General features: G+C 69.8%; 50 protein-coding genes and 1 riboswitch (1 of these 51 only partly in view). Of the genes, 22 read left to right on the forward strand and 28 right to left on the reverse strand.

Annotated elements, in window-relative coordinates; translation table 11 throughout:
• Positions 1-613 precede the first annotated feature (613 nt).
• Complete coding sequence (gene sciP, locus EJ105_RS13600; RefSeq protein ID WP_012113328.1) at positions 614-889, forward strand: CtrA inhibitor SciP; 276 nt, start codon at positions 614-616, stop codon at positions 887-889.
• Positions 890-969: 80 nt separating this feature from the next.
• Here sciP and EJ105_RS13605 read toward each other — a convergent pair whose 3' ends face one another.
• From EJ105_RS13605 to EJ105_RS13615, 3 genes are all read right to left on the reverse strand, one after another.
• On the reverse strand, positions 970-1,899 hold the full coding sequence (locus EJ105_RS13605; RefSeq protein ID WP_029557645.1) for a histone deacetylase family protein: 930 nt from the start codon (positions 1,897-1,899) through the stop codon (positions 970-972).
• A gap of 233 nt (positions 1,900-2,132) precedes the next feature.
• The gene (locus EJ105_RS13610; protein WP_250166744.1) at positions 2,133-2,585 is read right to left on the reverse strand and encodes a GNAT family acetyltransferase; all 453 of its coding nucleotides are present in this window, start codon (positions 2,583-2,585) and stop codon (positions 2,133-2,135) included.
• Positions 2,582-3,601: an L-threonylcarbamoyladenylate synthase gene (locus tag EJ105_RS13615; protein ID WP_250166745.1), complete on the reverse strand. Its 1,020-nt coding sequence runs from the start codon at positions 3,599-3,601 to the stop codon at positions 2,582-2,584. Before EJ105_RS13615 ends, EJ105_RS13610 begins: the two co-directional genes overlap by 4 nt.
• A 155-nt stretch (positions 3,602-3,756) precedes the next feature.
• Between EJ105_RS13615 and EJ105_RS13620 the strand changes: the two genes are divergently transcribed.
• The gene (locus tag EJ105_RS13620) at positions 3,757-5,547 is read left to right on the forward strand and encodes an acyl-CoA dehydrogenase family protein (protein ID WP_250166746.1); all 1,791 of its coding nucleotides are present in this window, start codon (positions 3,757-3,759) and stop codon (positions 5,545-5,547) included.
• Between the two features lie 9 nt (positions 5,548-5,556).
• On the opposite strand, the gene EJ105_RS13625 is transcribed toward EJ105_RS13620, so the two are convergent.
• Both EJ105_RS13625 and EJ105_RS13630 read right to left on the reverse strand, forming a co-directional pair.
• Positions 5,557-7,581 carry a diguanylate cyclase domain-containing protein gene (locus EJ105_RS13625; RefSeq protein WP_250166747.1) on the reverse strand — a complete coding sequence of 675 codons (2,025 nt, stop codon included), beginning with the start codon at positions 7,579-7,581 and terminating at the stop codon, positions 5,557-5,559.
• A 219-nt stretch (positions 7,582-7,800) separates the two neighbouring features.
• Positions 7,801-8,877, reverse strand: a complete 1,077-nt coding sequence (locus tag EJ105_RS13630; protein ID WP_250166748.1) for a hypothetical protein — start codon at positions 8,875-8,877, stop codon at positions 7,801-7,803.
• 258 nt (positions 8,878-9,135) lie between these two features.
• Here EJ105_RS13630 and EJ105_RS13635 point away from each other — a divergent pair, with 258 nt between their 5' ends.
• The 4 genes from EJ105_RS13635 to EJ105_RS13650 all read left to right on the forward strand — a co-directional run bounded on the left by EJ105_RS13635 (position 9,136) and on the right by EJ105_RS13650 (position 12,427).
• The gene (locus tag EJ105_RS13635; RefSeq protein ID WP_250166749.1) at positions 9,136-10,161 is read left to right on the forward strand and encodes a TIM44-like domain-containing protein; all 1,026 of its coding nucleotides are present in this window, start codon (positions 9,136-9,138) and stop codon (positions 10,159-10,161) included.
• A gap of 99 nt (positions 10,162-10,260) precedes the next feature.
• Positions 10,261-11,199, forward strand: coding sequence for an ABC transporter ATP-binding protein (locus tag EJ105_RS13640; protein ID WP_250166750.1), 939 nt, complete (start codon positions 10,261-10,263; stop codon positions 11,197-11,199).
• Positions 11,196-11,957, forward strand: a complete 762-nt coding sequence (locus EJ105_RS13645) for an ABC transporter permease (RefSeq protein WP_029557637.1) — start codon at positions 11,196-11,198, stop codon at positions 11,955-11,957. Before EJ105_RS13640 ends, EJ105_RS13645 begins: the two co-directional genes overlap by 4 nt.
• A gap of 17 nt (positions 11,958-11,974) precedes the next feature.
• Positions 11,975-12,427: a carboxymuconolactone decarboxylase family protein gene (locus EJ105_RS13650; RefSeq protein ID WP_250166751.1), complete on the forward strand. Its 453-nt coding sequence runs from the start codon at positions 11,975-11,977 to the stop codon at positions 12,425-12,427.
• A gap of 200 nt (positions 12,428-12,627) precedes the next feature.
• Here the strand turns inward: EJ105_RS13650 and EJ105_RS13655 are convergent, their stop codons facing one another.
• Positions 12,628-14,106, reverse strand: coding sequence for an NAD-dependent succinate-semialdehyde dehydrogenase (locus tag EJ105_RS13655; protein ID WP_374250751.1), 1,479 nt, complete (start codon positions 14,104-14,106; stop codon positions 12,628-12,630).
• 138 nt (positions 14,107-14,244) lie between these two features.
• The gene (locus EJ105_RS13660) at positions 14,245-14,466 is read right to left on the reverse strand and encodes a hypothetical protein (protein ID WP_024279974.1); all 222 of its coding nucleotides are present in this window, start codon (positions 14,464-14,466) and stop codon (positions 14,245-14,247) included.
• 262 nt (positions 14,467-14,728) lie between these two features.
• On the opposite strand from EJ105_RS13660, the gene EJ105_RS13665 reads away from it, so the two are divergent.
• Together EJ105_RS13665 and EJ105_RS13670 are read left to right on the forward strand one after the other, a co-directional pair.
• Positions 14,729-14,935 (forward strand): hypothetical protein, encoded by a 207-nt coding sequence (locus EJ105_RS13665; RefSeq protein ID WP_029557634.1) that lies wholly within the window; start codon positions 14,729-14,731, stop codon positions 14,933-14,935.
• Positions 14,936-15,064: 129 nt separating this feature from the next.
• The gene (locus EJ105_RS13670; protein ID WP_024279976.1) at positions 15,065-15,691 is read left to right on the forward strand and encodes a LysE family translocator; all 627 of its coding nucleotides are present in this window, start codon (positions 15,065-15,067) and stop codon (positions 15,689-15,691) included.
• A 3-nt stretch (positions 15,692-15,694) separates the two neighbouring features.
• Here the strand turns inward: EJ105_RS13670 and EJ105_RS13675 are convergent, their stop codons facing one another.
• Complete coding sequence (locus EJ105_RS13675; protein WP_250166752.1) at positions 15,695-17,032, reverse strand: cobyrinic acid a,c-diamide synthase CobB; 1,338 nt, start codon at positions 17,030-17,032, stop codon at positions 15,695-15,697.
• Between the two features lie 47 nt (positions 17,033-17,079).
• Between EJ105_RS13675 and EJ105_RS13680 the strand changes: the two genes are divergently transcribed.
• A complete protein-coding gene (locus EJ105_RS13680; RefSeq protein WP_250166753.1) occupies positions 17,080-18,213 on the forward strand; it encodes a cobalt-precorrin-5B (C(1))-methyltransferase in 1,134 nt (377 codons plus the stop codon).
• Positions 18,214-18,221: 8 nt separating this feature from the next.
• Here the strand turns inward: EJ105_RS13680 and cobM are convergent, their stop codons facing one another.
• Genes cobM through cbiE form a run of 3 tightly spaced genes read right to left on the reverse strand, consistent with a single transcriptional unit; the run spans position 18,222 to position 20,625 of the window.
• Positions 18,222-18,983, reverse strand: coding sequence for a precorrin-4 C(11)-methyltransferase (cobM, locus tag EJ105_RS13685; protein ID WP_250166754.1), 762 nt, complete (start codon positions 18,981-18,983; stop codon positions 18,222-18,224).
• On the reverse strand, positions 18,980-19,366 hold the full coding sequence (locus EJ105_RS13690; RefSeq protein ID WP_229643402.1) for a cobalamin biosynthesis protein: 387 nt from the start codon (positions 19,364-19,366) through the stop codon (positions 18,980-18,982). The genes cobM and EJ105_RS13690 overlap by 4 nt, the downstream gene beginning before the upstream one ends.
• Positions 19,363-20,625 (reverse strand): precorrin-6y C5,15-methyltransferase (decarboxylating) subunit CbiE, encoded by a 1,263-nt coding sequence (cbiE, locus tag EJ105_RS13695; RefSeq protein ID WP_250166755.1) that lies wholly within the window; start codon positions 20,623-20,625, stop codon positions 19,363-19,365. Before cbiE ends, EJ105_RS13690 begins: the two co-directional genes overlap by 4 nt.
• Here cbiE and EJ105_RS13700 point away from each other — a divergent pair.
• Complete coding sequence (locus EJ105_RS13700; protein WP_250166756.1) at positions 20,624-21,397, forward strand: cobalt-precorrin-6A reductase; 774 nt, start codon at positions 20,624-20,626, stop codon at positions 21,395-21,397. The two genes, cbiE and EJ105_RS13700, sit on opposite strands and share 2 nt — an antisense overlap.
• On the opposite strand, the gene EJ105_RS13705 is transcribed toward EJ105_RS13700, so the two are convergent.
• The 11 genes from EJ105_RS13705 to EJ105_RS13755 form a co-directional block, all read right to left on the reverse strand.
• Entirely contained in the window at positions 21,367-22,125 is a 759-nt protein-coding gene (locus EJ105_RS13705; RefSeq protein ID WP_250166757.1) for a precorrin-3B C(17)-methyltransferase, read from the reverse strand. The genes EJ105_RS13700 and EJ105_RS13705 overlap by 31 nt on opposite strands.
• Entirely contained in the window at positions 22,122-22,847 is a 726-nt protein-coding gene (locus EJ105_RS13710; RefSeq protein WP_250166758.1) for a precorrin-2 C(20)-methyltransferase, read from the reverse strand. Before EJ105_RS13710 ends, EJ105_RS13705 begins: the two co-directional genes overlap by 4 nt.
• Positions 22,844-23,479, reverse strand: coding sequence for a precorrin-8X methylmutase (locus EJ105_RS13715; RefSeq protein WP_250166759.1), 636 nt, complete (start codon positions 23,477-23,479; stop codon positions 22,844-22,846). The genes EJ105_RS13710 and EJ105_RS13715 overlap by 4 nt, the downstream gene beginning before the upstream one ends.
• Positions 23,480-23,492: 13 nt before the next feature.
• Positions 23,493-24,785: a precorrin-3B synthase gene (cobG, locus tag EJ105_RS13720; RefSeq protein ID WP_250166760.1), complete on the reverse strand. Its 1,293-nt coding sequence runs from the start codon at positions 24,783-24,785 to the stop codon at positions 23,493-23,495.
• Positions 24,782-28,135, reverse strand: coding sequence for a cobaltochelatase subunit CobN (gene cobN / locus EJ105_RS13725; protein WP_250166761.1), 3,354 nt, complete (start codon positions 28,133-28,135; stop codon positions 24,782-24,784). The genes cobG and cobN overlap by 4 nt, the downstream gene beginning before the upstream one ends.
• 3 nt (positions 28,136-28,138) lie before the next feature.
• Positions 28,139-29,173 (reverse strand): cobalamin biosynthesis protein CobW, encoded by a 1,035-nt coding sequence (gene cobW, locus EJ105_RS13730; protein WP_250166762.1) that lies wholly within the window; start codon positions 29,171-29,173, stop codon positions 28,139-28,141.
• Complete coding sequence (locus tag EJ105_RS13735; RefSeq protein WP_347881318.1) at positions 29,170-29,673, reverse strand: DUF1636 family protein; 504 nt, start codon at positions 29,671-29,673, stop codon at positions 29,170-29,172. The genes cobW and EJ105_RS13735 overlap by 4 nt, the downstream gene beginning before the upstream one ends.
• A 59-nt stretch (positions 29,674-29,732) precedes the next feature.
• Positions 29,733-29,928, reverse strand: a riboswitch (cobalamin riboswitch).
• A gap of 211 nt (positions 29,929-30,139) precedes the next feature.
• A complete protein-coding gene (gene glyS, locus EJ105_RS13740; RefSeq protein WP_250166763.1) occupies positions 30,140-32,359 on the reverse strand; it encodes a glycine--tRNA ligase subunit beta in 2,220 nt (739 codons plus the stop codon).
• A 107-nt stretch (positions 32,360-32,466) separates the two neighbouring features.
• Positions 32,467-33,774, reverse strand: a complete 1,308-nt coding sequence (locus tag EJ105_RS13745; protein ID WP_250166764.1) for an MFS transporter — start codon at positions 33,772-33,774, stop codon at positions 32,467-32,469.
• A gap of 27 nt (positions 33,775-33,801) precedes the next feature.
• Entirely contained in the window at positions 33,802-35,130 is a 1,329-nt protein-coding gene (locus EJ105_RS13750) for an MFS transporter (RefSeq protein ID WP_250166765.1), read from the reverse strand.
• 83 nt (positions 35,131-35,213) lie between these two features.
• Entirely contained in the window at positions 35,214-36,143 is a 930-nt protein-coding gene (locus EJ105_RS13755) for a glycine--tRNA ligase subunit alpha (RefSeq protein ID WP_250166914.1), read from the reverse strand.
• Positions 36,144-36,355: 212 nt separating this feature from the next.
• On the opposite strand from EJ105_RS13755, the gene EJ105_RS13760 reads away from it, so the two are divergent.
• Positions 36,356-36,778: a hypothetical protein gene (locus tag EJ105_RS13760; RefSeq protein WP_250166766.1), complete on the forward strand. Its 423-nt coding sequence runs from the start codon at positions 36,356-36,358 to the stop codon at positions 36,776-36,778.
• Positions 36,779-36,847: 69 nt separating this feature from the next.
• On the opposite strand, the gene EJ105_RS13765 is transcribed toward EJ105_RS13760, so the two are convergent.
• Positions 36,848-37,939 carry a TRAP transporter substrate-binding protein gene (locus EJ105_RS13765; protein ID WP_029557616.1) on the reverse strand — a complete coding sequence of 364 codons (1,092 nt, stop codon included), beginning with the start codon at positions 37,937-37,939 and terminating at the stop codon, positions 36,848-36,850.
• 183 nt (positions 37,940-38,122) lie between these two features.
• The gene (locus EJ105_RS13770) at positions 38,123-39,280 is read right to left on the reverse strand and encodes an Mrp/NBP35 family ATP-binding protein (protein WP_250166767.1); all 1,158 of its coding nucleotides are present in this window, start codon (positions 39,278-39,280) and stop codon (positions 38,123-38,125) included.
• Between the two features lie 220 nt (positions 39,281-39,500).
• Between EJ105_RS13770 and EJ105_RS13775 the strand changes: the two genes are divergently transcribed.
• From EJ105_RS13775 to EJ105_RS13795, 5 genes are all read left to right on the forward strand, one after another.
• Positions 39,501-39,863: an ArsR/SmtB family transcription factor gene (locus EJ105_RS13775; RefSeq protein WP_250166768.1), complete on the forward strand. Its 363-nt coding sequence runs from the start codon at positions 39,501-39,503 to the stop codon at positions 39,861-39,863.
• Positions 39,860-40,612 (forward strand): aquaporin, encoded by a 753-nt coding sequence (locus EJ105_RS13780; protein WP_250166769.1) that lies wholly within the window; start codon positions 39,860-39,862, stop codon positions 40,610-40,612. Before EJ105_RS13775 ends, EJ105_RS13780 begins: the two co-directional genes overlap by 4 nt.
• Complete coding sequence (gene arsC / locus EJ105_RS13785; RefSeq protein WP_250166770.1) at positions 40,609-41,022, forward strand: arsenate reductase (glutaredoxin); 414 nt, start codon at positions 40,609-40,611, stop codon at positions 41,020-41,022. The genes EJ105_RS13780 and arsC overlap by 4 nt, the downstream gene beginning before the upstream one ends.
• Before the next feature lie 35 nt (positions 41,023-41,057).
• On the forward strand, positions 41,058-41,675 hold the full coding sequence (locus EJ105_RS13790; RefSeq protein WP_250166771.1) for a hypothetical protein: 618 nt from the start codon (positions 41,058-41,060) through the stop codon (positions 41,673-41,675).
• Between the two features lie 220 nt (positions 41,676-41,895).
• On the forward strand, positions 41,896-43,758 hold the full coding sequence (locus EJ105_RS13795) for a TRAP transporter large permease (RefSeq protein ID WP_250166772.1): 1,863 nt from the start codon (positions 41,896-41,898) through the stop codon (positions 43,756-43,758).
• 131 nt (positions 43,759-43,889) lie between these two features.
• On the opposite strand, the gene EJ105_RS13800 is transcribed toward EJ105_RS13795, so the two are convergent.
• Positions 43,890-45,122 (reverse strand): ABC transporter substrate-binding protein, encoded by a 1,233-nt coding sequence (locus tag EJ105_RS13800; protein WP_250166773.1) that lies wholly within the window; start codon positions 45,120-45,122, stop codon positions 43,890-43,892.
• A gap of 47 nt (positions 45,123-45,169) precedes the next feature.
• On the reverse strand, positions 45,170-46,453 hold the full coding sequence (locus tag EJ105_RS13805) for a hydroxymethylglutaryl-CoA reductase, degradative (protein ID WP_250166774.1): 1,284 nt from the start codon (positions 46,451-46,453) through the stop codon (positions 45,170-45,172).
• 224 nt (positions 46,454-46,677) lie between these two features.
• Here EJ105_RS13805 and EJ105_RS13810 point away from each other — a divergent pair, with 224 nt between their 5' ends.
• Positions 46,678-48,093 carry an aminotransferase-like domain-containing protein gene (locus EJ105_RS13810; protein ID WP_250166775.1) on the forward strand — a complete coding sequence of 472 codons (1,416 nt, stop codon included), beginning with the start codon at positions 46,678-46,680 and terminating at the stop codon, positions 48,091-48,093.
• A 2-nt stretch (positions 48,094-48,095) separates the two neighbouring features.
• On the opposite strand, the gene EJ105_RS13815 is transcribed toward EJ105_RS13810, so the two are convergent.
• The gene (locus EJ105_RS13815; RefSeq protein ID WP_250166776.1) at positions 48,096-48,974 is read right to left on the reverse strand and encodes an amidohydrolase family protein; all 879 of its coding nucleotides are present in this window, start codon (positions 48,972-48,974) and stop codon (positions 48,096-48,098) included.
• A 10-nt stretch (positions 48,975-48,984) separates the two neighbouring features.
• Entirely contained in the window at positions 48,985-50,682 is a 1,698-nt protein-coding gene (locus EJ105_RS13820; RefSeq protein ID WP_250166777.1) for an IlvD/Edd family dehydratase, read from the reverse strand.
• 203 nt (positions 50,683-50,885) lie between these two features.
• On the opposite strand from EJ105_RS13820, the gene EJ105_RS13825 reads away from it, so the two are divergent.
• The 5 genes in view from EJ105_RS13825 to EJ105_RS13845 are tightly spaced (at most 22 nt apart) and all read left to right on the forward strand, a layout consistent with a single transcriptional unit that may run on beyond the window.
• On the forward strand, positions 50,886-52,199 hold the full coding sequence (locus tag EJ105_RS13825; protein WP_250166778.1) for an ABC transporter substrate-binding protein: 1,314 nt from the start codon (positions 50,886-50,888) through the stop codon (positions 52,197-52,199).
• 3 nt (positions 52,200-52,202) lie between these two features.
• Positions 52,203-53,162 (forward strand): carbohydrate ABC transporter permease, encoded by a 960-nt coding sequence (locus EJ105_RS13830; protein ID WP_250166779.1) that lies wholly within the window; start codon positions 52,203-52,205, stop codon positions 53,160-53,162.
• Position 53,163: 1 nt separating this feature from the next.
• Complete coding sequence (locus EJ105_RS13835) at positions 53,164-54,024, forward strand: carbohydrate ABC transporter permease (RefSeq protein WP_250166780.1); 861 nt, start codon at positions 53,164-53,166, stop codon at positions 54,022-54,024.
• Between the two features lie 22 nt (positions 54,025-54,046).
• Entirely contained in the window at positions 54,047-55,204 is a 1,158-nt protein-coding gene (locus EJ105_RS13840; RefSeq protein ID WP_250166781.1) for an ABC transporter ATP-binding protein, read from the forward strand.
• A protein-coding gene (locus tag EJ105_RS13845; RefSeq protein WP_250166782.1) for a Gfo/Idh/MocA family protein crosses the window boundary here: on the forward strand, positions 55,204-56,055 show its 5' portion. Its footprint extends 168 nt past the window's final position; the window shows 852 of its 1,020 coding nt (coding positions 1-852); it begins with the start codon at positions 55,204-55,206; its stop codon lies off the right edge, out of view. Before EJ105_RS13840 ends, EJ105_RS13845 begins: the two co-directional genes overlap by 1 nt.

Below are 56,055 nucleotides of genomic sequence, written 5' to 3' on the forward strand. Positions count from 1 at the left end.
GTTCAGGCTGGGTGTGTTCAAGCGGGCGGGGATCCGTGCCGGCTCACGGTCTTCAAGACCTGGGGCCCAACGATCTCCCGCCCGCTCCCATCCTGACACATCCCCAACACACAGGGGCCCAGCGCAAGGGTCCGCCGAAGGCGCTTCCGAACCTGACCGCTCCCAGGCATTGCCCGCTAGGCGGGAGTCTTGCTCTGGCCCCCGGATCAGCGCTCCGGCTCCGCCGTCGCTTGTCCGGGGAACCGACGGCCCCTCCTCCACGAGCCCCGGCATGACAAAACGCATATTGCGGCGCACGGACGGCCCCCGCCGACGCCCAATCATTACTTCGTGATCCATTAAGACAGCTGAACAAGTGCTGAATCTCCGGCGTCTCCCCACACCGGCACGGCACTGCGGCCACGCCCGAGCCGCCTTTCTTTTCAACATCATGCCCCGAAAACCGGCCCGCCTCGCAAATTGCGAAAGCGTGGCCGCATGTTTACGCTTCGGGAACGTCTTGTTCAGCCCCCATTAAGACAAGTAAAAATCCTTTTATTTCCGTGCTTTAGCAAAGTCTTCATCGGCACCTGCCATCTTCATCGAAGTTGGTTTGAGTAGCAGGTGCGTAGATATGACCGATGCCTATCGGCCGAGGGTCAAATATGTGATCGGGCCGGACGGGGGACCCCTGACCATCGCCGACCTGCCGCCGCCGGATACGCGGCGCTGGGTCATCCGCCGCAAGGCGGAGGTGGTGGCCGCCGTGCGCGGCGGGCTTCTCTCTCTCGAGGAAGCCTGCAAGCGCTACACCCTCACCGTGGACGAATTCCTCTCGTGGCAGGCCTCCATCGACCGCCACGGCCTGCCCGGCCTGCGCACCACGCGCATCCAGCACTACCGGCAGTAGTTGCCCGCTTTGACCACAGGCCCGTGAGCGCGGCTCCCGGGCCTTTGTTGCGCGCGCTCCCGCGACAGGAACGCCCCGCCTCAGCCGTGCATCAGCGCGGTGACGTGGGCGGCGGCGGAGGTGGCGAGGCCTTCGAGGTCGTAGCCGCCTTCTAGCAGCGAGACCACGCGGCCCTCGCACTTCTTGTCGGCGATCTCCATCAGCCGGCGCGTGATCCAGCCGAAATCGGTGTCCACGAGGCGCAGCGAGGCGAGCGGATCGCGCACGTGCGCGTCGAAGCCGGCCGAGATCAGGATCAGGTCCGGCGCGAACGAGGTGATGCGCGGCAGGATGCGCGTCTCCATCGCCTCCTTGAACACCGCGCCGTCGTCGCCCGAGCGCAGCGGGGCATTGACGATGGTGTTCACCGCGCCCGTCTCGCCCTGCGCCCCGGTGCCGGGATAGAGCGGCATCTCGTGGGTGGAGCAGTAGAGCACGCTGTCGTCGGCCCAGAAGATCTCCTGCGTGCCGTTGCCGTGATGGACGTCAAAATCCACGATGGCGACGCGCTGGAGGCCATATTTCGCCTGCGCATGCCGCGCCGCGATGGCCACCTGGTTCATCAGGCAGAAGCCCATGGGCTTGCGCGTCTCGCAATGGTGGCCGGGCGGGCGCATGGCGACGAAGGCGTTGGTGACCTTGCCTTCCATCACCTCGTCCACCGCGAAGCAGGCGCCGCCCACCGCACGCAGGGCCGCTTCCCAGCTGCCGGGCGAGAGGATGGTGTCGGAATCGATGCGCACCAGCCCGTCCTGCGGCACGGCCTCGCCCATGGCGTCCACGAAGTCGGCCGGATGCACGCGGATGATGTCCTCCCGCTCGCCGCGCGGCGCGAGATCGCGCACGAGATGGGCGAACTTTTCCTGCTCGAAGATGCGATCCAGCACGCGGAGCCGGTCAGCGCGCTCGGGGTGACCGGCAGGCGTTGCGTGGCTGAGACCAGCAGGATGGGTGACGAGCAGCGTGGACATGGATGGGAACGCCCTCCCTTGGCGCAATCTTTACGTTCTTTATTTTGCCATACCATATTCCAGCAGCACCGGGAGGATGTTGCGCCGGATCAAGACTATTGCCGCGCCGCGCCCCAATGGCCTCATCCCTTTGGGTGCGGCGCGGGCCAGGCGCGCGCTCTTAAGCCCGCGCGGCGCTTGAGCGAAGACAGCGCAAAACCCCGCGCGGCGCCTGAGCGAAAGCAGCGAAAAACTCAATTCCCGTCGAGGCGGCGAGAAAAGACGATGCGCGGCTCCTCCACATAGCCTTCGGCGGCATAGAAGCCGCGCACCTTCTCGTTGTCCGGGCGCACGAGGAGCATGAGCTTGGGGACGGCGCGGGCGCGCAGCCAATCCTCCACCGCGCGCAGCAGCGCCCGGCCGAGGCCCCGGCCCTGCAGGTCCGGCTCCACCGCGAGGTAATAGACCCAGCCTCGGTGCCCGTCGTGGCCCACCATGGCGGAGCCAAGAATGCGACCGCCGTCCCGCGCCACCAGGATGGTGGAATGCGGCCCGCGCCGGGCGAGCGCGATGTCGGCATGGGGATCGTTCCACGGCCGGGTCAGGCCCGCCCGCTCCCACAGCGCGGCCAGCGCCTCGGTGTCGGCGTCGGAGGCATGGCCGATGGCGATGGCGAGGCCGTCGATATCAATCGTCTGGGTGGTCATTGCGGCAACTCGCTCTGGGAGGGTCGGGGTGCGGCGGCGCGGGCGAGGCGGTCGGCGATGGCTTCGCCGAGCCCGTCCCGCGGCAGGGGAACGACGGCGATGGCGGCGACGCCCGCCGCATCGAGGCCGCGCAGGGCGCCATAGAGCCGGGCGGCTGCCTCGGTGAGGCTGCCCGAAGGGCTGAGGTCGAGGACAACAGCCGCGCGCGCGATGCCCGGCGGACGGGCGCCGGCGAAGGTGAGGAGCGCCTCACCGGGCATCACCTCGCCGGCGTCGAGCCGCAGGGCGGCGCGCGGGGCGTAATGGGAGGCGAGGCGGCCGGGGGCCGAAGGCGCGGCATCGCTGTGCGAGACGGGGACCAGCAACGGCCGGCCCAGCGCCGCCTCGATCTCCTCCCGCGCAAGCCCGCCGGGACGCAGCAGCACGGGATCGGCGCCGGTGCAGTCCACGATGGTCGATTCGACGCCCACCGGCGTCGGCCCGCCATCCAGCACCGCATGAATGCGGCCGGAGAGGTCGTCCATCACATGGCCGGCCTCGGTGGGGGAGACATGGCCGGAGCGGTTGGCGCTGGGGGCCACCACCGCACCGCCGAAGGCCGCGAGCAGCGCCCGCGCATCAGGATGGGACGGCACCCGGAGCGCCACCGTGTCGAGCCCGGCGCGGGCGAGGTCGCACACGCCGGCCCGGCCGGCGAACGGCACCACCAGAGTCAGCGGTCCGGGCCAGAAGCGCGCGGCCAGAAGCGCCGCGTCCGCGTTGAAGGCGCCGAGGCGGCGGGCGGCTTCGGCGTCCGCGGTGTGGGCGATGAGCGGGTTGAAGGCCGGGCGGCCCTTGGCGGCATAGAGGGCGGCCACCGCATCCGGGTTCGCGGCATCGGCGCCGAGGCCGTAGACCGTCTCGGTGGGGAAGGCCACCAGCCCGCCCGCCGCCAAAAGCCGCGCGGCCGCCTCCACGTCGCCCGGCATATGGGCGTCGAGGAGCCGGGTGGAGCCTTCGGGAGCGGTCACGGCCATGGCTTGAAACCCGCGCCCCCCGACCAATGGGTCAGGGCACGCCTCTTGACGTAAGAGGCCGGCGCCGCGATGTGGGAGACCGGCAATCGCCGTGCTTAGAGCGCGCCCGCCGGGAGCGGTCAAGCCGGCGCCCCAAAACCTCAAGGGAGGGTTCCGTGAGCTATCGCGCGCCGGTGGAAGAGATCTCCTATTTCCTCAAGACCTCCACCTCGCTCCCCGAGCTGATGGCCCAGGGGGTCGTCGACCTCTCCTTCGACGTGGTGGACGCCGTGCTCGACGAGGCCGGCAAGTTCGCCGGCTCCGTCGTCGCCCCCTTCGACCGCGTGGCGGACAAGCAGGGTTGCACCATCAAGGACGGTGCCGTGACGACGCCGGAAGGCATGCGCGCCGCCTATGAGGCCTGGACCGAGGCCGGCTGGTGCGGCGTCGCGGCCGAGGAGGAATTCGGCGGCCAGAACCTGCCCACCTCCGTCACCTCCGCGCTCACCGAATTCTGGAATGCCGCCTCCCCCGCCTTCGGCATCTGCGGGGTGCTCACCCTCGGCGCCATCGAGGCGCTCACCGCCCACGGCGCGCCGCAGCTTCAGCACATCTTCCTGCCGAAGATGGTGGCCGGCACCTGGACCGGCACCATGAACCTCACCGAGCCGCAGGCGGGCTCGGACCTTGCCGCGTTGCGCAGCAAGGCGGTGAAGCAGGCGGACGGCACCTACCGCATCTTCGGCACCAAGATTTTCATCACCTACGGCGAGCACGACATCGCCGAGAACATCGTCCACCTCGTGCTCGCCCGCCTGCCGGACGCGCCGGCCGGCACCCGGGGCATCTCCCTGTTCGTGGTGCCGAAGTTCCTGGTGAACGAAGACGGCAGCCTGGGCGCGCACAACGACGTGGTCTGCGCCGGCATCGAGCACAAGCTGGGCCTGCACGGCTCGCCCACCTGCACCATGACCTTCGGCGAGAAGGGCGAGGGCGCCATCGGCTACCTCGTGGGCGAGGAGAACCGGGGCCTCGCCTGCATGTTCACCATGATGAACAACGCCCGCCTCGCGGTGGGCGTGCAGGGCGTGGCGGTGGCCGAGCGCGCCACCCAGCGCGCCTTTGCCTATGCGAAGGATCGCAAGCAGGGCAAGGCGCCGGGCGTGGAGGGCTCCGCCCCCATCATCGCCCATCCGGACGTGAAGCGCATGCTGCTCACCATGCGCGCCGAGACCGACGCCGCCCGCGCGCTGTGCCTGAAGACCGCCGACGCGCTGGACCGCTCGCGCCTGCTGCCCGACCCCATCGCCCGCGCCGCCGCGCTGGCCGAGGCGAGCCTGCTGACCCCGGTGGCCAAGGCCTTCTCCACCGATGCCGGCATCGAGGTGTCGTCGCTGGGCATCCAGGTGCATGGCGGCATGGGCTATGTGGAGGAGACGGGCGCCGCCCAGCACCTGCGCGATGCCCGCATCTTCGCCATCTACGAGGGCACCAACGGCATCCAGGCCATCGATCTCGTCACCCGCAAGCTGACCCAGGAAGGCGGCGACGTGGTGAACGCGCTCATCGCCGACTATCGCGAGACGGCGGAGGAGGTCTCCGCCCTCAACGCGCCTGACTTCGGCCATGCCGGCCCCCGCCTCGCCGAGGCGGTGGATGCGCTCGGCCGGGCGACGCGGGTGATGCTGGATCGCGTCGCCGACGAGCCGGCCAAGGCGCTGGCCGCCGCGACCCCCTATCTCAGGCTCTATGCCCGCGCGGCCGGCGGCGCCTTCCTCGCCCGCACCGCCCTCGCCGCCTATGCCGAGCGCGCGGGCGGCGCCACCGATCCCCGCCTCGCCGCCCGCATCGCGGTGGCGCGCTTCTTCGCGGAGAACCTCGCGGTGGAGGCGAAGGGGCTGGAAGAGGCCGTCACCGGCGGCGCCGGCGGCGTGCTGGACGCGGAAGCGGTTCTGGCGATCGGCTGAGCCCGGTCTCTACTCCGGCGGGCGGCTGTCGGAGCGCAGGCCCGAGCGCGGCAGCATCTGGCGGCGTGGGGTCTCATGGGCGACGTCCTCGGCATTGCGGGGGGCAATGCCCACCGCGCGCCAGGTGCCGCGTCCCGCGTCCTTCGCCGCATAGAGGGCCGTGTCGGCCTCGGCGATGAGGGCGGCAGCATCCAGCGTGCGGTCGTCCGCCACCGCCATGCCGAGGGAGAAGGACGCGGGCAGCACCAGCCCTTCCACCTCCACCGGGCGCGAGAGGTGCTTGTGGAGGCGGTCCGCCATGGCGGCGAACTCTTCCCGGCTCTTGCCCGCGGCGATGATGGCGAACTCGTCGCCGCCATAGCGGGCCACGAGGTCGCCGGCGCGAATGGCCGATTGCAGCCGCCGCGCCGCAGTGGTCAGCAGCAGGTCGCCGGCCATGTGGCCGTGCTGGTCGTTGACCGACTTGAAATAATCGATGTCGATGAGAACCACGGCGAACAGCGCGCCGTCGCGCACGAGGCGGCGGCGCGCCTGCTCCAGCGCCCGGTCGAAGCCGGCGCGGTTGGAGAGGCCGGTGAGCGGATCGTGGGAGGCGGCGTGCTCCAGCGCGGCTTCCAGATGCTTGCGCTGGGAGATGTCGGTGACGGTGCCCACCGCCCGCGTCGGCCGTCCCGCCGGATCACGCTCGACGATCTTGCCGCGCACCAGCACCCACAGCCAGCTGCCGTTGCGGTGCCGTGCGCGCATCTCCGCCTGGAACAGGAGGTGTCGGCCCTCGGCATGGTCCTTCAGCGACTTGGCGACGGCGGGCAGGTCCTCCGGATGGACCATCTGGCTGTAGTCCGAGAGCCGCGTCGTCACGTGGTCGGGCTCGAGGCCGAGCATCCGGTGGGCGCGGGCGCTGAAGAACGCGGCGTCGGACGGCAGGTGCCAGTCCCAGATGCCGTCATTGGCGCCTTCCAGCGCATAGGCGAGGCGGCGGCGATCCTCCTGCACCTCGCGCTGCTGGCGGCTGCGCTGGGCCATGATGGCGGCGATCAGCAGCGCCGGCAGCATCACCAGCACGAGCCGCGCCTGCAGGCGCAGCATGGTGACAACGAGATCGGCCGAGGCCTGCGGCGGCGAGACCGGCTGCGGCCACACCTGGGCCATGCCCAGCCCCAGCACCGCGAGGGCATAGGCGCTGGAGGCGACCGCGGTGGCGAACAGGCCGAGGCGGAAGGCGAACCACAGGAGGATGGCGCCGCCGAGGTCGCGCAGCAGCGACTCGCCATAATAGGCGCTCGCGGCCAGCGTCGCGGCCAGCGTGAGGCTGGCGAAGGCCAGTTCCTCCTCGCGGGAGAATTTCGGGCGATTGCCCTCGGAGCCGCGCAGGCCCTCGTCCTCGGCGCGGCCGTGCCACAGCAGGAAGGGCGGCAGCAACAGCAGCACGCTCGCCATCTCGGGAATCCACCAGCGCAGCAGCAGCGGTCCGAACGTGCCGTTGGTCTCGAGGAATTCGACGAAGGCGGTGATGATGGCGCCCGGCAGCGTGCCGGCCACGGCGACCACGCCGAGGCTCACCACCATGGGCACGCTGCGCAGCGCGCCGCGCTCCATGCCCGCGCGCACGCAGCCCCAGCCCACCAGGGCGAAGGTCAGCGCGTTGGCGCAGCCGGTGGCCAGCGCCGAGCCGATGTCCTGCCCCTGCATCGACAGGTGGACGACCATGGAGACGAGGGCGACCACCGTCGCGAGCCGCCCCACCGCATCCCGGAACATGAGGAAATAGACACCCACCGCGAGCGCATTGGTGGGCCAGACCGCCGGATAGACGCCGAGCCGGCGCCCCAGCTCGGTGAAGGCGATGACGAGACCACCATAGAACAGGGCGAACAGGACGAGGTCGGTGAGAAGATCGACGACGGAGCCGCGCGGCTCAGGCGGGCCGTTGGGCGCCGCCGCATGCAGGGGGGCAGCCGTTTCCTGCGGCGGTGACGGCAGGCCGTCCGCTCCGGTGGGGCTGTCCTTGGCCTCGGGGACCGGCGGCTTCATCGTCGGCGGCCCCACAGGCTGCATGATGTACGGGCGCATCTCACCCTGATGAGGGCTGCCGGCCTTTCGAGCCGGCGCTGGATCACGGCGGAGGATCCCTCCTCTCCCCGTCGCGTGCACGACTTACGCGTCGGCCACTCTGCGTTTCAAGTGACATCGTGGCTTATGGGTTTCGCACGAATCGCAAAATGCAACAAACCGCGGTATCATGCGGTAGGTTCAACGGCCCGAGAAGCCGTCGAAGATGAAATCCGGCGCGCTGGTGTTGTGACGCGAGGGCACGAGGCGGCCGGCCCACAGCATGGAGACGTTCTGCCCGTCGGCGAAGGAGAGCACCGGCGCCTCGCCCATGAGGCCGCCGGCTCCGCCCTTGCCGGTGCCGAGGCTGCGCCACGCGACGCGGGCGACATCCGCATTCCCTTCCGTCACGTACATGGAGCGCAGGGCGGCGAAGGTGCCGGGCGGGGTGCCGTCGAGCTGGACCTCGAGGCGCAGCTCATCCGAGCCCACCTTGACCACCTGCATCCGCGCCTTGCCGCCGGCCGCGTAATGGAGCGTGAAGGTGCGGGTCTGCGGGGTAAAGCCGACCTCCTTCAGCCGCACGATGGGCCGTTCCGCCTGCTCCACCGGCCCGACGAGGAAGGAGGAGCCATAGGCGGTATCGCGCATGTGGGCCGGCGACATGGGGCGGGCGCGCATGTAGCCGTCCGGCGGGTAGATCACCAGCACCTCCTCGGCCTTGCCGTCCACGCGCATCCAGAGCTGCACCATGTGCAGGCCCTGCGTCACGTCTCCGCCGATGCGGACGGGCACCGTAGCGGCGCGCCAGAAGGAGGGAAAGATGAAGCCGGTCAGCCACATGTCCGGCGTTTCGAAGATGGTGATTCGCTTCGGCGCGGCGGGGGAGGCGGCGGCGGGATTGGCACCCGGCTTGGCGGCGGCGGAGGGCGGCAGCGGCGCCTTCGCATCGGCCGGCACCACCGGGTCGCCGGACATGTCGCAGGTTTCCCAGTCCGGCGCGGTGTTGTCGGCCAGGAGCATGCCCACATAGGCGGGGTGCCGGACGCTGATGTTGAACTTCTGCACGTCGTCCGACACCAGCTTCAGCGTCACATTGTCGGTCTCGGCGCAGGTGGCATTCACACTCTCGTTGCGCACCGTGACGCCGAGGGGTTCCGCGCCTGCCGATGCGACCGCCAGAACGGTGGCGGCGAAGCCGGCAAGAAGCGCAGCGGCCAGCTTGGCGCGGGCGGGCATGGAGGTGCCGCGCGAAACGCTGGGATCGAAGGCAGGCATCACGTTCTCCGCAACTCGGTCGGCCGGGGTTGCGCGGACCTTAGCAGCGCGATCCACCGGCGGGAAAGCGCGACCTCTCCCCGCGGCAGCATTCTGGCCGGCGGCGCAGGCGCGAGATGACGTAAGGGAAATTCTATAGCGCCCACCCCTCGCAAATCCCGCCGCCCCTCCCATATGTCCGTCGGCACACGCAGCGGTGCGTAAGTCACCGCGCGGGAGGATCGAGGACAGATGTCTAGATTTCGCAAGGGTTCGTGGATGGGTTCGCGCAAGGCTTCCGGGATGGTGGCGGTGGCCGTGGCGCTGGGGCTGAGCCTCGTCGTCGCCGATCAGGCAGACGCCCGGCAGGGCGGCTCCTTCGGCAGCCGCGGCACCCGGACCTACACGACGCCGGCCCCGACCCAGACCGCGCCGAGCACCGCGGCGCCCATCCAGCGCTCCACCACGCCCCAGCCCGGCCCGCAGGCCACCAATCCCGGTGCCCGGCCGCAGACGGCGGCGCGCCCCTCCATGTTCGGCAACGGCTTCGGCGGCGCGCTGATGCGCGGCCTGCTCATCGGCGGCCTCGTGGGCATGCTGTTCGGCGGCGGCCTCGGCGGCATGGCCGGCATTCTGGGCCTGCTGCTGCAGGTGGCCCTCATCGGCGGCGCCATCTATCTCGTGATGCGCTTCCTGCGCAGCCGGAACCCCACCCCCGCCGCCGCCGGCTACGGCCGCTCCATGGCGGGCGGACCGATGCCCGGCGGGCCTTTGTCCGGTCAACCCACGGCCGGCTACGGCGTGGGTGGCGGAATGGGCGGAGGAATGGCCGGGGGCTCCGTGCCGCCCCAGCCCAACGCCGCGCCCGCGGCCCGTGGCGGCAAGACCGACGAGATCGGCGTGCAACCGGCTGACCTCGACACGTTCGAGCGCCTGCTCGCCACCATCCAGACCGCCTTTTCCCGCGAGGACCAGGGCGAGCTGAAGGCCAACACCACGCCGGAAATGTTCGGCTTCCTGGGCGACGAGCTGCGCGCCAATGCGGAGAAGGGCCTGCGCAATCAGGTCTCCGACGTGAAGCTCCTGCAGGGCGACGTGGCCGAGGCCTGGCGCGAGGGCATGCGCGACTACGCCACCGTGGCCATGCGCTACGCCATCAAGGACCAGATGGTGGATCGCGCCACCGGCCGCGTCGTCTCCGGCAATCCCGGCGTCGGCGAGACCACGGAAATCTGGACCTTCGTGCGCGAGCGCGGTCCCTTCGGCGCCGGCCCGTGGCTGCTCAGCGCCGTTCAGGAAACCTGAGCCGAGCCGCTTCAACGGAGCCGCTTTCGCCCTCCCCGCGAATTCAGAATTTACATCCGCCCGGGTCCACCCCCGGGCGGAACGCGCTATAAGGCGCCCATGCCGAACGTCATCACCGTCTCAGGCCTCAGTAAGACCTACGCCACGGGTCACACGGCCCTGAACAATGTCTCGCTGGACATCCGGCGCGGCGAGATCTTCGCCCTTCTCGGCCCCAACGGCGCGGGCAAGACCACCCTCATCTCCATCGTCTGCGGCCTCGTGAAGCCCACCGCCGGCACCGTCACGGTGTCCGGCTTCGACATCGTCTCCCAGTATCGCGAGACCCGCTCGCGCATCGGCCTCGTGCCGCAGGAGCTGACCGCCGAAGCCTTCGAGAGCGTGTTCGCGACAGTGAGCTTCTCCCGCGGCCTGTTCGGCAAGAAGCCCGACCCCGCCTATGTGGAGAAGGTCATCCGCAGCCTCTCCCTCTGGGAGAAGCGCGACTCCCGCATCATGACCCTCTCGGGCGGCATGAAGCGGCGCGTGCTCATCGCCAAGGCGCTGGCCCATGAGCCGGAGGTGCTGTTCCTCGACGAGCCCTCCGCTGGCGTGGATGTGGAACTCAGGCGCGACATGTGGCGCCTCGTGCGCGAGCTGCGCGATTCCGGCGTCACCATCATCCTCACCACCCACTATCTGGAAGAGGCCGAGGAGATGGCCGACCGGGTGGGCGTCATCAATCGCGGCGAGCTGATCCTCGTGGAGGAAAAGGCCGCGCTGATGAAGACGCTGGGCAAGAAGAAGCTCTCCGTGGAACTCTCCGCGCCGCTGGCCACCATCCCGGCGCGCCTTGCCCCGTTCAACCTGACGCTCTCCGATGGCGGCGGCTGCCTGACCTACACCTATGCCACGACCCCCGACGGCGCCGAGGGCCGCGACCACGGCATCGCCGACGTGCTGGAGGCGCTGGCCGCCGAGGGCATCGCCTTCCGCGATCTCCACACGCAGCAAAGCTCGCTCGAGGACATCTTCGTCAGCCTGGTGAGGCGCTCGTGAATCTTCAAGCCATCCGCGCCATCTACACCTACGAGATGAACCGCACGCGCCGCACCATCGGCCAGAGCATCGTCTCGCCCGTGCTCTCCACCTCGCTCTATTTCGTGGTGTTCGGCTCGGCCATCGGCTCGCGCATGTCGGAGGTGGGGGGCGTGCCCTACGGCGCCTTCATCGTGCCCGGCCTGATGATGCTGACGCTGCTGACCCAATCCATCAGCAACGCGGCCTTCGCCATCTACTTCCCGCGCTTCACCGGCACCATCTACGAGCTGCTCTCCGCCCCGGTCTCGCCGTTCGAGATCGTCGCGGGCTATGTGGGCGCGGCGGCGACGAAATCCGTGCTGCTCGGGCTCATCATCCTCGCCACGGCCGCGTTGTTCGTGCCCATGGAGGTGCGGCATCCGTTCTGGATGCTGACCTTCCTGGTGCTCACCGCCGTCACCTTCTCGCTGTTCGGCTTCATCATCGGCATCTGGGCGGACGGGTTCGAGCGCTTGCAGCTCATCCCCATGCTGGTCATCACGCCCCTCACCTTCCTCGGCGGCACCTTCTATTCGCTGGAGATGCTGCCGCCGGTGTGGCGCACCATCACCTTGTTCAACCCGGTCGTCTATCTGGTCGCGGGCTTCCGCTGGAGCTTCTTCGGCACGTCCGACGTGCGGGTGGAGGTGAGCGCGGCCATGACCCTCGCCTTCCTCATCGCCTGCCTCCTCATCGTGCGCTGGATGTTCCGCACCGGCTACCGGCTGAAGAGCTGATCCCCAAGAGGCCCCCCATGTCCGAAGACTTTGCCCGCCCCACCTACAAGGCGTTCACCGAGCGCGCGCCGGATATCTATGCCGGCCTCGCCGCCCTCACCAAGGGCGTGGACGCCACCGGCCTCGACAAGGGCCTGACCGAGCTGGTGAAGGTGCGCGCCTCGCAGCTCAACGGCTGCGCCTTCTGCCTGAAGTTCCATCTCGGGGTCGCCCGCAAGGCCGGCGTCGCGCAGGAGAAGCTGGACCTGCTGGCGGCCTGGGAGGAGGCGACGGCGTTCTCCGAGCGCGAAAAGGCCGCGCTGGCCTGGACCGAGGAGCTGACGCTGCTCGGCACCGGCGCGGCCTCACAGGACGCCTGGGAGGCGGTGCTGGAGGAATTCTCGGCGGACGAGGCGATGTTCCTCACCGTCGCGATCGCCACCATCAACGCCTGGAACCGGATCGGCATCGCCTTCAATTTCGAGGCGTGAGGGGAAGAATCTGCCAGGGCTGACAGAGCGCCGGTCGATACCCTCACTTCCGTCATGGCCGGGCTTGTCCCGGCCATCCACGTCGGGCCGCAGGGGACCAAGTCAGCGATTCACTTCCGGCCGGACCACGTGGATGCCCGGCACGAGGCCGGGCATGACGCTTGTTGGGGCCGTGAGCGCTGTTCAGAAGCTCTACCGCCTCACATCCCGCCCATGCAGACGTACTTGATGTTCAGGTAGTCGTCGCAGCCGTACTTGGAGCCCTCGCGGCCGACGCCGCTCTCCTTCACGCCGCCGAAGGGCGCCACCTCGGTGGTGATGACGCCGGCATTCACGCCCACCTGCCCATACTGCAACTGCTCGGAGACGCGGAAGGCGCGGCCGAGGTCCTTGGTGAAGAAGTAGCAGGCGAGGCCGTATTCGGTGTCGTTGGCGTAGGAGACGGCCTGTTCCTCCGTCTCGAACTTGAACAGCGGCGCCAGCGGGCCGAAGATCTCGTCGCGGGCGAAGGCCATGTCCTGCGTGGCGTTGGCGAGCACGGTGGGCTCGAAGAAGGTGCCGCCCAGCGCCGGCTGCTTGCCGCCGGTGAGCACGGTGGCGCCCTTGTCGAGGGCATCCTTCAGCAGCCGCTCCACCTTGGCCAGCGCCCGCGTGTCGATCAGCGGGCCGGCCACCACGCCCGCGTCCACGCCATTGCCCACCTTCAGCTGCTTCGAGGCCTCGGCGAACTTCGCGGCGAAGGCGTCATAGATGCCCGCCTGCACATAGAAGCGGTTGGCGCAGACGCAGGTCTGGCCCACGTTGCGATACTTGGAGGCGATGGCCTGCTCCACCGCGAGGTCGAGGTCGGCGTCGTCGAACACGAGGAAGGGCGCGTTGCCGCCCAGCTCCAGCGACACCTTCTTCATGGTCTCGGCGGACTGCTTCATCAGCAGCTTGCCCACGGGGGTCGAGCCGGTGAACGTGACCTTCTTGACCGCCGGGTTGGAGGTCATCTCGCCGCCGATGGCCGGGGCATCGCCCACCACGATGTTGACCACGCCGGCCGGAATGCCGGCCATCTCCGCCAGTACGCCCCAGGCGAGGCCCGAATAGGGGGTCAGTTCGGAGGGCTTGCACACCACGGTGCAGCCCGCCGCCAGCGCCGCGCCGATCTTGCGCGAGAGCATGGAGGAGGGGAAATTCCACGGCGTCACCGCCGCGCACACGCCCACCGGCTCCTTGGTCACGAGGATGCGGCGGTTGGGCCACGGCGAGGGGATGACGTCGCCATAGAGGCGGCGGGCCTCCTCGGCGAACCAGCGCACATAGGCGGCGGAGCCACCGACCTCGCCCTTGGCCTCGGCCAGCGGCTTGCCCTGCTCGGTGGTGAGGATGAGCGCCAGCTCGTCGGCATTCTGTGTGATGAGGTCGGCGAGCTTGTGCAGCTTGGCCGCGCGCTCGGCGGCGGTGGTGGCGCGCCAGGTCTTGAAGGCCTCGGCTGCGGCCGCGATGGCGCGGCGCGTCTCGGCGGCGCCGGCCTTCGGAATGGTGCCGATGATCGCGCCCGTGGCCGGATTGTTGACCTCGATGGTCTCGCCGCCATCGGCATCCACCCACGCCCCGCCGATCAGCATCTTGTCGCGCAGCAGGGTGAAATGGTGGGGCTCGGACGTGAAGGCGGGCTGGGTGGCGGCCATGGACATGCTCCTTGGGTCTTGCTGCCTCCGGCCGTGGCATGCCGGAGGGCGCGCGCTCGTACCGGGCGCGGCGGCGCCCGTGGGATATACGATCAGCCGGGACCGGACCAGTGGGTCGGTATCAGCGCACGCAGATGTTCAGCGCACGCAGGTGATGGAGTGGAAGGGCACGATCTGCTCCTTCTGCCCGATCCCCACCGCCACCTGGCAGCGCAGATAATCCTTGCCGACGCTCAAAGGGGCAAAGCCGGTGATGGTGTTGCCGCCGACCACCTGGATGATGATGGCCTGACCTTCCTTGTGGCCGACGATGTCGAGCACGGCCTGGCGGAAATCGTCTTCCTTGTTCTGGCACTGCATCGCGTCCCTCCCGTGGGGAACCGGGCGCTCTCTTCCTTGGAGTAAGAGGGCGATTCACCGATCAAGTTGTTTCAACTTGATCGGATCGCGCTCTTCCGGCCCGGCGGACCGGCGCGCCTCTGGGAACTATAACGCCGCTTCGGCCGATCCGGTCATGCTCTAAACGCATGCGACATGCGGCGGCCATCTCCCGTTGATCCGCGTCAAGGGCGCCGTTGGGGAAGGGGCTAGAAGTTGAGCGTCTGCCCGCGGGAGCTTTGTCATGCTCAAGATCGCGATTCTCGTCTGGCTCGTGCTTGCCACCACTTTTGCGGGTGCTGCGGTGCTGGCCGTCCTGTCCATCCCTTCGCTGGCCGGGCAGGACATGCGCCTCATCCCCATCGCTGCCGGTGTCGGCGCGGTCGTGGCCATTCCGTTCGCGCTCATCATCGCCAAGCGCATCCTGGCGCTGACGGCGACAAAGGCCTGAGCGGCGCCGGGCGACGTTTCACACCGCGGAGGCGGCAGTTGACCGCCCCCTTCGGCCGCGGCCATCCTTTGCGTTTCCGTGAGGGGCGCAAAGGAAACGGCCGTGGGTTTTGATGTCGTGTTGGGATCGATGACGCTTGAGACCTGGGCGGCGTTCGCCGGGGCCTCGGCCGTCCTCCTCGTCATTCCCGGCCCCACCGTGCTGCTGGTGGTGTCCTATGCCCTCGGGCAGGGGTGGCGGACGGCGCTGCCCATGGCGGTGGGTGTCGCGCTCGGCGATTTCACGGCCATGACCCTGTCCATGCTCGGCGTGGGCGCGCTGCTGTCCGCCTCGGCGAGCGTGTTCCTCGCGGTGAAATGGGCGGGTGCGGCCTATCTCGTCTATCTCGGCATCAAGCTCTGGCGCGCGGGCGGGACGCTCGATGCGGCGCCACGCACGGAACGCTCCGCGCCGCTGAAGATGATGGCCCATGCCTGGCTGGTGACGGCGCTGAACCCCAAGAGCATCACCTTCTTCGTGGCCTTCCTGCCCCAGTTCCTCGACCCGCACGCGGCCTTCCTGCCGCAGTTGCTGGTGTTCCAGGCGACCTTCCTGACCCTCGCCTTCCTGAACGCGCTCGCCTATGCGCTCGCCGCCTCCCGCGCCCGCCGCGCGGTGCGCAGCCCGCGGGTGCTCGGCGCCATCAACAAGGCGGGCGGCTCCCTGCTCATCGGCGCGGGCATCGCCACCGTGGCCGTGCGCAGCGGCAATTCCTGAGCCTCACCCCCGCGCGATGGCGTGGAAGAAGCTGCCGGTGACGCTGCCCCGGCGGCTGCCGGCCGGCCCGAGGGGGCGGCCTTCGGCGTCCGAGAGGTCGGCGAGGGGTTGGTCCTCTCCGCGCGAGAGTATGGTTGCGTAATGGAATTCGTGGCCGCGCACCCACGCCCCCTCCGGCCCCAACGGCGAGGGGGCGATGAGGCGCGCCTGCCGGTAGCCCAGATTCATGCGGCGCTTGGCGAAGCTGGTTTCCAAATCGATGAGGCCGAGCATGGCATGGCGCACGCCCTCCGCATCGACGAGGCCGGCGCCCAGCGCCATGTAGCCCCCGCACTCCCCATGCACCGGCTTCCCCGCCGCCGCGAAGGCATGGACGCCGGCGCGGAAGCGCTCCGCCGCCGCCAGCCGTCCGGCATGCAGCTCGGGATAGCCGCCGGGCAGCCAAAGCGCATCGCAGCCTGCGTCCGGCGCCTCGTCCGCCAGCGGCGAGAACGGCACGATCTCCGCCCCCTGCCCGCGCCAGCCGGCGAGCATGTGGGCATAGACGAAGCCGAAGGCGGCATCCTGCGCCAGCGCGATCCTCTGGCCGGGCGGCGGCAGCAGCGCGGCGTTGTTTCCCTGCCCCGCCCCTTCAACCGCCCGAAATGGCGCGGCGGCGGCGAGGATGCCGTCGAGGTCCAGATGGGCCTCGGCAAGATCGGCCAGCGCCGCGAGGCGGGCCGGCAGATCCTCCGTCTCGCCCGCCTGCACGAGGCCGAGATGGCGCTCGGGCAGCACGATGTCGGTGGAACGCGGCACCGTGCCCAGCACGGGCACGCCGAGGGGCGCGACGGCCTCGCGGATCATCCGCTCGTGCCGCTCGCTGCCCAATTTGTTCAGCACCACCCCGGCGATGCGCACGGCCGGATCATGCCCGATGAAGCCGCGCAGCACCGCCGCCGCCGTCTGCGACTGGCCGGAGACATCCAGCACCAGCAGCACCGGCAGGCCGAGCCGTGCCGCCACATCCGCCCCCGCGCCGGTGCGGCCTTTTTCCACCGCCACCCCGTCGAACAGGCCCATGGCCCCCTCGCCGATGACGATCTGAGCCCCCTCCCCCGCCAGCCCGGCGAGATGATCGAGCAGCGCCGGGGGCATGGCCCAGCTGTCGAGGTTCAGCCCCGGCCGACCGGTGGCGGCGGCGTGGAAGGCGGGGTCGATATAATCCGGCCCGGACTTGATGGCCCGCACCGCCTTGCCCCGGCGCCGCAGCGCCGCCAGCAAGGCGAGGGTCACGGTCGTCTTGCCCGAGCCGGAGCGCGGGGCGGCGATGAGCAGGCCGCGGGGCGCCGTACCGCTCATCCCGCTAGCCCTTCCTTGCTGGCACCCGGCCGGCTATCACGGAGCCCATGAACACGGGCGACACCGCCGACGACGCACCCGACAGGCCGCTGAAGCGCGGCTGGACCACCGGCACCTGCGCGGCCGGCGCGGCCAAGGCGGCGTTCGCGGCGCTGGTCACGGGCGACTTTCCCGATCCCGTAGAGGTGGAGCTGCCCTCCGGCGCCCGCCCGGCCTTCGCCCTCGCCATGCATGATCGCGACGCGCAAAGCGCCACTGCCGGCATCGTGAAGGATGCGGGCGATGATCCGGACGTGACCCACGGCGCCCTCGTCCGCGCCACCGTGCGGCGCGGCGCGGCGGGCGCGGGCATCACCTTCAAGGCGGGCGCGGGTGTCGGCACGGTCACGCGGCCGGGCCTGCCCATTCCGCCCGGCGAGCCGGCCATCAATCCCGTGCCCCGCCGCATGATCGCCGCCGGCATCGCAGAAGTGGCCGCCGCCCACGGCGTCGCGGGCGATGCGGAGGTGGAGATTTCCATCGAGGATGGCGCGACGCTGGCGCTGAAGACGCTCAACCCGCGCCTCGGCATCGTCGGCGGCCTGTCGGTGCTGGGCACCACGGGCATCGTCGTGCCCTATTCCTGCGCGGCGTGGATCCACTCCATCCATCGCGGCATCGATGTGGCCCGCGCCATGGGGCTCGATCATGTGGCCGGCGCCACCGGCTCCGCTTCCGAGGCGGCGGTGGCGAAGCTGCACGGGCTCGACGAGGTGGCGCTCATCGACATGGGCGATTTCGTCGGCGGAATGCTGAAATATGTTCACACCCACCCCGTGCCCAAAGTGACAGTGGCCGGTGGCGTCGCCAAGATGACGAAGCTCGCGCAGGGCTTCCTCGACCTGCACTCCAAGCGCGGCAGCGCCGACCTTCCCGCCCTCGCCCGCCTCGCCGCCGAGGCCGGTGCGGATGCCGATCTGTGCGCCCGCATCGCCGGGGCGAACATGGTGGCGGAGGCCTTCCAGATCGCGGCGGCCGCCGGCTTCCCGCTGGGGGATTGCGTCGCCCGCGCCGCCTGGGGCACCGCCGCCCGCGCCCTCGACCGGGCGGATGTGCTGCTGGAAATCACCGTCTTCGACCGCGACGGCGCCCTCATGGGCCGCGCGCCGCTCCTGTCCGCCAAAGGACCCGCAAGGCGCTGAGCGGCGGATCATTCACCACCCCCGCGAAAGCGGCGGACATAGGCGGTGTCATAGAGCGCACTCTCGCGGAAATCCTCCGCAGCCAGCGCCCGCCCCACGAGGATCAGCGCCGTACGCGGGATGGGATCTTCGGCGAGCTTGTCCGCGATATCGCCGAGCGTGCCCCGCACCACCCGCTCGTTGGGCCACGTCGCCCGCGCCACCACCGCCACCGGGCAGTCCGCGCCCAGCACCGGCACAAGCTCCGCCACCACCTGCTCCAGCGCATGGATGGCGAGATGGATGGCGAGCATCGCACCCGTCTGCGCGAAGGTCGCGAGCTTCTCCGCCTCCGGCATGGCCGAGGCTCGGCCGGAGACGCGGGTGATGACGAGGCTCTGCGCCACCTCCGGCACGGTCAGCTCACGCCCGAGCACGGAAGCCGCCGCCGCGAAGGCCGGCACGCCGGGCGTGAGCGTGTAGGGAATGCCCCGCCGCTCCAGCCGGCGGATCTGCTCGGCCACCGCGCTGTAGACGGAGAGATCGCCCGAATGCAGCCGCGCCACGTCCTCGCCCGCCTCAAAGGCGCGGACATATTCCGCTTCGATCCGGTCGAGGTCGAGCGGCGCCGTATCGACGATGCGCGCGCCCGGCGGGCACCAGCCGAGCATCTCCGCCGGCACGATGGAGCCGGCATAGAGGCACACCGGGCAGCGGGCGATGAGATCGCGGCCGCGCACGGTGATGAGATCCGCCGCGCCGGGGCCGGCGCCGATGAAATGGACGGTCAAACCACACCCTCCCGCCGCGCCAGTGCGCAGGTGACCGGGCCCAGCGCGAGGCGCGGACCGAGCAGGCGGCCGTGGGCCCCTGCGGCTGCGAGCGCGGCCGTCTCTGCGGCGGAAGGCACGCGCAGCAGCGCCACCACCCGCTCCGAATGGGTCTTGGCCCGGCTGGAGGCGGCTTCCAGCTGGCTCTGCGGCACCAGCACCAAGGGCAGGCCGAGCAGCGCCGCCGCCTCGCTGATGCCGGCCTCCCCACCCTTCACCGCCGGGGTGGCGACGAGGGACACATCGTCCCGCCCAAGCTCGGCGCGCGCCAGGGCGGCGTCAAAGGCGGCGATCACCTCCTCCACCGACACGCCCCGCTTCGAGCCGATCCCGGCCACGATCATGCGCCCTCTCCCGGCCGGGGTTTCTCCCAGCGCCATTGCGTCACCGGCATGGCGGGGCGCCAGCCGGTCATGCCCTTCACCGCCACCGATCGCGCCAGCGAGATGCGCGTGAGCGTCCCGCCGAGGCGGGCATGAGCGGCGATCAGCAGCGCCTCGGTCTCCAGCGTCACCGCATTGGCCACCATCCGCCCGCCGGGCTTCAGTGCCGCCAGAGCCGTATCGAACACGCCGGGCTCGCTGGCGCCACCGCCGATGAAGATCACATCCGGCGTGGGCAATCCGGCAAGGGCGCCCGGTGCCGCACCCTCCACCACCTTCAGGTGGGGCACGCCGAGCTTATGTGCATTGCGGCCGATGCGGGCCGCGCGCTCGGCATTGCCCTCGATGGCGATGGCCGCGAGCGAGGGATGCGCCAGCAGCCATTCGATGGCGATGGAGCCCGCCCCGGCGCCGATATCCCACAGCAATTCCCCCCGCCGGGGCGCGAGAGAGGAGAGGGTGAGCGCCCGCACCTCGCGCTTGGTGATCTGCCCGTCATGCTCGAACAGATCGTCCGCGAGGCCGGCAGCGAGCGGCAGGACGGGCGCATCGGGCGTGGCCCGCACCTCCAGCGCCACCACATTGAGGGCGGCCACGTCGCCGAGATCAAACCCCTGGGCCGTGGCGCTGCGGATGCGCTCCGCCGGCCCGCCCAGCGCCTCCAGCACGGTCAGGCGGGAGGCGCCGCAGCCGTGGGCGGTGGCGAAAGCCGCCACCTGCGCCGGTCCGTCACCGTCCGAGGTCAGCAGCAGCAGCCGCGCGCCGTCCTGCAGGAAGGACCTGAGCCGGGCCAGCGGGCGCCCGTGGAGGGAAACCATGTCCACCTCCTGCTGCGCCCAGCCGAGCCGCGCGGCGGCCAGCGCGAAGGCGGAGGGGGCGGGAAAGGCGGCCATCTCCCGCGCCGGCACATGGCGGGCAAGGCTCGCACCGACGCCGTAGAGAAACGGATCGCCCGAGGCGAGCACGCACACCCGCTGCCCGCGCGCCGCCAAGACCCCATCGAGGCTGAAGGGGCTCGGCCACACCCGCGCCTCGCCTGTCACCAGATCCCCGGCCAGCGCGAGATGGCGCGCCCCGCCGAACACGATGGCGGCGGACGAGATGGCGGCGCGGGCGGCGGGGGAAAGGCCCTGCGCCCCATCCTCGCCGATGCCGACGATGGACAGCCAGCGCCCGGCCGGGGCAGTGTCGGTGGCGATGGAAACCCCTGCCTCAGCCATGACACCCCACATCCTTCTCCTCGGCGGCACCGGCGATGCCCGCGCCCTGGCAACCCGGCTCGCGCCCCGCACGGACATCCGCGTCACGCTCTCGCTTGCCGGCCGCACCGAAAATCCGGCGCCCCAGCCGGTGCCGGTGCGCGTCGGCGGCTTCGGCGGGCCGGCCGGGCTGGAAGATTATCTCAAGGCGGAGGGCATCGCCGCCGTCATCGATGCGACGCATCCCTATGCGGCGCGCATGTCCTTCAACACCGCGCTCGCCTGTGCGGCTGCGGGCGTGCCCCTGCTCGCGCTGCGCCGGGCGCCATGGCAGCCCCAGCCAGGCGACCGCTGGCGCGAGGTGGCGGATGTGCCGGCCGCCGTGGGGGCGCTGGGGGAGGTGCCCCGCCGGGTGTTCCTCGCCCTCGGCCGCAATGAGGTGCGCGCCTTCGAAGCGGCGCCGCAGCATGTCTATCTGGTGCGCAGCGTCGATCCCGTCACGCCGCCGCTCAACGTGCCGCAGGCCGAATACGTGCTCGGACGCGGGCCGTTCGGTGAAGCGGAGGATCATGCGCTGCTCAAGGCCCACGGCATCGACACCATCGTTGCCAAGAACAGTGGCGGCAGCGCCACCTATGGCAAGATGGCGGCGGCGCGGGCCTTGGGCATCGAGGTGATCCTGATCGCCCGCCCGCCGGTGCCGGACGTGCCCGCCGTGGAGCGCCCGGCCGAGGCCGAGGCCTGGCTCGACGGCATCCTCGCTCACGGCGCGGGGGCCGAGCGCGGCGCATAGACGAGGGGCGACTTCCCCTCGCGCGCCACGATGCGAGTCTCGGCGGTGCCGATGAGGACGCAGGTGGCCATGTCCGCCCGCGCGGGATCGGCCTCGGCCAGCGTCGCAAGCGCGATGCGCTCGTCGTCCCGCCCCGCCGCACGGCCGAACACCACCGGCACGGAGCCCGGCAGCTTTTCCCGCAGCAGCTCGAACGCGCGGCCGAGCTGCCAGGGCCGCGCCTTGCTGATGGGATTGTAGAGGGCGATCACGAAGCCGGCCTCGGCGGCGAGCGCGAGGCGCTTTTCCACCAGCGGCCAGGGCTTGAGATTGTCCGAGAGGGAGATGGCGCAGAAATCGTGGCCCAGCGGCGCGCCGCAGCGGGCGGCCACCGCGAGCATGGCGGTGACGCCGGGCACGATCTCCACGTCCAGCGCCCGCCATTCCGCCGGGCCGTGCTCGATGGCCTCGCACACCGCCGCCGCCATGGCAAACACGCCGGGATCGCCGCCCGACACCATCACCACCTTCGCCCCGGCCACGGCCGCCTCAAGGGCGGCAGAGGCGCGGGCGATCTCCTCGCGATTGTCCGAAGGCCGCCGCTCCTGCCCCGGCCGTTCCGGCAGGCGGGCGAGATAGGGCACGTAGCCGAAAAGGATGTCCGCCGCCGCCACTGCCTCTGCGGCTTCCGGCGTCATCTGCCGCGCCGCGCCGGGGCCGAGGCCGACCACCGTCAGCCGCCCGCTCACGCCGCGCGCTCCCAGCCGGGCACCAGCACGATGGCGAAATAGGGCGCGCGCTCGTCGGCCCGCTCGGCGAGGGGAATGAGCGCGCAATCGGCCATGGTGCCGCGCTCCACATAGACGGCCCGATCGAGCCGGCCGGCAGCGGCCAGCGCGCGCCGGATTTTCGGCAGGTTGCGCCCCACCTTCATGATGACCGCCGCATCCGCCTCGGCGAGGCGGCGGGCGAGTTCGGCCTCATCCAGCGTGCCGGGCAGCACCATGAGCACATCGTCGCCCTGCGCGATGGGGGCGCCGGCTTCCGACCAGCAGCCGGACATGCCGGTGACGCCGGGGATCACCTGGGTCTGGAACCGTCCGGCGAGGCGCACATGGATGTGCATGTAGGAGCCGTAGAAGAGCGGATCGCCCTCGCTCAGCACCGCCACCGTGCGGCCGGCCATGAGATGCTCGGCCACCGCGGCGGCGGAGGCGTCGTAGAAGGCGCCGATGGCCGTGCGATAGGCCTCGTCGTGCCGGTGGATTTCGGTGGTGACGGGATAGAGCAGCGGCAGCTCCACCGCGCCCGGCGGGAAGTGCGCGGCGGCCACCGTGCGGGCGTGGCTGACATTGCCGGCCTTGGCGAAATAGCCCACCACATCAGTGCTTTGCAGCGCCTTCACCGCCTTGAGGGTGAGAAGATCGGGATCGCCCGGGCCGACGCCCACGCCGATGAGATGTCCCTTCACAGCCCGGCCCTCGCAAGCGCGTTCACAGCGGCCGACGTGATGGCGCTGCCGCCCAGCCGCCCGCGCACGATGGCGAAGGGCACGCCGCGCGGATCGTCCGCCAGCGCATCCTTGGATTCCGCCGCGCCCACGAAGCCCACCGGCATGCCGAGGATGGCCGCCGGCTTGGGCGCACCGCGATCCAGCATTTCCAGAAGGTGGAAGAGCGCGGTGGGCGCATTGCCGATGGCGACCACCGACCCGGCGAGGTGTTCGCCCCACAGTTCCAGCGCGGCGGCGGAACGGGTGGTGCCGAGCTTTTCCGCCAGCGCCGGCACCGCCGGATCGCGCAGGGTGCAGATGACGTCATTGCCAGCCGGAAGCCGCGCGCGGGTGATGCCGTGGGCCACCATCTGCGCATCGCACAGGATGGGTGCGCCGGCCTGGAGCGCCGCGCGCGCGGCGGCAACCGAGCCGGGGCCGAACACGAAGTCCCGCGCCGCCTCCACGAGGCCGCAGGCGTGGATCATCCGCACCGCCACGTCCTCCTCCTCCGCCGAGAAGCGGGAGAGGTCGGCTTCCGCGCGGATGATGGCGAAGGATCGCTCGTAGATGGCCGTGCCGTCGCGCACGTAATCGAGGGGAAGGGTCATTCTGCGCGGCTCGTCACGTCGTCTTTTCCGGCCCGTCTGTTGTCGCCGTGCCCGCCCACAGGCCCGCCAGATCCAGGCGGGCAAGGAGCGCACGTGTCGTTTCACCCGGATTTCGCCGGGCCGCCAGCGTCGCGGCGAGGGATGCGACAGCGGCGGGAAGGTCCGCCGCCGGCCGCACCGGGCGCGCCGCGCCGGAGGCAGGGCCGTCATGCACCAGTGCGGCGCCGCCGTCCATGCCCACGAAGGCGAGGGTCGTCGGCGCGGGGTGGGCGCAGCCCTTGGTACAGGCGGAGAGGTGCAGAGACACCGTCCCATCCAGCAGCGGCGCGAATGCCTGCGCCAGCACCGGCGCGAGCGCACGGGCCGGGATGTGGGCGGAGGCGCAGGCCGGCGCCCCGGCACAGGCGGCGACGGCGGCGCGGGAATCGTTCGCGGCGGTGATGCAGCCGAGGGCGGCGATGCGCGCGGCGAAGGCATCGACACCGGCTGGCGAAAGCCCGGTGGCGAGGAGCGTGCGCTCGGGTGCCGGGCGCAGGTCCCGCGCGCCGGTCGCTTCCGCCGCTTCGGCAAGGGCCTCGAACTGCGCGGCATCACCCGCCCCGAAGGGCAGGCCAAAGCCGAAGGCCAATGTGCCATCGGCCAGCGGAATGCGCCCCAGCGGCGGCGCGGCTTCGGCCACGCGCGCCCGCCCGCCACATCCCGGCAGATCGGTGGCGCGGGCGGCGCGACCCAAGGCGGCGATGGACGCGAGCGCGGCCAATGCCTCGGCCGCTGCGTCGCCCTCGGACAGCACGCGGGCCGGTCCATGGCCGATGGTGAGCGCCCAGTGTCCCGGCCAAGCTGCGACGAGGCGCACATCCGCCTTCTGCCCGGCGAGGCTGACCGCGCCGCCGCCCTCCACCACCACCGACACCTTCGGCCCCAGCTTCCCCACCAGCGGCTGCGCCCCGGCGATGATCGCGGCGGCGAGCGGATGCCCGTCCGCGATCTCGGTCGGGTCCATCCCGCCCAGCGGCGAGACATCCACCGCGAGGCCGAGGCGCGGCGTGATGCCGAGCGCGACCACCGCATCCTGAAGCATCGGCACGGACTCTTGCGTCAGCCCGCGCACCTGAAGGCTGCCGCGCGCCGTCACCTCCATCATCCCGTTGCCGAGGCGGCGGGCAGCGTCGGCCAGCCCGCGCAATTGCGCCGGGGAGAGCCGGCCATCAGAGGGAACGAGGCGCAGGATGAGGCCGTCGCCGGTCTCCATGGGCGCAAGGAAGGCCGGGCAGGCGCCGCGACGGGTGGGAGGAATGGGCGTCATTCCGCGGCCTCCCGGCCGGCTTCGGCGCGGAGGGCGTCGAGATCACTGTCGAGATCGTTGCGCCGCGCATGCCACAGGCCGCGCCGCCGGGCATCGGCGAAGCGGCGGGCGATGGCGCGGGCGGCGGCGGGGTTCTGCGCGAGCAGGAAGGCGCGCACCTCAGGGTCCATCACATAAGCAGCGTGGAGGCGGTCGAGCAGCGCGGCGGGCACCTGCTCCGTGGTCTCGGCGAAGGCGACGAGGCGGTCCACCGTCTCCGCCAGCTCCGATGCGCCGCGGGGGCCATGGCGCATCTGCCCGGCGATGAAGCGGGCGGAGACGCGCCCGTGCACCAGCCGCGTCAGCGCCTCCTTCAGCGGCCGGGCGCGGGGGCGGTCGGGATCGGTGGTGTCGAGCACGACGAGATGGGCCGCGCGGCCCAGCGCCGCGCCGGCCGCCGCGAAGCCGCCCATGAAGGCCGCATCCTCGCTGCCGTCGAGGAGGTCGCGGGCGGCATCGTCCGCGCCATGCACCAGCGCATCCGCTTCCGCGAGCCGGGCCGCGAACAGGCCGGGCGCCGGGCGCGCCAGCCCGTCCGCTCCACCATAAGCGTGGGAGGCGGCGGCGAGATAGGCGTGGCCCAGCTCTTCCCGCGTCTCGAACGCCCCGCGCTGCAAGGTCGCCTCGATGCCCGCGCCATAGGCGCCGGGAGCGGAGCCGAACAGGCGGGACAGGTCCTCGCCCTTGAGGCGGGCCTCGGCGAGGGGGTTTTCAGTTCCCTCCTCGTCGCGGTTGGCCACCGCGCGCACGGCGGCATCGAGCAGCGCGATCTGGGCGGGGAAGATGTCGCGGAACAGGCCGGAGATGCGGAAGGTCACGTCGATGCGCGGGCGGCCGAGCACGGCGGGCGGCAGCACCTCCACGCCCGTGACGCGGCCGGTCGCGGCCTCCCACACCGGCCGGCAGCCGAGGAAGGCGAGGCCCTGGGCGATCTCCTCGCCCCCGGTCCGCAGGCTGGCGCTACCCCACAGGTCCAGCACCAGCGCACGGGGCCAGTCGCCCTGTTCCTGAAGGATGAGGCGCACCGCCTCGTCCGCCGCCTTGCGGGCGAGGTCGCAGGCGGTGGGGGTGGGCAGCGTGCGCGGATCGGCGGTGAAGAGATTGCGCCCGGTGGGCAGCACATCCCGCCGCCCCCGCGCCGGAGCACCGGCCGGGCCGGCGGGTACGAAGCGGCCATCGAGGGCGGTCAGCAGCGCGCGGGTTTCCGCCTCCGCCGAGGCGGCGCGCAGCGGGTCGGCCTCGCCCTCAGCCATGGCGCCGAAGATGTGGAGGCCATCCTTCACCGCCAGATCCTTCAGGTCGCACAGCCACGCATCGATGCGGCGCAGCGCCTCGTCCGGGTCGGCGCCGGCGGCAACGCCGGCTGTCGCAGCAAGGCCGGTCTCGGCGGCGGTCTCGACGATGAGGGCGGCGAGGCGCTCGCGGCGGCGGCGGTCGAGGCCGTCCGCCTGCGCATATTCATCCACCAGCCGCTCCAGCCTTTGCTCGGCCTCGCTGAGGCCAGCGGCGGCGAGCGGCGGTGGCAGGTGGCCGATGGTGACGGCGGCGAGCCGGCGCTTCGCCTGCGCCGCCTCGCCGGGATTGGAGACGATGAAGGGATAGACCACCGGCAGCGCCCCCATCACCACCTGCGGGAAACAGGCCGGGGTCAGCGCCACCGCCTTGCCCGGCAACCATTCCAGCGTGCCATGGGCGCCGAGGTGGACCACCGCATGGGCATCCAGCCCTTCCCGCAGCCACAGGCCGAAGGCGAGGAGCCCATGGCGGGGCGGCAGGCTGGCGTCGTGATAGTCCGCCCGCCGGTCGAGGCTCGCTCCGCGATCAGGGGCGAAGGCCAGCGTGATATTGCCGGAACGGGCGAGGCGGAAGCGGAAGGCGTCGTCGGTGACGTCCGCATCGTCCTCCGCCGCGCCCCAGGCGGCGGTGACGGCGGCGCGTGCGGCCTCCGGCAGAGCGGCGAAGAGGCGGCGGTAGGTGGCGAGCGCCAACGCGGGCTCGGGATGGAACGCGGCGAGGAGCGCCTTCGCATCGTCAGGGACGGGGCCGGCGCCGTAGCCGGCCGCCGCGAGCGTTCCGAGCATCCGCCGCGCGCTCTCGGGCACATCGAGGCCCACCGCATAGCCGGAGCGCCCCTCCGCGCCGGGATAATCCGGCAGGATCAGCGCAATCCGCCGCTCCGCGCGGGGCGTGGCGGCGAGGCGCACCAGAGCCGCCGCGCGGTCCGCCACATGGGCCACCGCCTCCGGCTCCGGCCGGTTCACCGCGGCGGTGAAGGCGAGGTCGGCGTCGGGCGGGGCGAAATCCTTGAAGGAGAGGGCGCCGGCCAGCACCCGCCCGTCCAGCTCCGGCAGCACGACGTGCATGGCGAGGTCTGCCGCCGAGAAGCCGCGCGGGCTCCCCGCCCACGCCTCCCGCGCCGTGGTGGCGGGCGCCGCCTGTAGCACGGGCGGGCCGCCTTCCGGGAACAGCTCCGCCGCATCGCCGGCCGCGAAGGCGGTGGTGGTGAGGAGGATGGCGGGGTCCAGCGCCGCCGTCGCCGCCCGCACGGCGGCGCGGGCGTCCGGCGCCTTCAGGCTGGGGACGAACAGGCAATGGGCGGCGATGCCCCGTGCCTCCAGCGCTGCCGCCAGCGCATCCACGGCGGCGGTGTCTGCGGCGAGCCACTGGGAGCGGTAGAAGAGAATGAGCGCGTTCGGCCGCCCCTGCCCTTCCCTGCCCTTGTCCCGCCCGCGCACGTCCTCCAGCGTCGCGAGTCCGGCGCCGGGGCGGTGGAAGGCGGTGGCCGGCACGGGGTGCGGCGCGGGGATGGCATGGGGCGCGCGAAAGCCCGCCGCCTCGCCCATATCGGCGAGCAGGGCCGCCATGTTCGCCGGCCCGCCCGCGCGGAAATAGCCGAGCCAGCGGGCGAGCGTATCCTGCGGCAGCGTGGAGAGAGCGGCGAGGCGTGGGTCGTCCTGGTCCTCGCCCGGCAGCAGCGCGAGGGCGATGCCACGGGCGCGGGCCGTGGCGGCCAATTGCTCGGCCCCGTAACGCCACCAATCCAGCCCGCCGAGCTGGCGCACCAGCACCACCTTCGCCTTGGCCGCGACCTTCTCCACCCACAGGTCCACCGACATGGGGTGGCGCAGATCCTTCAGCCGCGCGAGGCGCAGGCTGGGCACCGCACCGCCGCGCGCCCGCCAGGCGGCGGCGAGGGCGATGAGATCGCTATCGGTGAAGGAGAGGGCCACCATGTCGCCGGGCAGCTGGGCGAGGTCGACCGGCTCGGCCAACTCCTCCAGGCTCGTCGATGTGGTGGCGAGGATGTGCATGGCCTAGCCGAGGATGGCCTGTTCCACCGCCGCGCGGTCGAAGCCCTTGAGGCCGATGACCACCAGCGCCCCGCGCCGGGCCTCTTCCGCACCCCACGCGCGATCGAAATGGTGCGACACGCGCGGGCCGACGCCCTGCACCAGCAGGCGCAGCGGCTTGCCTTCCACGGCGGCGAAGCCCTTCACGCGCAGCACGTCCGGCGTCTCCGCCGCCTTCACCACGCGCGCGGCGAGCGCGGCGGGATCGGCGATCTCGGGCAAGGCCAGGACGATGCTCTCGAACTCGTCGTGGTCGTGGTCTTCCTCGTCGTCGTGATGGGTGCGGCGGGTGTCGATCAGGTCTTCCGCGCCGACGCCGAGGCCGAGCAGCACGGCCAGATCCACCTTGCCGCCGGATGACCGCACCAGCTTCACAGCGCGCGGCAGAGCACCGGCCACCGCCTTCTCGGCGGCGATGAATCCGGCCGCATCGAGCAGATCGGACTTGGAGAGGATGACGAGGTCGGCGCAGGCGATCTGGTCCTCGAACACTTCTTCGACGGGATCGTCATGGTCGAGGCTCTCGTCCCCGGCCCGCTGCGCGTCCAGCGCGGCAAGATCGGGGGCGACGCGGCCTTCGGCGAGGGCCGGGCCGTCCACCACCGCGATCACGCCGTCCACCGTCACCCGGCCCTTGATGGCCGGCCACTGGAAGGCCTGCACCAGGGGCTTGGGCAGCGCGAGGCCGGAGGTCTCGATGAGGATGTGGTCCACCTTCGGCGCGCGGGCGAGGATCTGGTCCAGCGCCGGCACGAAATCATCCGCCACGGTGCAGCACAGGCAGCCGTTGGCCAGCTCCACGATGGAGCCCTCGTCGCAGCTCTCGATGCCGCAGCCCTTCAGGATCTCGCCGTCGATGCCCACGTCGCCGAACTCGTTGACGATGACCGCGAGGCGCTTGCCGCCGGCATTCTCCAGCACATGGCGGATCAGCGTCGTCTTTCCGGCGCCGAGGAAGCCGGTGACGATGGTGCAGGGCACGCGGGCGAGGGAGGTCATCGGGTCTCCTTGAGGGTGAGCGGGGGAATGCGCGCGACCATGCCGCGCTTGAGCACGTCCGGCCGGCCGCGCCAGGGCATCAGGCCGTCCGGCGAGCCGGCGAGCAGGGCCGCGCCGGTGAGAAGGTCGGGGGCGCTGTCGGGGGAGAGGTCCCCGAACACATAGGTCCAGCCGTCGCGGCGGACCATGGCGGCGGAGAGCGCGCGCTTGCAATTGGCGAGGCAAGAAACGCCTTCGACCGCGACGCCTTCGGGGAGGGACGCGGCGCAGGCGGAGGCGAGGAGGCGCGCGCCGTCGCGCTCGGCCAACTGCTGAGTTTCCTGTGGGGCTTCGCTGCCGGGGGCGCGGCAGGTGGTGCAGATGAGGAGGGTGACGGCGGGAGCGGTTTCGCGCGCGGCTTCTGGCGCAGCCTGGGACGCGCAGCCGACCTCCGGGCTTTCGCCGCCCGGCTCGGGTGCTGTGCTGTCGGGAATCGCGCCGCGCTCCACCGAAACGTCCACGGGTGCGAGCGCCCGCGCGCACGGGCTCGAAGGGACGCAATACCGGAGCACCCCGCCCGGCGCGGACCTCGTCGAAGGCAGGTCTCCTGGCTCGCGGTTCACCGCCCCCGCCGCCTTCCCGGATCACTCCAGTGGCGTCTGGCAGGGGCTCACCGCCGACAGTTGCGGGGGCAGCCGCGGCATTGGGGGTCTCCCCGCACCGCATTCCCTTTTACGCCCGTGTGGGACCACGGGACCTTCGACGCCGCCACTAAAGGCAGTGGCGGGCGGGATTGTCAAATGAGGGCGTGGAACCGCGTTCGACGGCTCGGATACAACCCGTCATGGCCGGGCTTGTCCCGGCCATCCACGTCGGGCAGACAGGACCATCGCCTGAAAGATGTTCCCAGCCCCACCACGTGGATGCCCGGCACAAGGCCGGGCATGACGGTGAGGGGGCGAGACAGCGCGCAATACGCCCCCGCCCCTACCCCTCGATGCGGTCGAAATCGGCAATGCCGCGGGTGGCGGCGCGGATTTCGTCGAGGAGCTTCAGGCGGTTCTCGCGCAGCGCGGGATCGGGGTCATTCACCGTCACGGCGTCGAAGAAGGCGTCCACCGGCTGGCGCAGGTCCGACAGCGCGGTCATGGCGGCCTCGAAATCCTCGGCCGCGACGGCCTGGGAGACGCGGGCCTTCACGGTTTCAATGGCGTCGGCGAGGCGCTCCTCGGCCGGCTCCTTCAGCAACGCGGCGACGGTGGGGCCGGCGAAGGCGCGGCCGTCCTTCTTCTCCTCGATGCGCAGGATGTTCACCGCGCGGCGATAGCCGGCGAGCAGGTTCCTGCCATCCTCGGTGGCGAGGAAGGCGGCCAGCGCCTCCACGCGGCGGACGACGAGGAGGAGGTCGTCCTGCCCTTCGAGGGCGAAGACGGCATCGACGAGGTCGTGACGGGCACCGCGGTCGCGGAGGTAGACTTTCAGGCGATCAGCGAAGAAAGCGAGGAGGTCGATGGTGTGGGCGGCGACCAAACGCCCAGCAAACGGAGCCGATACTTTCGCGGTGCCTCGGAACGTATCGGGTGCTTCTCCGGACTGGGAGGGCTGCTCCTCACGGAACTTAACTCGACTAACTCTGTAATCAGACGCTTCGTCCAGGATCGCTACCAGCCGAAGCCTCAGCTCATTTTCGAGAATGATACGAATGACGCCAAGAGCCGCCCGACGAAGCGCATAGGGATCTTTGCTGCCGGTCGGAATTTCCTTTGCATCCCAGAAGCCTTCAAGCGTGTCGATCTTGTCCGCCAATGCCACAGCCACCGAGACAGGCGCCGTGGGCACACGGTCGTTCGGACCCTGCGGCTTGTAGTGCTCCTCGCATGCGGCGGCGACATCCGGGGGCAGGTTCTCGCCCTCGGCATAATAGCGGCCCATGAGGCCCTGAAGCTCGGGAAACTCTCCAACCACCTCAGTGAGAAGGTCTGCCTTGGCAACATTAGCGGCGAGTTTGACCTCACTTACAAACCGCCCATAGCTGCCCTCGAAGAACTTGGTACTGACCTGTCCGGTCCGCTCCATAAGCTCGGCGATGAGAACAGCCAAATTCTCGATGCGCTCGATGCGCTCGGCCTGGGAGCCCAGCTTCTCGTGGAAGGTGATGGACTGGAACTTGGGCATGCGGCTGGCGAGGCCGTTCAGCCGGTCCGTGTCCCAGAAGAATTTCGCGTCCGACAGCCGGGCGCGGATGACGCGCTCGTTGCCGGCGACGATGGCCGCGCCGCCGTCCGAGGCGACGAGGTTCGAGATGAGGATGAAGCGGTTGGCGAGGCGCCCGGTCTTGGGGTCCTTCAGCACGAAGCACTTCTGGTTGGCGCGGATGGTGGCGCGGATCACCTCGTCCGGGATGTCGAGGAAGCGTTCCTCGAACGATCCCATGAGAACCACGGGCCATTCCACCAGCCCGCACACCTCGTCCAGCAGGCCCTCGTCCTCCACCAGCTCAAGGCCGGCGGCGAGGGCGAGATCCTTGGCGTCGTTGAGGATGATTTCCTTGCGACGATCGCGGTCGGCCACCACCCTGGCGGCCTCCAGCTTCGCCATCCAGTCGTCCAGCCGCTTCACGGTGAAAGGCTCGGGCGCCATGAAGCGGTGGCCGCGGGTGACGTTGGAGGCCTCGATGCCATCCACCGAGAAATGCACCACCTCCGGCTCATCCCCCTCGGCGCCGAAGGTGGCGACGATGGAATGCAGCGGGCGCACCCAGCGCAGCGTGCCGGACCCCCAGCGCATGGATTTCGGCCAGGGGAACTTGCGGATGATGTCCGGCACGATCTCGGCCACCACCTCGGTGGTGGCGCGGCCGGGCTTTTCCACCACGGCCACGTAGAAATCGCCCTTCTTGGGGTCGGACTGGATGGTCGCCTGATCGAGGGAGGCGAGGCCCGCCGCCTTCAGGAAGCCGGCCACCGCCTGCTCGGGGGCCCCCACGCGCGGCCCCTTCTTCTCTTCCCGCTGGTCGGCCTGCCGGCCCGGCAGGCCGTGCACGGCGAGGGCGAGGCGGCGCGGCGTCACGAAGGCTTTCGCGCCCTCATAGAGCAGGCCGCGCTCCACCAAAGCGTCGGTGACGAGCTTCTTCAGCGCGTCGGCCGCCTGGGCCTGCATGCGGGCGGGGATTTCTTCGGAGAAGAGTTCGAGCAGAAGATCGGGCATCGGTTCGGGCTCGTCCTCCCCATGCGGGGAGGCTGGCGCTTGCGCGCGGCGGGTGAATTTCGCGGCCTGTGCTAGTGCCTTTCGGCCGCCGCGTCGAGGGGGCGGGCTCAGTCGAGGGAGCGGCCGCGCATCTCCGTGAGCCCCAGCGCGGCGAGGAAGGCCACCACGCCGCCGGCGATCATGAAGAAGGCCGGGGCCATGGCATCGCCGGTGAGACTCACCAGCAAGACCGCCACCATGGGCGCCGTGCCGCCGCCGAGGCCGAGGCCGAGATTCCAGCTCAGCCCTACCGCCGTGCAGCGGGTGTGGCGGGGAAACATCTCCACCAGCGCCACCGCCATGGGTCCACCATAGATGGAAACGATCACCGCAAAACCCAGCTGCCCCAGCAGCGCCAGCCCGGCCGAGCCGGAACCCAGCAGCAGGAACAGCGGCCAGGTGAACACGGCAAGGCACAGGAAGCCGCCGACGATGAGCGGCTTGCGGCCGATGCGATCGGACAGCGCGGCGAAGCCGAAGCACCCCGCCATCACCACCGCCATGCTCACGGCGTTCAGCTCCAGCGCCACATGGGGAGTGAAATGGTCCTGCTGCTGCAGCCAGGTGGCGAGATAGACGAAGGAGAGGTAATAGGCGATGCCCAGCACGATGTTGATGAGCGTCGCCCTGAGGATGCCGCCGCCACTCTCGCGGAAGGCCTCCACCACCGGCAGCGTCGGCCGGTGCACCGGCTTCACGTCGCGCGCCACCGTCCGGCGCAGGATGAGGGCGAAGCCGCCGAGCAGGCAGCCGAGCAGGAAGGGAATGCGCCAGCCCCAGGAGGCGAGGTCGTCCGCCGACATGAGGCCGGAGACGAGCGCCCCCACCGCCGAGCCCAGCAGCATCCCGCCGTTGCAGCCGACGATGACCAGCGAGGTCACCGCCCCCCGCCAGCGCACCTGCGCATTCTCCGCCAGGAAGACGGCGGAGGTCATGTATTCCCCGCCCACCGACAGCCCCTGCGCGAGGCGCAGCACCAGCAGCAGCACGGCGGAGAGAACCCCGGCCGTCTCATAGGTGGGCAGGAGGCCGACGCAGAAGGTTGAGATGCTCATGAGCGCCGCGGAGGACATGAGCGCCGCGCGCCGGCCCAGCCGGTCGCCGATATGGCCGAACAGCACCGAGCCCAAAGGCCGCATGAGGAAGGAGGCCGCGAACACGCCGAACACCGAGAGCATGGCCGCTGTCGGGCTCGACTCGGGGAAGAAGTTGCGGGCGAAGATGCTGGCGAGGAACCCGTAGACGGCGAAATCGTACCATTCCAGCACGTTGCCGAGCATGCCGGCAGCCATCAGCCGGCGCGAGAGGACGGGCGCGCCGTCGGGCGCCATCCCGCCGGAGACGTCTTCGGCCTCGTTGTGCGCAATGCTGCTCATCAATCCCGTTCCTGCTCCGCTCAAGCGTTAGGGCCAATGGGAAGGTGCGTCCAGCACCCGGCCCCGGCGTTCGGCGAGGGCCGCGACGCCCACCAGAGCGACGGCCGCCAGCCCCATCAGGTGGACCGCCGGCGCCATGGTGAGGCCGAGGCCGGTCACGAAATAGGTGGCGAGCATGGGCGCGAAGCCGCCGGAGACGCCGATACCGAGATTCCACGCAAAGCCCATGGCGCTGCACCGCACCGGCGTCTCGAACAGTTCCACCAGCAGCGCCGGCAGCGGGCTCGTGACCGCCGCGGCCATCACCGAGAAGACGAGCTGCGCCGCCAGCACTTCCGCCGGGCTGCCGCCGCGCAGCAGCAGGAACAGCGGCCAGGAGAGAAGGACGAAGCCGGAAAGCCCCGCCGCCACGATCCGGCGCCGGCCGATGCGGTCCGACAGCGCGCCGAACAGCAGGCAGCAGATCACCGACACGATCAGCGCAAGGGTGGTGAAGCCAAGGGCGGTCGCGGGGGCAAGGCCGGCCTCCTGCTCCATATAGGTCGGCAGGTAGACGAACAGGAGATAGGTGTCGGCGCCGACGAATACGGTCACCAGCATCGCGGCGACGATGGAGCCGCCCGCCTCCCGGAAGGCCCGCCTCAGCGGCAGGCCCCTGGCCTTGCTGCCCCCGCGATCGCCGGGCCGGGGCCGGCGCAGCACCAGCGCGGTGATGCCCAGCACCGCGCCGAGCAGGAACGGCACCCGCCAGCCGAAGGCCTGCATCGCCTCCGCCGACAGGAGCGCGCTCAGCAGCGCGCACACGCCGGAGCCGATGAGCGTGCCGGTCTGCCCGCCCGCCGTGGAGAAGGCCGCCGTGAGCCCGCGATGGCGGGGCACCGCGTGCTCGGCGAGATAGATGGAGGAGGTGGTGTATTCCCCACCGATGGACAGCCCCTGCAACAGTCGCAGGATGAGGAGCAGCAAGGGGGCGAGGACGCCGACGGTCGCATAGGTGGGCAACAGGCCGATGCCCACCGTGGCGCAGCTCATGACCGAGACCGAGGCGATGAGGGCGATGCGGGGGCCGAACCGGTCGCCCACATGGCCGAACAGGATCGCCCCCAAAGGCCGCATCAGGAAGGCCGCGCCGAACAGGCCGAAGGCGGAGATGAGCCCCACCAGCGCATCCTCGGCCGGAAAGAAGGTGCGGGCGAAGATGGGCGCGAGGAAGCCGTAGGAGGCGAAGTCGTACCACTCCAAGAGATTGCCGATGGCACCGGCCGCGAGCAGGCGCGGCGACGCGCCGCCCGGATGGGACGCGTCCGGCGGCCGGATGCCGGACAGGTCACGGGGGCCGACATCGGTGGCGGTCATGGCGGGTCCGGACGGCGGGCGGGTGCGGCTCCGTTTCAGCTACCACCCGAATGGAGGTCGGGGCAATCCCTTACCGCTGACCCTCAGGCGGCTGCGCCGCCGCCGGCCGTCTTCAGCCATGCGGCGCCGCAGGCCTTGGCGAGTTCCCGCACCCGCAGGATGTAGCTCTGCCGCTCGGTGACGGAGATCACGCCGCGCGCGTCCAAGAGGTTGAAGACGTGGGAGGCCTTGATGCACTGGTCATAGGCCGGCAGGGCCATGTCGTGCTTTTCGCCCTTGTCGCCGAAGGCCAGATACTTGTGGCAGGCGGTCTCGGCCATGCGGAACTGCTCGAACAGCATGTCCGTGTCGGCGGCCTCGAAATTGTGCCGGGAATATTCCCGCTCGGCCTGAAGGAAGACGTCGCCGTAGGTGGTCTTCTCGGCGCCCTCGCGGCCGTTGAAATTGAGATCGTAGACGTTCTCCACGCCCTGCACATACATGGCGAGGCGTTCGAGGCCGTAGGTGAGCTCACCCGAAACCGGGGAGCACTCGAAGCCCGCCACCTGCTGGAAGTAGGTGAACTGCGACACCTCCATGCCGTCGCACCAGCATTCCCAGCCGAGGCCCCAGGCGCCCAGCGTCGGGCTCTCCCAGTCGTCTTCCACGAAGCGCACGTCGTGCAGCTTCAGGTCCACGCCGATGGCCGCTAACGATTGCAGGTACAGCTCCTGCAGGTTCTCCGGCGAGGGCTTCAGGATGACCTGGAACTGGTAATAATGCTGGAGCCGGTTGGGGTTCTCGCCATAGCGGCCGTCCTTGGGGCGGCGCGAGGGCTGCACATAGGCTGCCTTCCAGTGCTTCGGGCCGAGCGCACGCAGGGTCGTCGCCGGGTGGAAGGTGCCGGCGCCCACTTCCATGTCGTAGGGCTGGAGCACCACGCAGCCCTGGTCCGCCCAGAATCGCTGAAGGGTCAGGAGCAGCGCCTGGAACGAGCGGTCGGGGCGCATATGGGCGGGAAGGCTCTCGTCGATCATTTCGGAACAGCTCGCAGCAACGTGACCCCGGCGCGCCCTCCCCGGCAGCGCGGGACGGGGGGCCTCAGGCGCGCGGACACTAGGCAGTGGCTGGGGCGATTGCAACGTGGGCGGGGCAACTTCGCTTTGGCCGGCTGAAAATCGGCACTGAACCGAAATGCGGTCTCCGCGGTTGTCCTGCCGTGCAGTCAATTGGAGGGAGACCCCGCATGAACATCGCGAAGTATGCCATTCCCGTCGCCGCCGCCGCCCTCATCGCCATGACCGGCGCCGCCAGCGCCCAGTCCGGCACCGCGCCCGGCCAGAACCCTCAGCGCGGCCCCGCGCAGGAAGGCGGACGCACCCAGGCCACCCCCGGCCCCAGCGGCAGCGGCATGACCGCGCCCGGCCCCGGCGTGCCGTCCACTCCGCATTCCGGCATGTCCGCGGGCCAGGATACCCACAAGGGACCGGCGCAGGAGGCCGGCCGCACCCAGGCGACCCCCGGCGGCTCGGCCAGTGGCAACGCGCCGGCCATGGACACCACCGGCACGGTGACGCCGCGGTCCGGCACCACCCCGGGCCAGGACACGCACAAGGGTCCGGCGCAGGAAGGCGGCCGCACCCAGGCGACCCCCGGCGGCACGCGCTGAGCGTACTGAACAAAGAAAAAGCCCCGGAGCCATGCTCCGGGGCTTTGACTTGACGCGCGGCGGCTTCGATCAGCCGCGGCTGCGGGCGCGGACCATGAAGTCGTCGTAGGTGAACTCGACGATCTGCCACCACAGATAGGCGTTGTTGCGGAACGTCTTCATGTCCTCGTAGATCTTCTTGAAGTCCTCGTTCTTGCCGCCGATTTCCTCATAGAGCTGCTGCGAGGCCTTGTAGGCGGCGTCCATCACGTCGCTGGGATAGCGGCGCAGCTGGGTGCCGGCCTTCACGAGGCTCTGCACCGACACCGGGTTCTTGGCGTCGTAGCTTGCGAGCATGCTCTCGTTGGCCTGCGCCATGGCGGCGGTGAGGATGGACTTGTAGTTCTTCGGCAGCTCGGCGAGCTTGTCCTGGTTGACGAAGAAGTTGAGGGCGGCGGAGCCCTCCCACCAGCCCGGGAAGTAATAATACTGGGCGACCTTGTAGAGGCCGAGCTTCTCGTCGTCATACGGGCCGACCCACTCGGCCGCGTCGATGGTGCCCTTCTCCAGCGCGGGATAGATGTCGCCGCCGGCGAGCTGCTGCGGCACCACGCCGAGCTTGGCGAGCACCTGGCCACCGATGCCGGCGATGCGCATCTTGAGGCCCTTGAGGTCCTCGACGGTCTTGATTTCCTTGCGGAACCAGCCGCCCATCTGGCCGCCGGTGTTGCCACCGGGGAACATCACGACGCCGTACTTCTTGTAAAATTCGTTGAGCAGGTTCATGCCGTTGCCGAACAGGAACCACGCGTTGATCTGGCGGGCGTTGAGGCCGAACGGCACGGCGGTGCCGAGGCCGAAGGTCGGATCCTTGCCCACGTAATAATACGACGCCGAGTGGCACATCTCGACGGTCTTGTTGGTGGTGGCGTCAAGCGCCTGCAGGCCGGGGACGATTTCACCCGCCGCGAACACCTGGATCTGGAACTTGCCGTCGGTCGCGTCGGCCACCTGCTTCGCCATCAGCTCGGCGGCGCCGTAGATGGTGTCGAGGGACTTGGGGAAGGACGACGTGCAGCGCCACTTCACTTCCGGCGCCGTCTGGGCGATCGCCGGCATGGCCACGGCTGCGGAAGCGGCGACACCCGCGCTGGCGGCGGTGAGGAACTCACGGCGTTTCATGGAGAACTCCCTGGGGCTCTTTCACATCGCAGCGCCGCTTCTATGGGCGGGCCGTCGTACCGCTTTTAGAGCACGCGCCGTTCGGGCTCAACGCGGAGGAAGGTATGAATCGCCGCGCGCCGGGGAAAAAATGCCCCGGCGGCTCAAATTCGCGGCACCGGATCGGCCGGGGCCGCCGGTGCGTCACTCGATGACGATGCGCGGCGCCTGCCGGGTCTGGGCGGTGGCCTTGTCGAGGGCCGCCTTCACACCGGTCGCCACATGCCGGTAGGCCGCCGCCTGCGGGCTGTCGGGATCGGAGATCAGGATCGGCAGGCCGGCGTCCGACATCTCCCGGATGCGCATGTGCAGCGGGATCTCGCCGAGGAACGGCACGCCCAGCTTGTCCGCCTCCGCATGGGCGCCGCCGTGGCCGAAGATGTCGGACCGGCCGCCGCAGTGCGGGCAGATGAAGTGGGACATGTTCTCCACAACGCCGAGGATCGGCACGTTCACCCGCTCGAACATGGCGACGCCGCGCCGGGCATCGATGAGGGCCAGATCCTGCGGGGTGGAGACGATGACCGCGCCGGCAAGGTTCACCTGCTGCGCCATGGTGAGCTGGGCATCGCCCGTGCCGGGGGGCATGTCCACCACCAGCACGTCGAGCGGACCCCACTTCACGTCCTTCAGCATCTGCGAGATGGCGGACATCACCATCGGCCCGCGCCAGATCATCGGCGTGTCTTCCTCCACGAGGAAGCCGATGGACATCAGCTGCAGGCCGAAATTCTCCAGCGGCAGCATGGTCTTGCCGTCCGCCGTGGTCTCCGGCTTCTGGGCGACGCCGGTGAGGCGCGGCACCGAGGGGCCGTAGATGTCGGCATCGAGCAGGCCGACCTTCAGGCCGAGATCCCGAAGCGCGATGGCGAGGTTGATGGAGGTGGTGGACTTGCCCACGCCGCCCTTGCCCGAGGCCACCGCGATGATGGAGGCGACGCCCGGCACGGCGATGCCGCGCGGCGCAGGGGCTCCTCCATGCGCACCGCCATGGGCATGGCCGTGGCCATGACTATGCGCGGCCGGGGCGGCAGGCGCCTGCTTGCGCTCGGCGGTAAGGGTGACGAGGGCCGAGGCGACGCCCGGCAGCGCCTTCACCGCGTTCTCAGCGGCGATGCGCACATCCTCCCACGCCCGTGCCTGGGCCGGATCGATGTTGATGGAGAGATAGACCTTGCCCGACGTGACCACGACGCCGGACAAGGCCGGCGAGACGGAAAGCGCCACGCCTTCGGGCGTGCGCACCTTCGCGAGCGTGGAACGGACGGTGTCCTCGGAAAGCTCGGCCGTGTGGCTCATCATGTCACTCAACTCCCCGGCCGGGCGACGCGCATCTGGGGCAGGCGCGGAGGCCGGGCTGGAATGATTTGAAATCATCTTCTGATTCGCACGAGAGGCGGCGACTGCAAAGCCCGACATATGAGCGCTGATTAAACGCTAGGCAGAGCTGACGCCGATCTCCCATGCGCATTCTTTTAATCCGGCTGTTGCGGCAGGGCTATATTTCCATTATTCACGAAATATGGAATTGAATCAGGCCGTCCCCGTCTTCTCCGCCCTCGCCCATGAGGGGCGCCTCAGTGCGCTGCGCCTTCTGGTCGAAGCAGGGCCGGACGGGCTTGCGGCCGGGGAGATGGCGCGGCGGCTCGGCATTCCCCCGAATACGCTGTCGGCCAGCCTCTCCGTGCTCGCCCACGCCGGGCTTGTGACATCGCGCCGCGATGGCCGCTCCATCATCTATGCCGCGCTGTACGAGACGGTGAGCGATCTCATCGCCTTTCTCACCGACAAGTGCTGCGGGGGCCAGCCCGAGCTGTGCGCTCCGGCGGGGCCGGAAGCCGGCACGTGCGCCCCGAAGACCGCGCAGGAACGGCAGCCGTCATGAACCAGATCAGCCCGCCCGCCGCCGCGCTCGCGGAGGCCCGGCCCGTTGGCGGGGAGACCCGGCCGATCGCGGCGTCTCCCGCCTTCGATCTGTCCCGGCGGCTCGCCGCCGAAACCCTGGGAACCGCGCTGTTGCTCGCCATCGTCATCGGCTCGGGCATCATGGGCGAGCGGCTGGCGGGCGGAAACACGGCGATCGCCCTGCTGGGCAACACGCTGGCCACCGGCGCAGGGCTGGTCGTGCTGATCGCCGCCTTCGGCCCGGTGTCCGGGGCACACTTCAATCCGGCGGTGACGCTGGTGTTCGCGCTGCGGCGGGAGATCGGCTGGCGTACGGCCGGCGCCTATGTGGCCGCCCAGCTTGCCGGGGCCGTCGCGGGCGTCCTCGCCGCCCATGCCATGTTCGCCGAGCCCATGGTGCAGATTTCCGGCAAGCTCCGGGACGGGCCGGCACAGGGCTTTTCGGAAGCGGTGGCGACCTTCGGCCTCGTCACGGCGATCCTCGCCACCGTGCGCGTGCGCCCGCAGATGGTGCCGGCCGTGGTCGGCCTCTATATCACCTCGGCCTACTGGTTCACGGCCTCCACCTCGTTCGCCAACCCGGCGGTGACGCTGGCGCGGAGCCTCAGCGATACCTTCACCGGCATCGCGCCCCAGTCCGTTCCCCTGTTCCTGCTCGCCCAATCGGCGGGCGCCCTCGCCGCCGCAGCCCTGTGCGGCTGGCTTTTCCGCGAGAGATCCCGCCCATGAGCGATTTTCCCGTCACCATCTACCACAACCCGCGTTGCGGCACGTCGCGCAACACCCTGGCGATGATCCGCGCCGCAGGCGTCGAGCCCACCGTGGTCGAGTATCTGAAGACCGGATGGACCAAGGCGCAGCTCACGGACCTCGCCGCCGCCACCGGCGCGCCCCTGCGCGATCTCCTGCGCGCCAAGGAGCCGCTCCTCGCCGAGCTGAAACTGGCCGAGCCGGGCGTGACGGATGCGCAATTGCTCGACGCCATGGTCGAGCACCCCATCCTGGTGAACCGGCCCATCGTGGTGACGCCCAAGGGCACCCGCCTGTGCCGGCCTTCGGAGGTCGTGCTCGACCTGCTGGAGACGCCGCCGGAGAGCTTCACCAAGGAGGACGGCGAGGTGGTGACGACCGGTCGCTAGGGAGACGGCGGGGCGGGCCGCGACTGGTACGGGAAATGCTTCGCTCACGCCCCGCTGTCGCGAACCCGCCCAAGATCGTCACGCCGACCATGACCGTCACGCCCGCCCATGAGATTCCCCTTGGCATCCGCCGCAAGGCCATCGCGGTCCACGAGGCCGGACACGCTTTGGTGGCCATCCTGCTCAAGCGGGACGTGACCGAAGCGCTGCTGCGCCCGCCGGACGGGTTGAGCGGGGAAACGCGGTTCGCCCACGGGGAAAGCGCCCCGCTCGACCTCTCGCAGGAAGCCGACCGGCGCCGGGTGGCCGACGCCATCGTCGTGCTCATGGCCGGGCAGGTCGCGGAGGCGGAATACTGGCGGCGGCACGCCTCGCTCTATTCGCCGAAGGTGAATTCCCATCGCAGCGACGCTGCGGAAGTCCTCACGCTCAAATCCGGCCTCGCCCTCGGCCCGGAGCAGGATGCGCTGTTTACCGGCTACTGCATCGAGAAGGCGAAGAAGCTGGTGCTTGAGGATGCCGCCCAGGCGGCCATCCAGGAAATCGCCATGCGGCTGTCCGAAACCATGTCGATCCTGCGGACGGAGATGGACGAGATCATCACCCGCCACCGGGTGGTGCTGCGACAGCCGTCGAGAGCGCACCGCTACTGACCCGAGGCGCAGGGTCAGAACCACTTGATGCGCTGCACAAATCGCCCCGACCCGATGGTGCGGCGCGCCCGAAAGCGAAAATGCCGTGGGCAAGCCCCGCGCGGCGGGCCTGATCGCGCCCCATCGGTTGCCTTTCCCCTTGAGCCCGGAGCGAGTTTCGCAGACCGTTCAGCGCGCCAGCGAGTCGACGCGCTGGCCTGCATCAGGGCAAGAGGTCTCCATGTCACTACACACCCATGACCCTTCGGACGTGATCGGACGCGCCTGGGCGGTCAAGGCCAGCGCCGTCCTCGGATGGCTGACGGAGATTCCGGCCGCGGTGCTGGTGGTGGCCGAAATCCTCGTGCTGCTGGCGGGCGTCATCTTCCGCTATGCCCTGCACAAGCCGCTCATCTGGTCGGATGAGCTCGCCTCCATGCTCTTCCTGTGGCTGTCCCTGTTCGGCTCGGTGATCGCGCTCAATCGCGGCGAGCACATGCGCATGACGGCCATCGTCGGCATGATGAAGCCTCGCGCCCGCGCCTTCTTCGACATGATCGCCATCGCCGCCGCCGTGGCCTTCCTGCTGATGATCCTCCACCCGGCCATCGAATATGCGCAGGAGGAAGCCTATGTGGTGATGCCGGCGCTGGAGATTCCCAACACCTGGCGCGCCGCCGCCATTCCGGTGGGCACGGCGCTGATGCTGATGGTGGGGCTGCTGAAGCTCGCCCAGCACGCCACCGGCCGCGACGCGGTCATCGCCATCCTCGTGGTCGCCACCATCGTCGGCGGCTTCTATGCGCTCGGCCCGGTGTTCCGGACGCTGGGCAACTACAATCTCTTGATCTTCTTCCTGTTCGGCGTGGGCGTGATGGTGCTGATGGCGGTGCCCATCGCCTTCTCCTTCGGCCTTGCCACCTTCGCCTACATCTCCCTCTCCACCCACACGCCGAGCATGGTGGTGATCGGCCGCTTCGACGAGGGCATGGGCCACCTGATCCTGCTCGCGGTGCCGCTGTTCGTGTTCCTCGGCCAGCTCATCGAGATGACCGGCATGGCGAAGGCCATGGTCGCCTTCCTCGCGAGCCTGCTCGGCCATGTGCGTGGCGGCCTGCATTATGTGCTGGTGGGCGCCATGTACCTCGTCTCCGGCATCTCCGGCTCGAAGGCGGCGGACATGGCGGCCGTGGCCCCGGTGCTGTTTCCGGAAATGACCAAGCGGGGCGCCAAGCCCGGCGACCTCGTGGCGCTGCTCTCGGCCACCGGCGCGCAGACCGAGACGATCCCGCCCTCCATCGTGCTCATCACCATCGGCTCGGTCACGGGCGTGTCCATCGCCGCTTTGTTCACCGGCGGCCTGCTGCCGGCGCTGGTGCTCGCCATCGCCTTGTGCTCGGTGGTGTGGTGGCGCTATCGCCACGAGGATCTGAGCGGCGTCACCAAGGCGAGCTGGGGCGAGGTCGGGCGCGCCTTCATCATCTCCGTGCCGGCCATCGCCTTGCCCTTCGTCATCCGGGCGGCGGTGATCGAGGGCGTCGCCACCGCCACCGAGGTGTCCACCATCGGCATCGTCTATTCGGTGGTGGCGGGCCTGCTCATCTATCGCCGGTTCGATTTCCGCCGCCTGTTCCCCATGCTGGTGGACACGGCGGCGCTCTCCGGCGCCATCCTGTTCATCATCGGCGCCGCCACCGGCATGGCCTGGGCGCTCACCCAGTCCGGCTTTTCCAACGCCTTGGCGGAGGCCATGCGCGCCCTGCCGGGCGGGTCGGCGAGCTTCCTGGCGGTGTCCATCGTCGCCTTCGTGGTGCTGGGCTCGGTGCTGGAGGGCATTCCCGCCATCGTGCTGTTCGGCCCCCTGCTCTTCCCCATCGCCAAGCAGGTGGGGGTGAACGAGGTGCACTATTCCATGGTGGTCATCCTCGCCATGGGCATGGGCCTGTTCGCGCCGCCCTTCGGCGTCGGCTATTACGCCGCCTGCGCCATCAGCCGCATCAGCCCGGACGCAGGCATGAAGCCCATCGTGGGCTACATGATCGCGCTGCTCATCGGCCTCATCATCGTCGCCGCCGTGCCGTGGATCTCCACCGGCTTCCTGTGACCAGACGGGCTGAGCCACCAACACCCCAAACGCAAACCGGCCGGATCGCAGGGCGATCCGGCCGGTTTTCATGAGAGGCGAGCACGCGCCGATCAAATTGATTCAATTTGATCGGATCGCGCTCTAGGGCGTCAGCCCTTCACCATCGGGCACTTGCCATCGGCCATGGGGCGGAAGGCGTCCTTGGCAGGGATGGTCTCGACGAGGTTGTAATAGTCCCACGGCCCCTTGGACTGGTCCGGCGTCTTCACCTGGAACAGGTACATGTTGTGGATGTGCCGGCCGTCGGCACGCACCTCGCCCTTGCCGAACAGCGGATCGTCGGAGGGCATCTCCTTCATCTTGGCCACCACCTTCTGGCCCTCGGTGGTGTTGGCCGCAGCGGCGGCGCGCAGATAGTGGAGCGCGCCGGAATAGACGCCCGCCTGGTTGGCAGTCGGGCGACGGCCGTTCATCTGCGCCGCGAAGCGGTCGGCATAGGCGCGGGTGCCGTCATTCATGTTCCAGTAGAAGCCTTCGGTGAGGAACAGGCCCTTGGCCACCGGCAGGCCGAGGGAATGCACGTCGGTGACCTGCATCAGCAGCGCGGCGAGGCTCTGCTTCTGGGTGAGGCCGAACTCGGCCGCCGCCTTCACCGAATTGATGGTGTCGCCCACCGCATTAGCGAGGGCCACCACCTGCGCGCCGCTGGCCTGCGCCTGCAGGATGAAGGAGGAGAAGTCCGACGCATTCGGCGGATGGCGGACGGAGCCGAGCACCTTGCCGTCGGGCGACGCCTTCACCACGGCCATGGCGTCGGCCTCCAGCGCATGGCCGAAGGCATAGTCGGCGGTCACGAAGAACCAGGTGTCCTTCTTTGCCTTCAAGAGCGCGGCGGCCGTGCCGTGGGCGAGCGCCCAGGTATCGTAGGTCCAGTGGACGGTGTTGGGCGAGCACTTCTCGCCGGTGAGCAGCGCCGTGCCGGGGCCGGAGGCGATGAAGGCGACGTTGGTGCCGCGCACCACCTCCTGCACCGCCAGCGCCACCGAGGAGAAGGGCACGTCGAGGATGGCATCCACGGTGCCGTCCGCTACCCACTTGCGGGCGGCGGCGGAGCCGACATCCGGCTTGTTCTGGTGATCGAGGGATATCACCTCCACCTCGATGCCGGGATGAGCCTTCTTGAAATCCTCCGCGGCCAGGCGCGCCGACACGACGGAGCCGGTACCGGTGGAATCGGCGCCGTTTCCGTTCAGGTCGGTGAGCACGCCGAGGCGGATCTTGTTGCCGGGGATTTCCGCGCGGGCGGGCGTCGGCGCGGCGAAATGCGCCGCGGCGAGGAATGCGGCGCCCGCGACGAGCGCGAGCCGGGTTTTCCTGAGCATGGTTTTCTCCCTGTGTGTTCTTCTGGCTGTTCTTGAAACCCGCGCGGTCAGTTGCCGCGCACCTCTTCGAGCACCTTCTGCGCCACGTCCATGCGCACGCTGGCCCGCTCCACGAGCAGGCGGGCCACGCGGTCGATCTCCTCGCCCACGGCACCGGCCATCATGGCAATGTTCTGGGCATGAAGGGCCATGTGGCCCTTCTGGATGCCGGTGGTGGCGAGCGCCTTGAGCGCCGAGAAATTCTGCGCCAGCCCCACCGCCGCTATGATGCGCGCCAGCCGCTCGGCGGTGGAGACGCCGAGGATGGCGAGGCACGCGCGTGCCGTGGGATGCACCTTCGTCGCGCCGCCGATGAGACCCACCGCCAGCGGCAACTCGATGGAGGCGGAAAGGTTGCCGTCCTTGTCCACCTCATAGGTGGTGAGCGACGAATAGCGGCCCGAGCGGGCGGCGTAGGCATGGGCGCCTGCCTCCACCGCGCGGGTGTCGTTGCCGGTGGCGAGCACCACGGCGGAGATGCCGTTCATGATGCCCTTGTTGTGGGTGGCGGCGCGGTAGGGATCGGCGGCCGCGAACTCATAGGCGGAAACAATGCCGTCGCGCACCGCCTCGCCACCGATGTCGGCCGCCTTCCACACCGCCCGGGCGCGGGCAAGGCGACGGTCGGCGAGGTTGGAGAGGATGCGCAGATAGACCCGCCCGCCGCTCCACGCCGCGATGGACGGCGCGAGCTTCTCCGCCATGGTGTTCACCGCGTTGGCGCCCATGGCGTCGCGCGTGTCGACGATGAGATGGGTGACGACCATGGTGCCCGACGGCGTGTCGAGGAGGCGCACCTCAAGATCGCGGAAGCCGCCGCCCAGCGACACCAGCACCGGGTCGCAGGCATCGCACGCGGCCTTGATCTCGTCGCGCTTCTCCAAGATGCGGATGCGCGCGCCGGCCGGGTCCGCCACGTCCACCGCCTGCACCTGCGCGATCATCAGATTGCCGGAGACCGAGGTGAAGAAGCCCGTTTCGTAAACCTGCTTCGCCGCATTGCAGACGGCGGCGACCACGGAGGATTCCTCCGTCGCCATGGGGACCAGCACGTCCTCGCCATCGATCTTCATGTTGGTGGCGACGCCCACCGGAATGTTCATGGTGCCGATGACGTTCTCGATCAGCTTGTCGGCGAGCACCGGATCGAGATTGCCCATGTTGGCGAGGTGCGCGACCTGCGCCTCGTCCAGCCCGGCGAAGCCGGCGACGAGATCGAGCCGGTCGCGCGGGCTCAGCTTGTGGAAGCCGGCAATGCGGGAGGAGCGGTTGGAGCCGGCGGCGCTGGTCATCTTGGGGCCTTCCTGTGGTCGCGCGACATCGCCGGGTGGCGGACGCGAGGCAGGCGCGAAGGCAAGCCCGCCGCACCCTTTTCGGGTGGCGCGGTTCCGGCGTTCCGTCCCTGTCTCTTGTCAGCCGCGCGTGGCGTGCCTGTTGGGGCGGACTTTCCGCTGCGGGGAGGGGTACGGCAAGGAACACTTTGCGTTGGAAACGATGCAGCCGTACCCTTCAATTTATGGGTACGATCGAGCAGCTTATTGAGGACGACGAGAGCCTGACGCGGGTGGACGCGGTGGTCCGCCTCCTGTCGCGCCGCATCGATGCCGGCCAGTTGCGGCCGGGGGAGAAGCTCCCCTCCATCCGCGCCGCGTTCGCGGCCTATGGCGTCTCGCGCAACACGCTGGTGGAGGCCTATGAGCGGCTCGCCGCCTCCGGCCGCATCGAGGCGCGGCCGGGCTCCGGCTTCTATGTGATGCGCACCCGCGCCGCGCCGGTGCGTCCGCCCGCCCCGCCCGCCGTCATCGAGGCGGTGGACAGCGTGTGGCTGCTGCGCGAGCAGCTGGAGCAGCATTACGACGTGCGCGTGGGCGACGGGCGCCCGCCCCCTTCATGGATGGAAGGCTCGGAGGTGGGGCGCTATCTCAAGCCCATCAACCGCCCCGGCCGCCGCCCCTTTCCGGCGAGCTATGGCAGCCCCTTCGGCTTCCCCCTGTTGCGCGAGGCCATCGCCGCCCTCCTCGCCGAGCGGGCCATCGCCGCCGATCCCGCGCGGGTGCTGCTGACGCAGGGCGCCAACCACGCGCTGGACCTGATCGTGCGCATGCTGGTGGAACCGGGCGAGACGGTGCTGGTGGATTCGCCCGGCTATTATCCCCTCTTCGGCAAGCTGCGCCTCGCCAAGGCGCGCACCCTCGGCGTCCGTCGCACGGCCGAGGGGCCGGACGTGGCGGACCTCGCCGAGAAGGCGGCGCAGTCCGGCGCCAAGCTGTTCTTCACCCAGTCGCTGGCTCACAACCCCACCGGCTCGTCCCTGACGCCGGCGGTGGCCTACCGGCTGTTACAGGTGGCCACCCGCTATGGCCTGCTGGTGGTGGAGAGCGACCCGTTCGCGGACATCCTGCCCGCCTCCCACCCGCGCCTCGCCTCGCTGGACCAGCTGGAGCGGGTGATCCATGTGGGCACCTTCGCAAAGACCCTCTCGGCAAGCCTGCGCTGCGGCTATGTGGTGGCCTCCGCCGATCTCATCGAGCGGCTCGGGGCGCTCAAGATGGTGACGAGCGTGAACTCCTCCGGCTATGTGGAGCGCATCGTCCACGATCTCATCACATCCGGCCAGTATCGCCGCCATCTCAAGCGCTTGCGCGGCCGCGTCTCGGCGGCGACCGATCAGGCGCAGGCGACGCTAGGCCGCCTCGGCCTGCCCATCTTCGGCCCACCGGGCGGCGGCTTCTATCTCTGGTGTGAATTGCCGGAGGGGCTGGACGACAGCGCCCTCTCCCGCCGCGCCGCCGAGCGCGGTATCCTGCTGGCACCGGGCGCGGTGTTTCATCCCGATAGCGAGCCCCGCAGGCCGTCGCTGCGGATCAACGTGGCCTATGCGGACGATCCGCGCTTCGAGAAGTTCATGGGCGAAATCCTCGCCGGGTCCTGATTTCAGTCGAAGCCGTAGAGCGCGGCGGGATTGTCGATGAAGATGCGGCGGCGGGTGTCCGCATCGGCGCGGTCGAGGCCGAGCAGGAGAGCGGGATCGCGGTCGTCGGGCATTGCCTCGAACAGCTCCGTGTGCGGCCAATCGCTGGCCCAGAGCAGCCGGTCGGTGCGACAGGCGAGGAGGGCCGCCACATAGGGCGCGAGCGCCGCATAGCCATCCGGCCCCCGATGGCACAGGCGGTAGGGCGCGGAAAACTTCACCCAGAGATTGCCTTCGGCAACAAGCTCCAGCAGCTCGCCGAAAGGGCCCCCCTCCAGCGGCAGGCCGGGGGCGAGGAAGCCCATGTGGTCCAGCACCACCGGCACCGGGCAGGCCCGCACGATGGGCGCGAGGCGGAAGCCTTCGCCGATCACCGCCTGAAGCTGGATATGCCAGCCGAACGCCCCGATCCGCGCGGCGAGGCACGCCAGATCTTCCAGCGACAGCCCGCCAGGGTTGCGTCGGTTGATGCGGATGCCGCGCACGCCCAGACCGTGGAGCCCCGCAAGCTCGGCATCGCTCACCTCCGGCGCCGCCACGACCACGCCGCGCAGGTGTTCGGGGTCACGCCGCAGCGTATCCAACAGGGCCGAATTGTCCGTACCGTAGACGCTCGGCTGCACCAGCACAGCGCGATCGATACCCAGCGCCGCCATCACCGGCCGGTAGGCATCGAACGTCACCGGCTGCGGCGTGTAGTTGCGCCCGGCGACCAGCGGATAGCGCGCGGGCGGGCCAAACACGTGCATGTGCGTGTCGCACGTGCCGGGCGGCAGCACGCGCGCGGCCGGCGCCTCCGTGAAGGGGCGCGGCGGCAGGCAGAGCGGGGCGTCGGCACTCATGCGCTCCCCCTCAGCGCGGGACCATGAAGTCGAAATCGCAGCCCTCGTCGGCCTGCAGCACGGTCTGCTGGAACAGCCGGGCATAGCCGCGCTCCGGCAGCGGCCGTTCGGGCACGTCCGCGAGGATGGCGCGGCGGCGGGCGAGTTCGTCTTCCGCCACCAGAAGGTCGATGCGCCGGCCTTCCACGTCGAGGCGGATCATGTCGCCGCTCTCAACCAGCGCCAGCGGCCCGCCCACCGCCGATTCCGGCGTGATGTGTAGCACGATGGTGCCGAAGGCCGTACCGCTCATGCGGGCATCGGAGATGCGCACCATGTCCTTCACGCCCTGCCGCCCGAGCTTCTTCGGGATGGGCAGATAGCCCGCCTCCGGCATGCCGGGCGCGCCCTTGGGGCCGGTGTTGCGCAGCACCAGCACGTCGTCGGCGGTGACGTCGAGGTCGGGATCGTCGATGCGCGCGGCCATGTCGGCCACCGAATCGAACACCACCGCGCGGCCGGTGTGCTGCAACAATCGATCGCTTGCGGCCGCCTGCTTGAGCACGGCGCCGCCTGGCGCGAGATTTCCCCGCAGCACGACCATGGAGCCCTGCGCCTTGATGGGATGGGAGCGCGGCCGGATGACATCCTGTCCGGGCACCTCCTCGGCGTTCGCGACCACCTCGCGCAGGGTGCGGCCGCCCACGGTCGGTGCATCGAGGTCAACGAGGTCGCCGAGCTGCTTCAGCAGCTTGGGCACGCCGCCGGCGTGGTGGAAGTGCTCCATGTAGTGGGCGCCGGAGGGCTTGAGATCCACCAGCACCGGCACGTCGCGGCCGATGGCATCCAGCGTCTCCAGCTCCAGCCGCACGCCGGCGCGGTTGGCGATGGCGGTGAGGTGGATGATGCCGTTGGTCGAGCCGCCGATGGCCTGCATCACCACCAGCGCATTGTGGAAGGCGGCGGGGGTGAGCAGTTCGCTCGGCTTCGGCCCGCCCTCCACCGCGAGGCGCGCGGCGACCTTGCCGCTCTGTTCCGCCAGCCGCACCCGCTCGGCATGGGGCGCGGGGATGGATGCGCTCATGGGCAAAGAGAGGCCGAGCGTTTCGGTGATGCAGGCCATGGTCGAGGCGGTGCCCATGACCATGCAAGTACCCACCGAAGGCGCGAGGCGACCGTTCACCGTATCGATCTCGACCTCGTCGATCTCACCGGCGCGGTGCGCGCTCCACAGTCGCCGGCAATCGGTGCAGGCGCCCAGCACCTCGCCACGATGATGGCCGACCACCATGGGGCCGACCGGGACCACAACGGTGGGCAAATCCACGCTCGCCGCGGCCATGATCTGCGCCGGCAGGGTCTTGTCGCAGCCGCCGATCACCACCACCGCGTCCATGGGCTGGGCGCGGATCATCTCCTCCGTGTCCATGGCCATCAGGTTGCGCAGGAACATGGAGGTGGGGTGGGCGAAGCTCTCGTGGATGGAGATGGTGGGAAACACCATGGGCATGGCCCCGGCCAGCATCACCCCGCGCTTCACCGCCTCGATAAGCTGGGGCGCGTTGCCGTGGCAGGGGTTGTAATCGCTGTAGGTGTTGGTGATGCCGACGATGGGCCGGTCCAGCGCGTCGTCCGAATAGCCCATGGCCTTGATGAAGGCCTTGCGCAGGAACAGCGCGAACCCGTCGTCACCGTAGCTCGTCAATCCTTTTCGCAGTCCCCGCGCCATCCTCGCCTTCCCCGTGCCGATCATCGCCGACCTGAAGGCGGAGAATTTCCCCACCTGATCTGATTGTCAATAATATATGCCCACAGACGCGACATAAGACGAAAAATGCGCCGTCATTCGGAATCATTATTGACAATAATCCAACCTCCGCCCAGTCTCCCCGCAAACCCCGGGCATAACGGGACTAAGCGGGAGGAACGCGGATGACGAGCATTCGAGGCGTTGGAAAAGCTTCGGGGTGGGGATTGGGGCGAGGCCTGTGCGCGGCGGTTGCCGTTGCCGCGGCGATGGGCGGGGGCCACGCCTTCGCGCAGACCGAAATCACCATGTGGAGCAACTGGCCCGACGAGCCCGCCAAGAAGGAATGGGTGACGGCCCGGGTGAAGGACTTCGAGGCCGCCAACAAGCAGTGCACGGTGAAGCTCAGCTTCATCCCGAAGGCCGACATATACACCCAGGCGAAGTCCGCCGTGCGCACCGGGCAGGCCCCGGACATCTTCTACATGGAGCCCGACCAGCCGGAATTCCTCGCCGGCGGCTTCCTCGAGCCCCTCGACGGCTACATCGACCTCAACGGCCTCGAAGACTGGGCCAAGCCCGCCTGGACCTCCAAGGGCAAGGTCTATGGCGTGCCGGTGGAGGCCTATACGGTCGAGCTCTACTACAACAAGGATCTGGTGAAGAAGGTGGGCGTGGACGTGCCGGCCTCCTTCCAGCTCACGCAGGCGCAGTTCACCGATCTGGTGAAGAAGGGCGTCGCCGCCGGCATCACGCCGGTGTCGCAGGGCGTGGGCGACCGGCCCTTCCCCGGCGGCCAGCTGCTGTTTGAATCGCTGCTGCGCAAGCTCGGCCCGGACGACTACAAGAAGCTTCTGAACGGCGAACTCTCCTTCAAGGATCCGCGCGTGCAGGAGGTGATGACCTGGGTGAAGGAGCTGGTGGATGCCGGCGCTTATCCCAAGAGCTTCTCCACCCTGAAGCTCGGCGAATCCCACTTCTACTTCTACAATTCTCCGGGCTCCCTCACCTTCCCCGACCCCAGCTGGTTCACCGGCCGCGCCTTCGCCGCGCCGGAGAAAGGCGGCATGCCGGCGAACTTCCCGCTCGGCATTATGAAGTTCCCCGCCATGGACAAGGGCGCCTGCCCGAACTGCAAGACGCTGGCGGTGGCTGGCAGCTTCGTCATGTATTCCAAGGGCAAGAACAAGGATTGTGCCGGCGCGCTGCTGAAATCCATGGCCAATGCCGAGAACGGCACCAAGTGGATCAGCGAGGTGTCGCTGCAGAGCGGGCTCAAGTCCGATCCGGCGAAGATCGTCAGCCCGCACAAGGCCTATTTCGACGAGCTGAACGCCCGCAACAAGGACGTGACCTACTTCTTCGGCACGCCCCTGCTCTACTACCGGGCCAAGTGCGCCGAGACCTATATCCAGGTCATGAACAACGCCTTCCCCGCCGGCCTCATCAGCGTTGCGGATGCGGCGGAGAAGATGGACGCCGCCTGCCTGAAGAAGTGAGCGATGCCCGACGCCATTTCCCTTCGAACCGCGGCCAAGAGCGGGGAGGCGAAAGCCTCCTCGCGGGCCACCCTCGCCGACCCCAGGCGCGCCACGCGGCTGGTCCTCGCCATCTTTCTCGGGCCGGCTTTGCTGGTCTATTGCGGGCTCACGGCCTATCCGGCCTTCCGCACCATCTTTGACAGCTTCTTCACCATCGAGGGGATGGACGCGACCTTCGTCGGCCTCGCGAACTATCGCGAGCTGATGGGCGACGAGACCTTCTGGGTCGCCGTGCGCAACACCTTCATCTGGTCCTTCGTCGCACCCGTCATCGATGTGGCCACCGGCCTCCTCCTCGCCCTCGCGCTCTATGCCGGCGTGCCATTCGCGCGCTTCCTGCGCGTCGCCTGGTTCACGCCGGTGCTGCTCTCTTACGTGGTCGTCGCGATCCTGTGGATGTGGATCTACAATTACGACTGGGGTGTGCTGAACGTGATGCTGCGGGCCGTGGGCCTCGGCGATCTCGCCTCCTCCTGGCTCGGCGATCCCAACCTCGCCCTCGCCGCCGTCATCGTCACCCATGCGTGGAAGTGGGCCGGCTTCAACATGGTGGTGTGCCTCGCCGCCATCCATTCGCTGCCGAAGGAAGTGCTGGAAGCCTCCGACCTCGACAATTGCGGCTGGGGCGCGAAGCTGCGCTACATCATCATCCCCATGCTGCGGCCGACGCTGCTGTCGCTCTACATCCTGTCGTTCATCGGCAAGATGAAGGTGTTCGACCTCGTCTGGATCATGACCCAGGGCGGGCCTCTGTGGGCGACGGAGACGGTCTCCACCTACGTCTACAAGCGCGCCTTCAACTGGAACACTTTCGACCTCGGCTATCCCTCCACCATCGCCACCGTGTGGTTCCTGGTGGTGTGCGCCGCGGTCATCATCCTCAACCGCGTGCTCGGCTCGCGCGAGCGGCTGGAGTATTGAGATGGCCGCAACCCTCGCCGCCGCCTCCGGCCGCGCGCCGCTGCCGCGCCTGTTCTCGCGGGGCATCCTCGCGCTGGTGCTGGGCGTCTACACCATCTACCAGCTCGGCCCGTTCCTGTGGCTCGCCACCATGTCGGTGCGCACCACGGCGGAGATCAGCGCCGATCCCTATGCCTGGCCGAGCCCCCTGCACCTCGACCAGTTCCGCACCGCCTGGGTGGATTCCGATTTCGCTACCTACTTCTGGAACTCCACCCTGGTGGTGGTGGGCGCGGTGGCGGTGCTCACCTTCATCGGTGCGGCGGCTGCCCATGCCCTCGCGCGCTATCGCTTCCGCGGCAACCGGATCATCTACGGCATCCTGTTCTCGTCCATCATCTTCCCACCGCAGATCACCCTGATCTCGCTGTACCAGATCCTGGTGGACTACAATCTCTACAACAGCCTGTTCGGGCTGGCGCTGGTCTATATCTCGCTCCAGCTGCCGTTGACCGTGTATCTCTTGGAAGGCTTCTTCGCCCGCATCCCGCAGGATTTGTTCGACGCCGCCAAGATGGACGGATATGGCGACCTCGAAATCTTCTGGCGCATCGTTCTGCCGGTGGGCATGCCGGCCATCGCCACCACGCTGATCCTGAACTTCATCCAGCTCTGGAACGAGTTCCTGTTCGCCGTGGTGCTCATCACCGATCCCGAGAAGCGCACCCTGCCCATCGGCATCCGCGCCTTCATGGGCGATCATTTCCAGGACATCGGCATGATCGCCACCGGCGTCATGATCTCGGTCATCCCGGTCATCATCGTCTACGTCTTCTTCTCCGAAAAGCTGATCCGCGGCATGACCGCCGGCGCGATCAAGTGAGGCTGAATCCAGTGAGGCTGCCATGGCAGTGGTGAAACTCGACAAGATCGTGAAGCGCTACGGCGGCGGCGGGCCCGTCGTGGTGGAAGACGTGGACCTCACCATCGACGACGGCGAGTTCATGGTGCTGCTCGGCCCCTCGGGCTGCGGCAAGTCCACCACCCTGCGCATGATTGCGGGGCTGGAGACCATCTCCGGCGGCACCCTCTCCATCGACGGGCGGGTGGTGAACGACGTGCCGGCCAAGGACCGGGACATCGCCATGGTGTTCCAGTCCTACGCGCTCTATCCGCACATGAGCGTTGCCGACAACCTCGCCTTCGGCCTGCGCCGCCGTTCTATTCCCAATGCCGAGATCGAGCGGCGGGTGAAGGAGGTGGCGGCGCTCCTCGGCCTCGCACCGCTGCTGACGCGCAAACCCAGCGCCCTCTCCGGCGGCCAGCGCCAGCGCGTGGCGCTGGGTCGGGCCATGGTGCGCGAACCGCAGGTGTTCCTGTTCGACGAGCCCCTCTCGAACCTTGACGCGGCGCTGCGCGTCAACACCCGCAGCGAGATCATCAAGCAGCACCACCGCCTCGGCTCCACCATGATCTACGTCACCCACGATCAGGTGGAGGCGATGACCATGGGCACCCGCATCTGCGTGATGAACGCCGGCAAGGTGGCGCAGATCGGCGCGCCACTGGACGTGTATTGGCAGCCGGCCAACACCTTCGTCGCCCGATTCCTCGGCTCGCCGCCCATGAACCTCATGGACGCGACGCTCGCAGCCGCCACCCGCCGCGCCGCGAGCCCGGCGCTCGATGCGCCGCTCGCCCGCTGGAGCGACGGCGTGCTTCAGGCGCGGGACGGCCGCAAGGTGACGCTCGGCGTGCGCGCCGAAGACATGGCGATCGATCACGCCTCCCTCGACGGCGCACCGGGCGGGCGCGTCACCGGCCGCACCATCGCGGTGGAGCCGCTGGGCGCGGAGACGCTGCTGCTGCTGGAGCTGCCCGGCGGCGGCGAGATCACCGCCCGCCTGCCCCGCCACGTCACCGCGACGCCCGATCAGGAGGTGGTGCTCTTCTTCCGGGCCGACGCCGCCTATCTGTTCGACGCGGAGACGGGCGACGCCATCGCCCCGCTGGAAACCGGCGCCGCCGCCGTTCGCGCCGCCGTGCAGCGGAGGACGCACTGATGGCCACGCCGCTCCGCGTCGGGCTCATCGGCGCCGGCTGGGTCACCCAGCATCACCTGAAGGGCTGGGCGGCTCTGGGCGAGGCCGCCAAGGTGGTGGCCATTGCCGATCCCTCGGCCGAACGCGCGGCCGAGCGGGCGCATGCTTTCGGCATCCCCGCCGTCTTCACCGGCGCCGAGGCAATGCTGGCGGCCGGCGGCCTTGATGCGGTGGACATCGCCGCCCCCCGCGCCGTTCATGCCGAGCTCGCCCGCCTCGCGGCGCGCCACGGCCTGCCCATCCTGTGCCAGAAGCCCCTCGCCCCGACCCTGCCCGAAGCGGAGCAACTGGTGGCGGACATCGGCGGTCGGGTGCGGCTGATGGTGCATGAGAACTGGCGTTTCCGCGCCTATTACCGGCAGGCGGCCGAATGGCTCCGCGCCGGGCGCATCGGCGCGGTCAAGGCCGCCCACCTCTCCCTCGTCACATCAGGCACGGTGCCGGATGCGGAGGGGCGCTTCCAGGCGCTGGAGCGCCAGCCCTTCATGCGCGAGGAACGGCGCATGCTTGTGGCGGAAGTGCTGATCCATCACCTCGACACCCTGCGCATGCTGCTCGGCCCGCTGAAGGTGGAGGCCGCCGCCCTCAGCCGCACCTGCAATGCCATGGCGGGCGAGGACGGCGCCGTCATCCAGCTCTCCACCGCGCACGGCGCCGGCGTCTCCATCTTCGCGAGCTTTGCGGCCTATGGCGTGCCGGCGCAGCAGGCGGACCGGCTGACCATTCTCGGCGACGCCGCCACGCTGCGGCTCGACGGCTCCACCCTCTCCCTCGCCGGCCCCGAGCCGGAGCGGCTGGACTATGATCCCGAG

This window comes from Xanthobacter aminoxidans (assembly GCF_023571765.1).
Taxonomy (GTDB): domain Bacteria; phylum Pseudomonadota; class Alphaproteobacteria; order Rhizobiales; family Xanthobacteraceae; genus Xanthobacter; species Xanthobacter aminoxidans.

What these genes read in the sequence shown, in the direction of transcription:
- sciP (WP_012113328.1), top strand. Translation starts at nt 614, where the DNA reads ATGACCGATGCCTATCGGCCGAGGGTCAAATATGTGATCGGGCCGGAC.
- EJ105_RS13605 (WP_029557645.1), bottom strand. Translation starts at nt 1,899, where the DNA reads ATGTCCACGCTGCTCGTCACCCATCCTGCTGGTCTCAGCCACGCAACG.
- EJ105_RS13610 (WP_250166744.1), bottom strand. Translation starts at nt 2,585, where the DNA reads ATGACCACCCAGACGATTGATATCGACGGCCTCGCCATCGCCATCGGC.
- EJ105_RS13615 (WP_250166745.1), bottom strand. Translation starts at nt 3,601, where the DNA reads ATGGCCGTGACCGCTCCCGAAGGCTCCACCCGGCTCCTCGACGCCCAT.
- EJ105_RS13625 (WP_250166747.1), bottom strand. Translation starts at nt 7,581, where the DNA reads ATGAAGCCGCCGGTCCCCGAGGCCAAGGACAGCCCCACCGGAGCGGAC.
- EJ105_RS13630 (WP_250166748.1), bottom strand. Translation starts at nt 8,877, where the DNA reads ATGCCTGCCTTCGATCCCAGCGTTTCGCGCGGCACCTCCATGCCCGCC.
- EJ105_RS13635 (WP_250166749.1), top strand. Translation starts at nt 9,136, where the DNA reads ATGGGTTCGCGCAAGGCTTCCGGGATGGTGGCGGTGGCCGTGGCGCTG.
- EJ105_RS13640 (WP_250166750.1), top strand. Translation starts at nt 10,261, where the DNA reads ATGCCGAACGTCATCACCGTCTCAGGCCTCAGTAAGACCTACGCCACG.
- EJ105_RS13650 (WP_250166751.1), top strand. Translation starts at nt 11,975, where the DNA reads ATGTCCGAAGACTTTGCCCGCCCCACCTACAAGGCGTTCACCGAGCGC.
- EJ105_RS13655 (WP_374250751.1), bottom strand. Translation starts at nt 14,106, where the DNA reads ATGGCCGCCACCCAGCCCGCCTTCACGTCCGAGCCCCACCATTTCACC.
- EJ105_RS13660 (WP_024279974.1), bottom strand. Translation starts at nt 14,466, where the DNA reads ATGCAGTGCCAGAACAAGGAAGACGATTTCCGCCAGGCCGTGCTCGAC.
- EJ105_RS13665 (WP_029557634.1), top strand. Translation starts at nt 14,729, where the DNA reads ATGCTCAAGATCGCGATTCTCGTCTGGCTCGTGCTTGCCACCACTTTT.
- EJ105_RS13670 (WP_024279976.1), top strand. Translation starts at nt 15,065, where the DNA reads ATGACGCTTGAGACCTGGGCGGCGTTCGCCGGGGCCTCGGCCGTCCTC.
- EJ105_RS13675 (WP_250166752.1), bottom strand. Translation starts at nt 17,032, where the DNA reads ATGAGCGGTACGGCGCCCCGCGGCCTGCTCATCGCCGCCCCGCGCTCC.
- EJ105_RS13680 (WP_250166753.1), top strand. Translation starts at nt 17,080, where the DNA reads ATGAACACGGGCGACACCGCCGACGACGCACCCGACAGGCCGCTGAAG.
- EJ105_RS13690 (WP_229643402.1), bottom strand. Translation starts at nt 19,366, where the DNA reads ATGATCGTGGCCGGGATCGGCTCGAAGCGGGGCGTGTCGGTGGAGGAG.
- EJ105_RS13700 (WP_250166756.1), top strand. Translation starts at nt 20,624, where the DNA reads ATGACACCCCACATCCTTCTCCTCGGCGGCACCGGCGATGCCCGCGCC.
- cbiE (WP_250166755.1), bottom strand. Translation starts at nt 20,625, where the DNA reads ATGGCTGAGGCAGGGGTTTCCATCGCCACCGACACTGCCCCGGCCGGG.
- EJ105_RS13715 (WP_250166759.1), bottom strand. Translation starts at nt 23,479, where the DNA reads ATGACCCTTCCCCTCGATTACGTGCGCGACGGCACGGCCATCTACGAG.
- cobG (WP_250166760.1), bottom strand. Translation starts at nt 24,785, where the DNA reads ATGACGCCCATTCCTCCCACCCGTCGCGGCGCCTGCCCGGCCTTCCTT.
- cobN (WP_250166761.1), bottom strand. Translation starts at nt 28,135, where the DNA reads ATGCACATCCTCGCCACCACATCGACGAGCCTGGAGGAGTTGGCCGAG.
- cobW (WP_250166762.1), bottom strand. Translation starts at nt 29,173, where the DNA reads ATGACCTCCCTCGCCCGCGTGCCCTGCACCATCGTCACCGGCTTCCTC.
- glyS (WP_250166763.1), bottom strand. Translation starts at nt 32,359, where the DNA reads ATGCCCGATCTTCTGCTCGAACTCTTCTCCGAAGAAATCCCCGCCCGC.
- EJ105_RS13745 (WP_250166764.1), bottom strand. Translation starts at nt 33,774, where the DNA reads ATGAGCAGCATTGCGCACAACGAGGCCGAAGACGTCTCCGGCGGGATG.
- EJ105_RS13750 (WP_250166765.1), bottom strand. Translation starts at nt 35,130, where the DNA reads ATGACCGCCACCGATGTCGGCCCCCGTGACCTGTCCGGCATCCGGCCG.
- EJ105_RS13760 (WP_250166766.1), top strand. Translation starts at nt 36,356, where the DNA reads ATGAACATCGCGAAGTATGCCATTCCCGTCGCCGCCGCCGCCCTCATC.
- EJ105_RS13765 (WP_029557616.1), bottom strand. Translation starts at nt 37,939, where the DNA reads ATGAAACGCCGTGAGTTCCTCACCGCCGCCAGCGCGGGTGTCGCCGCT.
- EJ105_RS13770 (WP_250166767.1), bottom strand. Translation starts at nt 39,280, where the DNA reads ATGATGAGCCACACGGCCGAGCTTTCCGAGGACACCGTCCGTTCCACG.
- EJ105_RS13775 (WP_250166768.1), top strand. Translation starts at nt 39,501, where the DNA reads ATGGAATTGAATCAGGCCGTCCCCGTCTTCTCCGCCCTCGCCCATGAG.
- EJ105_RS13780 (WP_250166769.1), top strand. Translation starts at nt 39,860, where the DNA reads ATGAACCAGATCAGCCCGCCCGCCGCCGCGCTCGCGGAGGCCCGGCCC.
- arsC (WP_250166770.1), top strand. Translation starts at nt 40,609, where the DNA reads ATGAGCGATTTTCCCGTCACCATCTACCACAACCCGCGTTGCGGCACG.
- EJ105_RS13790 (WP_250166771.1), top strand. Translation starts at nt 41,058, where the DNA reads ATGCTTCGCTCACGCCCCGCTGTCGCGAACCCGCCCAAGATCGTCACG.
- EJ105_RS13795 (WP_250166772.1), top strand. Translation starts at nt 41,896, where the DNA reads ATGTCACTACACACCCATGACCCTTCGGACGTGATCGGACGCGCCTGG.
- EJ105_RS13800 (WP_250166773.1), bottom strand. Translation starts at nt 45,122, where the DNA reads ATGCTCAGGAAAACCCGGCTCGCGCTCGTCGCGGGCGCCGCATTCCTC.
- EJ105_RS13805 (WP_250166774.1), bottom strand. Translation starts at nt 46,453, where the DNA reads ATGACCAGCGCCGCCGGCTCCAACCGCTCCTCCCGCATTGCCGGCTTC.
- EJ105_RS13810 (WP_250166775.1), top strand. Translation starts at nt 46,678, where the DNA reads ATGGGTACGATCGAGCAGCTTATTGAGGACGACGAGAGCCTGACGCGG.
- EJ105_RS13815 (WP_250166776.1), bottom strand. Translation starts at nt 48,974, where the DNA reads ATGAGTGCCGACGCCCCGCTCTGCCTGCCGCCGCGCCCCTTCACGGAG.
- EJ105_RS13820 (WP_250166777.1), bottom strand. Translation starts at nt 50,682, where the DNA reads ATGGCGCGGGGACTGCGAAAAGGATTGACGAGCTACGGTGACGACGGG.
- EJ105_RS13825 (WP_250166778.1), top strand. Translation starts at nt 50,886, where the DNA reads ATGACGAGCATTCGAGGCGTTGGAAAAGCTTCGGGGTGGGGATTGGGG.
- EJ105_RS13830 (WP_250166779.1), top strand. Translation starts at nt 52,203, where the DNA reads ATGCCCGACGCCATTTCCCTTCGAACCGCGGCCAAGAGCGGGGAGGCG.
- EJ105_RS13835 (WP_250166780.1), top strand. Translation starts at nt 53,164, where the DNA reads ATGGCCGCAACCCTCGCCGCCGCCTCCGGCCGCGCGCCGCTGCCGCGC.
- EJ105_RS13840 (WP_250166781.1), top strand. Translation starts at nt 54,047, where the DNA reads ATGGCAGTGGTGAAACTCGACAAGATCGTGAAGCGCTACGGCGGCGGC.